Origin of the sequence: Streptomyces sp. NPDC048337, from assembly GCF_043201175.1 — a bacterium.
Classification (GTDB): domain Bacteria; phylum Actinomycetota; class Actinomycetes; order Streptomycetales; family Streptomycetaceae; genus Streptomyces.
Genome location: NZ_JBICYR010000023.1, coordinates 1 through 57,671 on the forward strand (window position 1 = coordinate 1; position 57,671 = coordinate 57,671).

The 57,671-nt window shown below is 72.9% G+C and carries 45 protein-coding genes (1 of these 45 running past the window's edge); 26 read left to right on the forward strand and 19 right to left on the reverse strand.

Annotation, left to right across the window (positions count from 1 at the left end; translation table 11 throughout):
• Window positions 1–606: 606 nt before the first annotated feature.
• Together ACGFYU_RS29840 and ACGFYU_RS29845 are read left to right on the forward strand one after the other, a co-directional pair.
• Window positions 607–996, forward strand: coding sequence for a DUF4232 domain-containing protein (locus ACGFYU_RS29840; RefSeq protein ID WP_393830411.1), 390 nt, complete (start codon window positions 607–609; stop codon window positions 994–996).
• The gene (locus ACGFYU_RS29845) at window positions 993–1,595 is read left to right on the forward strand and encodes an AAA family ATPase (protein WP_393830517.1); all 603 of its coding nucleotides are present in this window, start codon (window positions 993–995) and stop codon (window positions 1,593–1,595) included. The genes ACGFYU_RS29840 and ACGFYU_RS29845 overlap by 4 nt, the downstream gene beginning before the upstream one ends.
• Here ACGFYU_RS29845 and ACGFYU_RS29850 read toward each other — a convergent pair.
• The 3 genes from ACGFYU_RS29850 to ACGFYU_RS29860 form a co-directional block, all read right to left on the reverse strand.
• Window positions 1,592–3,973 carry an FtsX-like permease family protein gene (locus ACGFYU_RS29850; protein WP_393830412.1) on the reverse strand — a complete coding sequence of 794 codons (2,382 nt, stop codon included), beginning with the start codon at window positions 3,971–3,973 and terminating at the stop codon, window positions 1,592–1,594. The genes ACGFYU_RS29845 and ACGFYU_RS29850 overlap by 4 nt on opposite strands.
• Window positions 3,973–4,812: an ABC transporter ATP-binding protein gene (locus ACGFYU_RS29855; protein ID WP_393830413.1), complete on the reverse strand. Its 840-nt coding sequence runs from the start codon at window positions 4,810–4,812 to the stop codon at window positions 3,973–3,975. The genes ACGFYU_RS29850 and ACGFYU_RS29855 overlap by 1 nt, the downstream gene beginning before the upstream one ends.
• Window positions 4,813–4,938: 126 nt before the next feature.
• Entirely contained in the window at window positions 4,939–6,081 is a 1,143-nt protein-coding gene (locus ACGFYU_RS29860) for a PP2C family protein-serine/threonine phosphatase (protein ID WP_393830414.1), read from the reverse strand.
• 129 nt (window positions 6,082–6,210) lie between these two features.
• Here ACGFYU_RS29860 and ACGFYU_RS29865 point away from each other — a divergent pair, with 129 nt between their 5' ends.
• Window positions 6,211–7,434, forward strand: a complete 1,224-nt coding sequence (locus ACGFYU_RS29865; protein ID WP_393830415.1) for a GNAT family N-acetyltransferase — start codon at window positions 6,211–6,213, stop codon at window positions 7,432–7,434.
• A 129-nt stretch (window positions 7,435–7,563) separates the two neighbouring features.
• On the opposite strand, the gene ACGFYU_RS29870 is transcribed toward ACGFYU_RS29865, so the two are convergent.
• Window positions 7,564–8,370, reverse strand: coding sequence for an Fpg/Nei family DNA glycosylase (locus ACGFYU_RS29870; RefSeq protein WP_393830416.1), 807 nt, complete (start codon window positions 8,368–8,370; stop codon window positions 7,564–7,566).
• A gap of 82 nt (window positions 8,371–8,452) precedes the next feature.
• The gene (locus ACGFYU_RS29875; RefSeq protein WP_393830417.1) at window positions 8,453–8,941 is read right to left on the reverse strand and encodes a ribose-5-phosphate isomerase; all 489 of its coding nucleotides are present in this window, start codon (window positions 8,939–8,941) and stop codon (window positions 8,453–8,455) included.
• Between the two features lie 219 nt (window positions 8,942–9,160).
• On the opposite strand from ACGFYU_RS29875, the gene ACGFYU_RS29880 reads away from it, so the two are divergent.
• Window positions 9,161–10,597 (forward strand): amino acid permease, encoded by a 1,437-nt coding sequence (locus tag ACGFYU_RS29880; protein WP_393830418.1) that lies wholly within the window; start codon window positions 9,161–9,163, stop codon window positions 10,595–10,597.
• An 89-nt stretch (window positions 10,598–10,686) separates the two neighbouring features.
• On the opposite strand, the gene ACGFYU_RS29885 is transcribed toward ACGFYU_RS29880, so the two are convergent.
• Entirely contained in the window at window positions 10,687–11,271 is a 585-nt protein-coding gene (locus ACGFYU_RS29885; RefSeq protein WP_393830419.1) for a biotin transporter BioY, read from the reverse strand.
• 289 nt (window positions 11,272–11,560) lie between these two features.
• On the opposite strand from ACGFYU_RS29885, the gene ACGFYU_RS29890 reads away from it, so the two are divergent.
• Window positions 11,561–12,943 carry an amino acid permease gene (locus ACGFYU_RS29890; protein ID WP_393830420.1) on the forward strand — a complete coding sequence of 461 codons (1,383 nt, stop codon included), beginning with the start codon at window positions 11,561–11,563 and terminating at the stop codon, window positions 12,941–12,943.
• A gap of 18 nt (window positions 12,944–12,961) precedes the next feature.
• Here the strand turns inward: ACGFYU_RS29890 and ACGFYU_RS29895 are convergent, their stop codons facing one another.
• Window positions 12,962–13,744: an SDR family NAD(P)-dependent oxidoreductase gene (locus ACGFYU_RS29895; RefSeq protein WP_393830421.1), complete on the reverse strand. Its 783-nt coding sequence runs from the start codon at window positions 13,742–13,744 to the stop codon at window positions 12,962–12,964.
• A 131-nt stretch (window positions 13,745–13,875) separates the two neighbouring features.
• Here ACGFYU_RS29895 and ACGFYU_RS29900 point away from each other — a divergent pair, with 131 nt between their 5' ends.
• Together ACGFYU_RS29900 and ACGFYU_RS29905 are read left to right on the forward strand one after the other, a co-directional pair.
• Window positions 13,876–15,279 carry an amino acid permease gene (locus tag ACGFYU_RS29900; protein WP_393830422.1) on the forward strand — a complete coding sequence of 468 codons (1,404 nt, stop codon included), beginning with the start codon at window positions 13,876–13,878 and terminating at the stop codon, window positions 15,277–15,279.
• Window positions 15,280–15,439: 160 nt separating this feature from the next.
• Entirely contained in the window at window positions 15,440–16,096 is a 657-nt protein-coding gene (locus tag ACGFYU_RS29905) for a superoxide dismutase (protein WP_030016698.1), read from the forward strand.
• A 121-nt stretch (window positions 16,097–16,217) separates the two neighbouring features.
• On the opposite strand, the gene ACGFYU_RS29910 is transcribed toward ACGFYU_RS29905, so the two are convergent.
• The gene (locus tag ACGFYU_RS29910) at window positions 16,218–16,862 is read right to left on the reverse strand and encodes a DsbA family protein (protein ID WP_393830423.1); all 645 of its coding nucleotides are present in this window, start codon (window positions 16,860–16,862) and stop codon (window positions 16,218–16,220) included.
• A gap of 141 nt (window positions 16,863–17,003) precedes the next feature.
• On the opposite strand from ACGFYU_RS29910, the gene pepN (ACGFYU_RS29915) reads away from it, so the two are divergent.
• Together pepN (ACGFYU_RS29915) and ACGFYU_RS29920 are read left to right on the forward strand one after the other, a co-directional pair.
• Window positions 17,004–19,562 carry an aminopeptidase N gene (pepN, locus tag ACGFYU_RS29915; RefSeq protein WP_393830424.1) on the forward strand — a complete coding sequence of 853 codons (2,559 nt, stop codon included), beginning with the start codon at window positions 17,004–17,006 and terminating at the stop codon, window positions 19,560–19,562.
• A 357-nt stretch (window positions 19,563–19,919) separates the two neighbouring features.
• A complete protein-coding gene (locus ACGFYU_RS29920) occupies window positions 19,920–20,882 on the forward strand; it encodes a hypothetical protein (RefSeq protein WP_393830425.1) in 963 nt (320 codons plus the stop codon).
• Here ACGFYU_RS29920 and ACGFYU_RS29925 read toward each other — a convergent pair.
• Window positions 20,858–21,766, reverse strand: coding sequence for a pyridoxamine 5'-phosphate oxidase family protein (locus ACGFYU_RS29925; RefSeq protein WP_393830426.1), 909 nt, complete (start codon window positions 21,764–21,766; stop codon window positions 20,858–20,860). The genes ACGFYU_RS29920 and ACGFYU_RS29925 overlap by 25 nt on opposite strands.
• The gene (locus ACGFYU_RS29930) at window positions 21,766–22,224 is read right to left on the reverse strand and encodes a VOC family protein (protein WP_393830427.1); all 459 of its coding nucleotides are present in this window, start codon (window positions 22,222–22,224) and stop codon (window positions 21,766–21,768) included. Before ACGFYU_RS29930 ends, ACGFYU_RS29925 begins: the two co-directional genes overlap by 1 nt.
• Before the next feature lie 114 nt (window positions 22,225–22,338).
• Here ACGFYU_RS29930 and ACGFYU_RS29935 point away from each other — a divergent pair, with 114 nt between their 5' ends.
• From ACGFYU_RS29935 to ACGFYU_RS29945, 3 genes are all read left to right on the forward strand, one after another.
• Window positions 22,339–22,899, forward strand: coding sequence for a CGNR zinc finger domain-containing protein (locus tag ACGFYU_RS29935; protein ID WP_393830428.1), 561 nt, complete (start codon window positions 22,339–22,341; stop codon window positions 22,897–22,899).
• A 262-nt stretch (window positions 22,900–23,161) separates the two neighbouring features.
• The gene (locus ACGFYU_RS29940) at window positions 23,162–26,482 is read left to right on the forward strand and encodes a S8 family serine peptidase (protein WP_393830429.1); all 3,321 of its coding nucleotides are present in this window, start codon (window positions 23,162–23,164) and stop codon (window positions 26,480–26,482) included.
• Window positions 26,483–26,672: 190 nt separating this feature from the next.
• Window positions 26,673–27,701 (forward strand): aspartate-semialdehyde dehydrogenase, encoded by a 1,029-nt coding sequence (locus tag ACGFYU_RS29945; protein WP_393830430.1) that lies wholly within the window; start codon window positions 26,673–26,675, stop codon window positions 27,699–27,701.
• A 60-nt stretch (window positions 27,702–27,761) separates the two neighbouring features.
• Here ACGFYU_RS29945 and ACGFYU_RS29950 read toward each other — a convergent pair whose 3' ends face one another.
• Both ACGFYU_RS29950 and ACGFYU_RS29955 read right to left on the reverse strand, forming a co-directional pair.
• Window positions 27,762–28,088, reverse strand: coding sequence for a type II toxin-antitoxin system PemK/MazF family toxin (locus tag ACGFYU_RS29950; protein WP_393830431.1), 327 nt, complete (start codon window positions 28,086–28,088; stop codon window positions 27,762–27,764).
• Window positions 28,089–28,095: 7 nt separating this feature from the next.
• Entirely contained in the window at window positions 28,096–28,326 is a 231-nt protein-coding gene (locus tag ACGFYU_RS29955) for a ribbon-helix-helix domain-containing protein (protein ID WP_393830432.1), read from the reverse strand.
• Window positions 28,327–28,454: 128 nt separating this feature from the next.
• Between ACGFYU_RS29955 and pepN (ACGFYU_RS29960) the strand changes: the two genes are divergently transcribed.
• Window positions 28,455–31,037 carry an aminopeptidase N gene (gene pepN / locus ACGFYU_RS29960; RefSeq protein ID WP_393830433.1) on the forward strand — a complete coding sequence of 861 codons (2,583 nt, stop codon included), beginning with the start codon at window positions 28,455–28,457 and terminating at the stop codon, window positions 31,035–31,037.
• 49 nt (window positions 31,038–31,086) lie between these two features.
• On the opposite strand, the gene ACGFYU_RS29965 is transcribed toward pepN (ACGFYU_RS29960), so the two are convergent.
• The 6 genes from ACGFYU_RS29965 to ACGFYU_RS29990 form a co-directional block, all read right to left on the reverse strand.
• Entirely contained in the window at window positions 31,087–31,983 is an 897-nt protein-coding gene (locus tag ACGFYU_RS29965) for a LysR family transcriptional regulator (RefSeq protein WP_393830434.1), read from the reverse strand.
• A gap of 10 nt (window positions 31,984–31,993) precedes the next feature.
• Entirely contained in the window at window positions 31,994–32,920 is a 927-nt protein-coding gene (locus ACGFYU_RS29970) for a DMT family transporter (RefSeq protein ID WP_393830435.1), read from the reverse strand.
• 40 nt (window positions 32,921–32,960) lie between these two features.
• Window positions 32,961–33,896 carry an EamA family transporter gene (locus ACGFYU_RS29975; protein WP_393830436.1) on the reverse strand — a complete coding sequence of 312 codons (936 nt, stop codon included), beginning with the start codon at window positions 33,894–33,896 and terminating at the stop codon, window positions 32,961–32,963.
• A gap of 47 nt (window positions 33,897–33,943) precedes the next feature.
• Entirely contained in the window at window positions 33,944–35,257 is a 1,314-nt protein-coding gene (locus ACGFYU_RS29980; RefSeq protein ID WP_393830437.1) for an MFS transporter, read from the reverse strand.
• A gap of 520 nt (window positions 35,258–35,777) precedes the next feature.
• On the reverse strand, window positions 35,778–36,017 hold the full coding sequence (locus ACGFYU_RS29985; protein WP_393830438.1) for a hypothetical protein: 240 nt from the start codon (window positions 36,015–36,017) through the stop codon (window positions 35,778–35,780).
• Window positions 36,018–36,073: 56 nt separating this feature from the next.
• The gene (locus ACGFYU_RS29990) at window positions 36,074–38,128 is read right to left on the reverse strand and encodes a 4-alpha-glucanotransferase (protein ID WP_393830439.1); all 2,055 of its coding nucleotides are present in this window, start codon (window positions 38,126–38,128) and stop codon (window positions 36,074–36,076) included.
• A gap of 215 nt (window positions 38,129–38,343) precedes the next feature.
• Between ACGFYU_RS29990 and ACGFYU_RS29995 the strand changes: the two genes are divergently transcribed.
• Complete coding sequence (locus ACGFYU_RS29995) at window positions 38,344–41,391, forward strand: beta-N-acetylglucosaminidase domain-containing protein (RefSeq protein WP_393830440.1); 3,048 nt, start codon at window positions 38,344–38,346, stop codon at window positions 41,389–41,391.
• Window positions 41,392–41,533: 142 nt separating this feature from the next.
• Here ACGFYU_RS29995 and ACGFYU_RS30000 read toward each other — a convergent pair whose 3' ends face one another.
• Entirely contained in the window at window positions 41,534–42,070 is a 537-nt protein-coding gene (locus ACGFYU_RS30000) for an HNH endonuclease (RefSeq protein ID WP_393830441.1), read from the reverse strand.
• Between the two features lie 289 nt (window positions 42,071–42,359).
• On the opposite strand from ACGFYU_RS30000, the gene ACGFYU_RS30005 reads away from it, so the two are divergent.
• The 12 genes from ACGFYU_RS30005 to ACGFYU_RS30060 form a co-directional block, all read left to right on the forward strand.
• Entirely contained in the window at window positions 42,360–43,448 is a 1,089-nt protein-coding gene (locus tag ACGFYU_RS30005) for a mechanosensitive ion channel family protein (RefSeq protein WP_393830442.1), read from the forward strand.
• A 122-nt stretch (window positions 43,449–43,570) separates the two neighbouring features.
• Complete coding sequence (locus ACGFYU_RS30010) at window positions 43,571–44,788, forward strand: ROK family protein (RefSeq protein WP_393830443.1); 1,218 nt, start codon at window positions 43,571–43,573, stop codon at window positions 44,786–44,788.
• Window positions 44,789–44,895: 107 nt separating this feature from the next.
• Window positions 44,896–46,230, forward strand: a complete 1,335-nt coding sequence (locus ACGFYU_RS30015; protein WP_393830444.1) for an ABC transporter substrate-binding protein — start codon at window positions 44,896–44,898, stop codon at window positions 46,228–46,230.
• Between the two features lie 6 nt (window positions 46,231–46,236).
• Window positions 46,237–47,187: a carbohydrate ABC transporter permease gene (locus tag ACGFYU_RS30020; RefSeq protein ID WP_393830445.1), complete on the forward strand. Its 951-nt coding sequence runs from the start codon at window positions 46,237–46,239 to the stop codon at window positions 47,185–47,187.
• A complete protein-coding gene (locus ACGFYU_RS30025) occupies window positions 47,184–48,023 on the forward strand; it encodes a carbohydrate ABC transporter permease (RefSeq protein WP_393830446.1) in 840 nt (279 codons plus the stop codon). The genes ACGFYU_RS30020 and ACGFYU_RS30025 overlap by 4 nt, the downstream gene beginning before the upstream one ends.
• 5 nt (window positions 48,024–48,028) lie before the next feature.
• Window positions 48,029–49,294, forward strand: coding sequence for a 6-phospho-beta-glucosidase (locus ACGFYU_RS30030; RefSeq protein ID WP_393830447.1), 1,266 nt, complete (start codon window positions 48,029–48,031; stop codon window positions 49,292–49,294).
• Complete coding sequence (locus tag ACGFYU_RS30035; protein WP_393830448.1) at window positions 49,285–50,274, forward strand: N-acetylglucosamine kinase; 990 nt, start codon at window positions 49,285–49,287, stop codon at window positions 50,272–50,274. Before ACGFYU_RS30030 ends, ACGFYU_RS30035 begins: the two co-directional genes overlap by 10 nt.
• Window positions 50,275–50,452: 178 nt before the next feature.
• Window positions 50,453–51,850 carry a hypothetical protein gene (locus ACGFYU_RS30040; RefSeq protein WP_393830449.1) on the forward strand — a complete coding sequence of 466 codons (1,398 nt, stop codon included), beginning with the start codon at window positions 50,453–50,455 and terminating at the stop codon, window positions 51,848–51,850.
• Window positions 51,851–51,870: 20 nt separating this feature from the next.
• Window positions 51,871–52,908, forward strand: a complete 1,038-nt coding sequence (locus tag ACGFYU_RS30045) for a glutamate ABC transporter substrate-binding protein (protein WP_393830450.1) — start codon at window positions 51,871–51,873, stop codon at window positions 52,906–52,908.
• A gap of 86 nt (window positions 52,909–52,994) precedes the next feature.
• The gene (locus ACGFYU_RS30050) at window positions 52,995–54,287 is read left to right on the forward strand and encodes a hypothetical protein (RefSeq protein WP_393830518.1); all 1,293 of its coding nucleotides are present in this window, start codon (window positions 52,995–52,997) and stop codon (window positions 54,285–54,287) included.
• Window positions 54,288–54,292: 5 nt separating this feature from the next.
• Window positions 54,293–57,247: a tetratricopeptide repeat protein gene (locus ACGFYU_RS30055; protein ID WP_393830519.1), complete on the forward strand. Its 2,955-nt coding sequence runs from the start codon at window positions 54,293–54,295 to the stop codon at window positions 57,245–57,247.
• 3 nt (window positions 57,248–57,250) lie between these two features.
• On the forward strand, window positions 57,251–57,671 hold the beginning of the coding sequence (locus ACGFYU_RS30060; protein ID WP_393830451.1) for a protein phosphatase 2C domain-containing protein. The gene runs 1,142 nt beyond the window's last position; 421 of the gene's 1,563 nt are visible here — the first part of the coding sequence; it begins with the start codon at window positions 57,251–57,253; its stop codon lies beyond the right edge, outside the window.

Below are 57,671 nucleotides of genomic sequence, written 5' to 3' on the forward strand. Positions count from 1 at the left end.
GGGGGGGGGGGGGGGGGGGGGGGGGGGGGGGGGGGGGGGGGGGGGGGGGGGGGGGGGGGGGGGGGGGGGGGGGGGGGGGGGGGGGGGGGGGGGGGTGTCGTTCGGGACGGGCTTCGATGTTCGGCGCCCTTTCCGGGTCGGCTCTGCCGGGCGGGAGCGTGCGCCGGATTCATCTCGTTTTAGTCCCGGCCGACACCCCACCCCGGCCCCGACCCCGGCCGTAGCGTCCCCGGCAGGCACCTTCCCGCCCCGCCGGAGCCATTTCAGCCTCGCCGGCGTTTGAGGCGCGGGTTTGCGTCGCGGCCGGGCTCGCCGGAGGTTCGGTGGGGCGGGAAGGGGGGGTCGTAGGGTCGGGGGATGATCGGTGAGCGGTGGGTGCGGGGGTTGGTCGGGGGCGTGGTCGTGGCCGGGGTGCTGGTGGGGTGTGACACGCCGCCGGCGCCGCGGGCCGCGCCCGGGCCGACGGGGATGCCGGTCGGTCGGCCTGCGGCAGCGCCGCCGGTGCGGCCGGAGCCAGTGGTGACGCCGGAGCAGGTGACGCCGTCCGGGGACGGGGCTTGTCCCGAGGGTGGGGTGCGGTTGGTCGAGGGGGGTGGGGATGCGGCGATGGGGCTGCGGGTGGCGGAGTTGCGGCTGGTGAACTGTGGTGCGGAGTCGTACGTGGTGGAGGGTTATCCGAGCGTGGTGTTGCGGGATGACCGGAACGACCCGGTGGAGGTTTCCGTCCAGCACGGGGCGGCCGGCATCACCACGGGGGCGCCGAACGTGGACGCGGCGCCGGAGTCGGTGACGCTCGCGCCGGGGCAGTCCGCCTCGGTGGCGATGGTGTGGCGCAACCTCGTCACCGACTTCACGGCGCCCGCGGTGACGGCGCGGATCGTGGAGGTCGAGCCGCGGGCCGGAGCGCCGAAGCTGTGGCTCCGGCTCAGCGGGCCGGTCGACCTCGGGAACACCGGGAAGCTGGGCCTCGGCCCGTGGACGGCGGTGGCCCGGTGATCGTGTGGCTCAACGGTCCCTTCGGGGGCGGGAAGACGCAGACCGCGTACGAGTTGCACAGGCGGCTGGCGGGGAGCGTGGTGTGCGATCCGGAGCACGTCGGCTTCGGGCTGCACCGGATGATGCCGGCGGAGCTGCGCGGGGACTTCCAGGACCTTCCGGCGTGGCGGCAGGGGGTGGTCGAGGTACTGGAGCTCGTGGCCCGGCGGCATCCGGGGCCCGTTCTGGTGCCGATGACCGTGACGGAGCCCGCCTACTTCGCCGAGACCGTCGGGGGGCTGCGCGAACGTGGCCACGACGTACGGCACTTCGCGCTGCTGGCCGAGCGGGAGACCGTACTGCGGCGGCTGCGCGAGCGGGGGCTGGGGCGCGGGCTGAAGCGGGAGAGCTCTGCCGTGGCCCGGCTCGACGGGTGTCTGGAGGCGCTGCGCGCACCGGAGTTCGCGGAGCACCTGGCCACCGACCGGCTGACGGTGTCCCAGGTCGCCGACCGGGTCGCGGCCTCGGCGGGGCTCCGGCCGGCACCGGACACCGACGGCGCGCTCCGGGGCAGGCTCCGGCGCGCGCTCGTCGGCGTACGGCACATCCGCTTCGACTAGGACAGGCGTAGGGCGCGGCGGGCCGGGAGGAGGGTGGAGGTCAGGCCCAGGAGCAGGGCGCCCGCAACGAAGGAGCCGTAGAGCAGTGGCGGGATGTGCGGGGGCTCGCCGGTTACTGCCCTGGTCAGGGGGGTGAGGGTGGCCAGGGCGATCGCCGTGCCGAGGGTGATGCCGGCTCCGGTGATCAGGAGGGCCTCCCAGCGGAGCATCCGCAGGACCTGGCGGCGGGTGGAGCCGACCAGGCGCAGCATCCGCAGTTCGCGGCGGCGGTCGAGGACGGTCATCACGAGGGTGTTGGCGGCGGCCAGGGCGGCGAAGCCGCCGAGGACGGCCGCCATGGTGGTGTTGGCCCAGGCGTTGAGGTTGCGGTCCAGGTTCTGCGCGGTGGTCCAGCCCTCGCGGTCGGTGACGGGGCCGAGCCCCTCGGGGGCGGGGCCGCGGATCAGGAGTTCGGTGGCGCGGCCCGAGGTGGTGTGGCCGGCGAGGTCGGAGGCGGGGAGGGTGATCCGGGCGAGGCCGAGGCCGCGGGTGTAGATCGCCGCGATCTCGGGGGTGACGCGGGTTCCGTCGGGGAGGCGCAGGTCGAGGCGGTCGCCGAGGGAGGCCTGGGCGGAGTCGGCGACGCTGCGGTCCACCGCGACCTTGCCGGGGGCGAGGCGGTCGAGGCCGCCCTCGCGTACGCCGAGGTCCTGGACGCTCGCCAGGTCGCCGGAGACCCCTTGGGCGGAGACCGATTCGAGCCGGCGATCGCCGCCCTTGCCGAGCTCCGCCAGCAGGGAAGTACGGGTGATCAGGACTCCCGTCCCGGTCGGGGCCGCGGAGCCGGGGTCGGTGATCACGTGGTCGGCCAGCAGCCCGGCCCGCTGTTGCTGCCGGACGGCCCGGTCCTCGCTGGTGTGGAGGAAGACCAGGGTGGAGGAGAAGGCCATGGCGAGCACGATCGGGGTGATCGCGGAGGCGAGCCGGCGGGCGTGGGTGCGGGAGTTGGCGGCGGCCAGTTCGCCGGGGGCTCCGGCGGCGCGCAGCGGGAGGCCGAGTACGGCGGCGCAGGCGCGGGCGATCAGCGGGCCGAGCAGGGCCACGGCCAGCATGAACAGCATGACGACGCCGAGGGAGGCGTTGGCGGCGTCCTCGCCGGTGCCGGTGGCGGCGAGGCCCGCGCAGACGGATCCGCCGGCGAGGGCCGCGAGGCCGAGGGGCGTACGGATCCAGCCCGGGCGGAGGCGTTCCACGGCGGCCGCGGCGAGGGCCTGGCCGGGGCGGATGCGGGCGGGCCTGCGGGCGGCGGTCCAGCCGGCGAGCAGGGCGGTGACGAGTCCGATGCCGATGGCGGAGACGAGCGGGATCCAGGAGACGGTGAGTTCGACGGGGGCGGGGATGGCGCCCCTGGTCTTGAGCTGGCCGAACCACCAGGAGGCGAGGGCGATGCCGGGGAGGCACCCGAGGGCTCCGGCGGCGGGGGCGACGAGGAGGGCTTCGGTGGCGACGGTGCGGCGGATCTGGCGCGGGGTGGCTCCGATCGCGCGCAGCAGGGCGTACTCGCGGGAGCGCTGCCCGACGGAGAGCGCCACGGTGCCGGCGGCGGTGAAGACGGCGACGAGGGTGGCGATGCCGCCGAAGGACCCGCCGATGCCGGTCAGGAGCTCCTGGGCGGCGCCGAGCTGCGGATCCACGGTCCGGGCGGCCCCGGTGAGCACCTGGGCCCGGCCCCCGACGGCCGCCCGGGCCGCGGCGGCGGCCTCGCCGGAGCTGCCGGGGGTCGCGCCCGGGAGGAGGGCGATCGCGTCCAGGGTGTTCGGGTGGCCCGAGAGGGTGCGGGCTACGGGGTCCGTGAACCAGGCGCCCGGGGTGTCCGTATGGCCGACGACGCGGAACTCCCGCTTGCCGACCGGGGTGTCGAGGGTGATCCGGGCGGGGCCTGGAGCACCGCCCAGGACCGCCTCGTCCGCGGCGGCGGGGGCGCGGCCGGCGGTGAGGCGGGTGCCGGTGAAGGCGGTGGAGCCCCAGCCCGACGCGTCGACGGTGGCGCCCGCCTCGTTCCGTACGGGGAACACCACGTCGGGCACGGGCCGGCCCAGCGGGGCGAGCTGTTCCAGCAGGGCGGCGTCGACCCGGGCGCGTTCCGGGACCGGCACCGAGACGTCGTAGGCGCCCTCGCCGCTGCCCACCCGCAGGCGGACCTGCTGGTCGGCGGCGACGACGACGGGGACGTCGGCGTACCGGGTCGGCGGGACGCTCGCCCGTGCCCCGCTCTCCAGCAGGATGCCGCAGGCGGAGACGATGGCGACGGTCATGAGCAGGGCGAGGAAGGTGCCGGCGAAGGCGGCGGGGCGGAAGCGCACCGCCGCGCGCGCCAGGCCGTTGGGGCGGGCGAGCATCAGGCGGCCGCTCCCGCGAACGCCGGGGCGGCGGCGGGGCGCGTGGTGAGCGCGGTCATCCGGGCGGCGATGGTCTGGGCGGAGCCGCGCGGGAGCCGGTCGGCGATGAGCCCGTCGGCGAGGAAGAGCACCTGGTCGGCGTGGGCGGCGGCGGCTGGGTCGTGGGTGACCATGACGACGGTCGCGTGGAGGGAGTCGACGGCGGTCCGCAGCAGGGCGAGGACCTCGGCCGCGGTGGTGGTGTCGAGGGCGCCGGTGGGTTCGTCGGCGAAGACCACGTCGGGCCGGGTGACCAGCGCGCGGGCGATCGCGACGCGCTGCTGCTGGCCGCCGGAGAGCTCGGCGGGGCGGCGCCGGCCCTTGCCCTCCAGGCCGACGCGGGCGAGCAGTTCGGCGGCGCGGTCCCGGTCCTGGCGGCCACCGGCGAGCCGCATCGGCAGCAGCACGTTCTGCTCGACGGTGAGGGAGGGCAGCAGGTTGAAGGCCTGGAAGACGAAGCCGAGGCGGCTGCGGCGCAGTTCGGTGAGCTGGTTCTCGTTCATGCCGGTGATCTCGGTGCCGCCGAGGCGGACGGAGCCCTCGGTGGGCAGGTCGAGTCCGGCGGCGCACTGGAGGAAGGTGGACTTGCCGGAGCCGGAGGGTCCCATCACGGCGGTGAAGCTGCCGCGCGGCAGGCTGAGGTCGATGCCGCGCAGCGCGTGCACGGCGGTGGCCCCGCGCCCGTACTGGCGCCGTACGCCGCGCAGCTCGACGGCCGCCGAGGTGTCCCGTTCCGCCGGGATCCCGTATCCCGCCGCCTCCTCGGACCGCTGCTGCCGCTTCGCTCGCCGGAGCCCCATGGTGTGCCGCCTCTCGTGACATCGCATCGCATCGCCTGATCGTGGCTTCGACGCTACGGATCACGGTGGGGCGGCGGCCATGGCGGAAGCCGGTCGACCGGCAGGGGGGTAAACCCCACCAAGGGGTCAGGCCGAACGGCGGATGAGCAGCAGTGCGCGGTCGTCGTTGACGTCCTTGGCGACCTTTTCGATCAGGTGCCAGGCGGCGCCCTCCCAGCCGGCGGCGACGTAGCGGTCGGCCTCGCCCGTGAGGCGGTCGATGCCCTCGCTGATGTCGCGGTCGGCGGTCTCGACGAGGCCGTCCGTGAAGAGCATGAGGACGTCCCCGCGGCGCAGGTTCCCGCGGACGGGGGTGAATTCGGCGCCGTCGTAGACGCCGAGGAGCGGGCCCTCGCCGGACTTCTCCTGCCAGCGGCCGGAGCCCGCCGAGAGCTGGAGGGCGGGGAGGTGGCCGGCGGAGAGGAGTTCGTAGTCGCCGGTCTCCAGGTCCAGGACGAGGTGGATGGAGGTGGCGAAGCCCTCGTCCCAGTCCTGGCGGAGCAGGTAGCCGTTGGCGGCGGGCAGGAAGCCGTGCGGGGGCAGGGCGCCGAGCAGTCCGCCGAAGGCCCCGGAGAGCAGGAGTGCGCGGGAGCCCGCCTCCATGCCCTTGCCGGAGACGTCGGTCAGGACGACCTCCAGGGTCCGGCCGCCGTTCGTACGGGCCGCGACGACGAAGTCGCCGGAGAAGGACTGGCCGCCGGCCGGGCGCAGGGCCATCTCGCGGTGCCAGCCGCGCGGCAGGGCGGGCAGTTTGCTCTGGACCCGGATCCGTTCGCGCAGGTCGAAGAGCATGGTGCCGCCGCGCCGCCAGGGCACGCCGACGCGGCTGCGGAACTGTGCGATGACCAGCCCGAAGAAACCGCAGGCCGCGACGACCAGCACGGTGCCGGGGGTGACCCGGGCCGGGCCCTGGGTGTAGGGGCCGAGGACGAGGGCCTCGACGATCAGCGCGGTCGCGGAGCCGGCGTACAGCGCGAGCAGAGACGCGGGGCGCAGCAGCAGGCCCCCGGCCACGATCGGCAGGACGAGCGCGGAGGGCGAGAACCAGACGGGCAGCATCAGCGTGCCGAAGGCGAAGCCGGGGATGCTGAGCAGCAGGCCGGCGAAGGCGAGCCAGTCGGAGGCGTCGCCGCGGAAGTAGTCGACGGCGGATTTGCGCAGGGCGGTGCGGGCCCGGTGCCACAGCATGCGCGTCCGGGCCAGGAGGGTCTCCACTCGGGCTCCGGCCATTGCTTCGGGACCCTATCCATCCTCGCTGTGGATGCGCAGGGGGACCCCTGGACCGGGGGCCCGTCGGCATCCGAAAACACGTCGACTGGGACGGATTGCCCTGATAGGCATGGCCATATGGCTCTTGAGATGCGCGTATTGCAGGCTGATGAGTGGGATGTCTGGTACACCCAGCTGGAACTGGCGTTCGGTGGCGTGGCCGATTGCCCGCAAGAGCGAAAGCTCTACAAGGCGCTGACGGAGACGGAACGTTCGCTCGGCGTCTGGGACGGCGAGACCTGTGTGGGCTCGGCGGGGGCCTTCAGTTTCCGCCTCTCCGTGCCGGGCGGGGCGCTCGTCCCGGCGGCGGGGGTCACGATGGTCGGCGTCTCCCCCACCCACCGGCGGCGCGGCGTGCTCAGCTCGCTGATGCGCCGGCAATTGGACGACATCCGGGCGGGTGGCGAACCGCTCGCCGTGCTGACGGCCTCGGATCCGGCGATCTACGGGCGCTTCGGCTACGGCACGGCGACCTACGTCCTCGCGGTGGACATCGACACCACCCGTGTCCGGCTCTCCGTGCCGCCGGGGACGGACGAGGTGCGGCTGCGGCTGGTCGACCCGGAGCAGGCCCTGGCCGACTGCGAGCGGGTGTACGCGGCGCTGGTCCCGCGGCGGCCCGGCATGCCGGGCCGGCAGCCGGGCTGGGAGCGCCTCGCGCTGCTGGATCCGCCCGCCATGCGCGGCGGCGGGTCCCCGCTGAAGTGCGTGGTCGCCGAGCGGGAGGACGGCGAGGTGGTGGGGTACGCCCGCTACCGGGTCAGGCCCGACTGGGACCACAGCGGTTCGGACGGAAAGGTCGATGTGGTCGACCTCGACGCGCTGGACCCGGTGACGGGCGCGGCGCTGTGGCGCTACCTCTTCGGGATCGACCTGACGTGGACGGTGACGGCGAAGCGCCGGCCGGTGGACGACCCGCTGCTGCACCTGGTCACCGATGTCCGCAGGTCGAAGCCGAACACGCGGGACGCACTGTACGTACGGCTGGTCGACCTGCCGGCCGCGCTGGAGGCGCGGACGTACGGGGCCCCGCTGGACGTGGGCGTGGAGGTCGAGGACGCCTTCTGCCCGTGGAACGAGGGGCGGTGGCGGCTGGTCGCCGACGACAAGGGCGGGGCGCGCTGCGCGCGGACCGAGGACCCGGCGGACCTGGAACTCTCGGTCCGGGAGCTGGGGTCGGCGTACCTGGGCGGGATCACCCTCACCTCGCTGGCGGCGGCCGGCCGCGTACGCGAGCTGCGCCCGGGCGCCGTGGCGGAGGCCTCCCGCGCGTTCGCGGGGGACGTGGCGCCGTGGCTCCCGCACGGGTTCTGAGCGGCTGCCTCCCGGCGGGGCACGAGGTCGAACAGGGCCGGGACGCGCGGGCAGTGCACGGGCCGCGGTGCGGCCGCGGGCGCGGGGCGGCGAGCCCGGCTTCGGCCCGCGTGTCCGTCCGGCTCCGCGCTAGCGGGTCTGGCAGCAAGGGCACCAGAAGAGGTTGCGGGCGGCGAGGTCGGCGGTGCGGATCTCGCCCCCGCAGATGTGGCAGGGCAGGTTCGCCCTCCGGTAGACGTACACCTCGCCGCCGTGGTCGTCCACCCGCGGCGGGCGGCCCATCGCCTCGGGCAGGTGCTCGTCGCGGACGGTGTCGATGCGGTTCTTCCGGACGCCCTCGCGCATCAGGGCGGCCAGGTCGGCCCACATGGCGTCCCATTCGGCGCGGGTGAGGTCCTTGCCGAGCCGGTACGGGTCGATGCCGTGCCGGAAGAGGACCTCGGCCCGGTAGACGTTGCCGATGCCCGCGACGATCTTCTGGTCCATGAGCAGGGCGGCGACGGTGGTGCGCGAACGGGAGATGCGGGCCCAGGCGCGGTCGGGGTCGTCGGCCGGGCGCAGCGGGTCGGGGCCGAGCCGGTCGTGTATCGCCTTCTTCTCGCCCTCGCCGATCAGCGCGCAGGCGGTGGGCCCGCGCAGGTCGGCGTAGTGGTCCTCGTTCAGCAGGCGCAGCCGGACCGTGTCGGTGGCCGGCGGTGCCGGGGCGGGGCCGAAGCCGAGCTTGCCGAAGAGGCCGAGGTGGATGTGGATCCAGGCGTCGCCGAGCTCCAGGAAGAGGTGCTTGCCGTGGGCCTCGGCGCTCTCCAGTTCACGTCCGTCGAGCAGGGCCGCGCTTTCCGCGAAGCGGCCCTGGGGGCTGCTGACGCGGACGGTACGGCCCGCGAACCGCTCGGCGTGGTCCTGGGCGAGGCGGTGGATCGTGTGTCCCTCGGGCACGGCTGCTCTCCTTGGAACGGCTGCTCTCACTGGAAACGAGAAGGCCGCGCCCCCGGGGAACCGGAGGCACGGCCGGGTGGGATCAGCCCTGCTGCGGGTGGTGGGCCGGGATCGGGGGGAGCTCGCCGGTCTGCTCGTAGGCGGAGAGCATGTCGATGCGGCGCGTGTGGCGCTCCTCGTCGGAGTACGGGGTCGCCAGGAAGGCCTCGATGAAGCCGACGGCCTCGTCCTGCGTGTGCATGCGGCCGCCGACGGAGATCACGTTGGCGTTGTTGTGCTCACGGCCGAGCTTCGCGGTCTCGACGCTCCAGGCCAGGATGGCGCGGACGCCCTTGACCTTGTTCGCGGCGATCTGCTCGCCGTTGCCGGAGCCGCCGATCACGATGCCGAGGCTGCCCTGGTCCGCGGCGGTCTTCTCCGCGGCGCGGAGGCAGAACGGCGGGTAGTCGTCCACCGCGTCGTAGATGTGGGGCCCGCAGTCGACGGGCTCGTGGCCGTTGTTCTTGAGCCAGTCCACCAGGTGGTTCTTGAGCTCAAAGCCTGCATGGTCGGATCCGAGGTACACGCGCATGGAACGAGTGTGGCACGAGCGGGCCCTGCGGCCCTCAGCGGGTGTCGCGTAAGTCACTTCTAAAGCTCAAGTAAACCCAAAGAACGCAGATGGGACATGGCGGGACCTAGGTCCTGGACTTTCGTCCCAAAGCAACGATCCGGATTGAGGTCTTCCGTCCTGCGTTCATCTCAGGTTTGAATGCCCGGGCTCGCAACCCGAGAACCTAAGGATCCGTCCATGAGCTCCACGACGACCCTTCAGAAGGAAGGCGACCCCACCGCGAACAACGGTGCCGGTCAGTCCTCCGACGGTCTGAAGGCCGGTCTCAAGAACCGCCACCTGTCCATGATCGCCATTGGCGGCGTCATCGGCGCCGGTCTCTTCGTCGGCTCCGGCGGCGGCATCGCCAAGGCCGGCCCCGCCATCCTGATCTCGTACGCCCTCGTCGGCGCGATGGTCGTCTTCGTGATGCGCATGCTCGGCGAGATGGCCGCCGCCAGCCCGAACTCGGGCTCGTTCTCCGCTTACGCCGACCGCGCCCTCGGTCGCTGGGCCGGCTTCTCCATCGGCTGGCTGTACTGGTTCTTCTGGGTCGTCGTGCTGGCCGTGGAGGCCACCGCCGGTGCCTCGATCCTGGAGGGCTGGATCCCGGCCGTCCCGCAGTGGGCCTGGGCCCTGATCGTGATGGCGGTGCTGACCGCCACCAACCTCGGTTCCGTCGCCTCGTACGGTGAGTTCGAGTTCTGGTTCGCGGGCATCAAGGTCGTCGCCATCGGCGCCTTCGTGATCATCGGCATGCTCGCCGTCTTCGGCGTCCTGCCGGGCTCGGACAACCCGGGCGCCGGCTTCGCCCACCTGACCGACACCGGCGGCTTCTTCCCCAACGGGTACGGCGCCGTCCTCACCGGTGTGCTGATGGTCGTCTTCTCCTTCATGGGCAGCGAGATCGTCACCCTGGCGGCCGGCGAGTCGGAGAACCCGCGCAAGGCCGTCACCCAGGCCACCAACTCCGTCATCTGGCGGATCGGCGTCTTCTACCTCGGCTCGATCTTCATCGTGCTGACGCTGCTCCCCTGGAACGACAAGTCGATCACCGAGAAGGGCTCGTACGTCGCCGCCCTCGACTCGATCGGCATCGCGCACGCCGGCACGATCATGGAGGTCATCGTCCTGACCGCCGTGCTGTCCTGCCTGAACTCGGGCCTCTACACCGCCTCCCGCATGGCCTTCTCGCTCGGTGAGCGCGGCGACGCGCCGAAGGCGTTCGCCAAGGTCAACTCCAAGGGCGTGCCCGTGGCCGCGATCCTGGGCTCCACGGTCTTCGGCTTCATCGCCGTCTACTTCAACTACGCCTTCAAGGACACGGTCTTCAACTTCCTCCTGAACTCCTCCGGCGCCATCGCCCTCTTCGTGTGGCTGGTGATCTGCTTCACCCAGCTGAAGATGCGCGGGATCCTGGTCCGCGAGGCCCCGGAGAAGCTGACCGTCAAGATGTGGCTCTTCCCGTGGCTGACCTGGGCCACCGCCGCACTGATCATGTTCGTGATCGGCTACATGTTCGTGGACGACGCCAACCGCGAGGTGGTCACCCTGTCCACCCTGGTCGCCGGCATCGTCGTGGCCGTCGGCGTGGTCCTGGACTTCCGCCGCAAGCGGGCCGCGCTGCAGGGCTGATCCCGCCCGCGCCCGTGGTGCACGTACGCCGGAGCCCGGCCCGCCTCCTCAGGCGGGCCGGGCTCCGGCGGATCCGGGGGCGTACGGGCTCAGCCGCGGCGGTCGGCCAGCTTCCAGGCGGCCGGCAGGGCGCCCATCGCCAGGGCCGCCTTGAGGGCGTCGCCGATCAGGAACGGGGTCAGGCCCGCCGCGACGGCGGCGCTCAGGGACATCCCGGTGGCGGCCATCAGGTACGGCACGCCCACCGCGTAGATCACCGCGGAGCCGAGCACCATCGTGCCCGCCGTACGCAGCACCGAGCGGTCGGCGCCGCGCCGCGCGAGGGCGCCGACGAGGGTGGCGGCGAGCAGCATGCCGAGCACGTACCCGAAGGAGGCGTCGCTCGCCCCGGAGGTGCCGTTCGCGAACCACGGCACCCCGGCCGCGCCGGCGAGGGCGTACAGCGTCAGCGCGAGGAAGCCGCGGCGGGCGCCGAAGGCGGTGCCGACCAGCAGCGCGGCGAAGGTCTGGCCGGTGACCGGGACCGGGGAGCCGGGGACGGGCACCGCGATCTGGGCGGCCAGGCCGGTGAGCGCGGCTCCGCCGACGACGAGCGCGAGGTCACGGACGCGGCTCGCGGGCAGCAGATCGGCGAGGACGGCGCCGGGCCGGAAGGAGACGGAAGCAGTGCTCATGAGGGGGCTCCGCGGGTGGTGATCGACAGGACACCGTGACGCTAGTGCGCGGCATGCCGCCGACCCACCGCCGGCCGGAACAAAGCCATACTGTCCGGTTTGGTGGGGACTGGACAAAGGGCCCGCGCTACACCCCGGTTGGAGTGATCCCCATCACGGGGAACATCCGACGACACATCCTTTTTGCTCCCACGGGCGCCCTGCAGCCAGACTGTAGGTTCCCGCCAATCCCTCCCGTCCCTTGCGCAGCCCCCAGCGTCGCTTGCCTATCGAGAGTACGAATCCCCTCATGCGCGAACACCTGCCCGACCTGCCCCCGGAACCCCTCAGCCACAGCCTGAAGCAGCGTCACCTGACCATGCTGGGCCTCGGCGGCGTCATCGGCGCCGGCCTCTTCGTCGGCTCCGGCGCCGGCATCTCCATCGCCGGCCCCGCGATCATCTGCTCGTACCTGCTCGCGGGCGTGCTCGCGATGCTGGTCATGCGGGCGCTCGGCGAGATGTCGGCGGCGATGCCCGCCTCCGGCTCCTTCTCCGTCTACGCCGAGAAGGCCCTGGGGCGCTGGGCCGGCTTCTCGGCGGGCTGGCTGTACTGGTTCCTGCTGGTCGTGGTGCTCGCCGTGGAGGCCACGGGCGCCGCGAAGATCGCGCACGGCTGGGTGCCGTCCATCGACCAGTGGGTCTGGGTGCTGCTCTTCATGGTGGTCTTCACCGCGAGCAACCTGGCCGCCGTACGCAACTTCGGCGAGTTCGAGTTCTGGTTCGCGGCCCTGAAGGTCGGCGCGATCGTGCTCTTCCTGGTCCTCGGCACCCTCGCGGTCTTCGGCGTGCTTCCCGACACCGAACCCGTGGGGTTCACCAACCTGACCGGCCAGGGCGGCTTCTTCCCGGCCGGCGTCGGCGGGGTCGTCGCGGGCATGCTCGCCGTCGTCTTCGCCTTCGGCGGCCTGGAGGTCGTCACCATCGCGGCCGCCGAGTCGGACGACCCGGCGCGCTCCGTCTCCCGCGCCGTGCGCAGCGCCGTGTGGCGCATCCTCTTCTTCTACGTCGGCTCGATGCTGGTCATCGTGACCCTGCTGCCGTGGGACTCGCTGGAGCCGGGCGAGAGCCCGTACGTCGCCGTCCTCGACTCGATCGGTATCCCGGGCGCCGGCCAGATCATGAACATCGTGGTCTTCGTGGCGCTGCTCTCGGCCCTCAACGCGAACCTGTACGGATCCTCGCGCATGGTGTTCTCGCTGGCCGAGCGGGGCGAGGCGCCGAAGGCGCTGCTGAAGGTCTCCGGCAGCGGGGTGCCGCGCCGGGCCGTCTTCGCCTCGGTGGCCTTCGGCTTCGTGTCGGTGGTGCTGAACCTGCTGTGGCCGGACACCATCTTCCTCTACATGCTCAACGCGGTCGGCGCGGTGCTGCTGTTCGTGTGGGCGCTGATCGCCGTCTCGCAGCTGAAGCTGCGCCGGAAGATCGAGCGGGACATGCCCGAGCGGCTGACGCTGCCGATGTGGCTGTTCCCGTACGCGACCTGGGCGGCGCTGCTCGGCATGGGCGCGGTGCTGGTCCTGATGCTGTTCGACGACTCGGCGCGGCCGCAGCTGCTGTGGTCGACGGGCGCGGCGGCCGTGGTCCTGCTGGTGGCGTGGGCGCGGGAGGTGCGGGACCGCCGCTCGGCGGCCTGACGCGGCGCGCGCCGTTGCTCAGGTGCGCAGGTAGGAGGCCCCGTTGACGTCGAGGACCGTGCCCGAGCTCCACATCGCGCCGGGGGAGGCCAGGTAGAGCACGGCGGAGGCGATCTCGTCGGGGTCAGCGACGCGGCCGAAGGGGCTCTGGGCCCGGATCCGCTCGCCCTCGGGCCCGTCCAGCCGGCCGGCGACCCGCTCGGTGGCGACGAAGCCCGGCGCCACCGAGGCGACCGCGATGCCGTGCGGCGCGAGGGAGACGGCGAGCGACTGCCCGAGCGCGTGCAGGGCGGCCTTGGTGGCGCCGTAGGCGGGGTGGTCGGGCTCGCCCCGGAAGGCGCCGCGCGAGCCGATGTTGACGATGCGTCCCTCGCGGCCCGCTCCGATCATGCGGCGGGAGACGCAGTAGCTCAGGTTGGCGGCGCCGAAGAGGTTGACCGCGGCGGTCCTGCGCCAGGCCTCCTGCCAGTCCTCGTACGAGGTGGCGGCCGGCGGGTGGGCGACCATGACGGCGGCGTTGTTCACCAGGACGTCCACACCGCCGAGCGCCTCGTCCGCCTCGGCCGCCAGCTCCTCGACGCGGGCCGGGTCGGCGAGATCGGCCGCGACCAGGACGTGCCCCTCCCCCTCCAGCCCGGCGAGGGTCTCCTCGGCGTCGGCCTGCCGGGCGGAGCAGTGCACGGCGACCCGGTCTCCCCGCCGGGCGAAGGCGGCCGCGACCGCCCGCCCGATGCCCCGGGAGGCGCCCGTGACGAGCACGCCCCGTCCACTGTCGCGAAGCCCTGTCACGGTCCGGCCCATCCCGGCGACCCCCTCGATCCCGTACCTGCGCGTCGCCGCGAGCGTACGGACATGATCACGATAGGTGAAAGCGTTATCCGAATATCGGACATCCAACGTCCGCTGAGCGGACACTCGGCACACTGACCCCCATGAGCCAGAGCAGCACCCTCGCACCCCCCGAACAGCGGCAGGACACTGCCGGGTCCCCCCTCGGCAACGGCCTCAAGCAGCGCCACCTCTCGATGATCGCCCTCGGCGGGGTCATCGGCGCCGGGCTCTTCGTCGGCTCCGGCGCCGGCATCGCGGCCGCGGGCCCCTCGATCGTGCTCGCGTACGCCGCGTCCGGGCTGCTCGTGATGTTCATGATGCGGATGCTCGGCGAGATGTCCGCGGCCAACCCGGCCTCCGGCTCCTTCTCGGTCCACGCGGAACGGGCGATCGGCCCGTGGGCCGGCTTCACCGCCGGCTGGATGTTCTGGACGCTGCTGTGCGTGGGCGTGGCCATCGAGGCCATCGGCGCGGCGCACATCATGACGGGCTGGTTCCCGGGCACCCCCTCCTGGATGTGGGTGCTGGTCTTCATGGCCGTCTTCTGCGGGTCCAACCTGGCCGCCGTCTCCAACTTCGGCGAGTTCGAGTTCTGGTTCTCGGCGCTGAAGATCGGCGCCATCGGGCTCTTCCTGGGCCTGGGCGTGCTGGCCGTCCTCGGCGTGCTGCCCGGCACTTCCTCCCCCGCCGCCGCCAACCTCCTGCACGACGGCGGCTTCCTGCCCAACGGGGTGGACGGCCTGCTGGTCGGCCTGCTGGCCTCGGTCGTCGCGTACGGCGGGCTGGAGACGGTGACCATCGCGGCCGCCGAGTCGGAGAACCCCGTCAAGGGCGTGGCCAAGGCCGTGAAGACCACCATGTGGCGGATCGCGATCGTCTACGTCGGCTCGATGCTGGTGATCGTCACGCTGCTGCCGTGGAACGACCCGTCGGTGACCGAGCAGGGCCCGTACGCGGCCACCCTGGACCACCTGGGCATCCCGGCCGCCGGCCAGATCATGAACGTGGTCATCCTGATCGCCCTGCTGTCCGCGATGAACGCCAACATCTACGGCTCCTCGCGCATGGCCTACTCCCTCGTCTCCCGCGGCCAGGGCCCGAAGGCGCTGGGCAAGGTCACCGGCCGGGTGCCGCGCCGGGCGGTGCTCGCCTCCTCCGGCTTCGGTTTCGTCACCGTGCTGCTGTCCTACTGGTACCCCGACACCCTCTTCGCCTGGCTGCTGAACATGGTCGGCGGGGTCATCCTCATCGTCTGGGGCTTCATCGCCGTCTCGCAGTTCGTGCTGCGCCGCAGGCTGGAGCGCGAGGCCCCGGAGAAGCTGGTCGTGAGGATGTGGGGCTTCCCGTACCTGACCTGGGTGGCGCTGGCCGGGGTGGCCGGGGTCCTGGTGCTGATGGCGCTGGGCGAGGACACCCGGATCCAGGTGGTCTTCACCGGCGGCCTGACCCTCGCCCTCGCGGCCACCGGCTACGCCCTCCAGCGCCGGGCCGCGGCGCGTTCCTGACGGTCCCACAGCACCCGAGGCGGGCCCCGTGCGCAGGCACGGGGCCCGCCTTTTCGCACTCAGGTAACCCTTACGTGTGACTGGGAATAGATACTGCTAGCGTGCAGTTGCGCATTGATTGCAATAAGCAGTTGGCACGCCGAGGGGACCGGATACACGCATGGCCATCTACACGCTTCCTGAGCTTCCGTACGACTACGCGGCTCTCGAGCCGGTGATCAACCCGCAGATCATCGAGCTGCACCACGACAAGCACCACGCGGCCTACGTCACGGGCGCCAACAACACGCTGGAGCAGCTGGCGGAGGCGCGCGACAAGGAGAACTGGGGCGCCCTCAACGGCCTGGAGAAGAACCTCGCGTTCCACCTCTCCGGCCACATCCTGCACAGCATCTACTGGCACAACATGGCCAGCCCGAAGACCGGCGAGGGCGGCGGCGAGCCCACCGCGGCCGACGGCCTGGGCGACCTGGCCGACGCGATCACCGAGTCCTTCGGCTCCTTCGCGAAGTTCAAGAAGCAGCTCACCTTCGCCTCCTCCGCCACCCAGGGCTCCGGCTGGGGCGTGCTCGCGTACGAGCCCGTCAGCGGCCGCCTCGTCGTCGAGCAGGTCTACGACCACCAGGGCAACGTGGGCGTGGCCAGCACCCCGATCCTGGTCTTCGACGCCTGGGAGCACGCCTTCTACCTGCAGTACAAGAACCAGAAGGTGGACTTCATCGAGGCGATGTGGAACGTCGTCAACTGGCAGGACGTGTCCAAGCGCTACGCCGACGCCAAGGCCAACACCCCGCTGCTGATCCCCGCCAAGGGCTGATCGCCGCCCCCAAGCCGCCCGCCTCGTGATCGTCTTCTCAACCTTCACCTGCGGGCGTTTCCACCAGAAGGCCCCCTTGAGGACGTGACTCAAGGGGGCCTTCTGCGCGGTGTGTCCTGGGCTACTCGAAGCTCGGGCCCTTGGTGCGGGTGCGCTTGATCTCGTAGAAGCCGGGGGTGGAGGCGACCAGCAGGGTGCCGTCCCACAGCCGGGCGGCGGCCTCGCCGCGCGGGGTCGGGGTGACGACCGGACCGAAGAAGGCGACGTCGCCCTCGGCGCCCGGAACGGATATCACCGGGGTGCCGACCTCCTGGCCGACGCGGTCGATGCCGTCGTTGTGGGAGGCGCGCAGCACCTCGTCGTACTCGTCGGAGTCGGCGTAGGCGAGCAGCTCGGCCGGCAGGCCGACCTCGTCGAGGGCGGCGGCGATGACCTCGCGGGTCGGGCCCTGGCCCTCGTTGTGGATCTTGGTGCCGAGGGCCGTGTACAGCTTGCCGGTGATCTCCTCACCGTGCTTCTGCTGGGCCGCGATCACCACGCGCACCGGGGCCCAGCCCTTGGGGCCGAGCAGGTCGCGGTAGACCTCGGGCAGCTCGTCGAGCTTGTTCTCGTTGAGCACGGCCAGGCTCATGACGTGCCAGCGGACCTCGACGTCGCGGACCTTCTCGACCTCCAGCATCCAGCGGGAGGTCATCCAGGCCCAGGGGCAGAGCGGGTCGAACCAGAAGTCGACCGGAGTCTTCTCGCGCACCTGGGTGTCGGTCATGTCTCTCCTCAGTCCTCGGTACTCAGCCGGAAAAGGGCATCACTGGGTCATGTTCTCCGTCGCCAACCAGACAGCGGCCGCGCACATTCCCACCGTGGGAGGATTCGTCACAAGAACACGAACACGCACGAAGGAGTGCACGTGCCCGGAGAGAACCTGTCCCGCGACGAGGCCCGTGGGCGGGCCGAGCTGCTGTCCGTCGACGGATACGAGGTCGTCCTCGACGTCCGGTCGGCCGTGGACGAGGCCGAGCCGGCCGAAGGCCCCAGGACCTTCCGCTCGGTGACGACGATCCGCTTCCGGGCCGCGGCATCCGGCACCTCCACGTTCGCGGACCTGATCGCCCCCTCGGTGAACTCCGTGACCCTCAACGGGCGCGAGCTGGACCCCGCCGCCGTCTTCGACGGCACGCGGATCGCCCTGGACGGGCTGGCCTCCGAGAACGTCCTGGTCGTGGACGCGAACTGCGCGTACAGCCGGACGGGGGAGGGCCTGCACCGCTTCGTGGACCCGGAGGACGGCGAGGTCTACCTCTACACCCAGTACGAGCCGGCGGACGCGCGGCGGGTGTACGCGAACTTCGAGCAGCCGGACCTGAAGGCTCCGTACCGCTTCGAGGTCACCGCGCCCGAGGGCTGGCAGGTGTGGAGCAACGGCGCGGAGGAGTCCCGGGAGGCCGGGGTCTGGCGGTTCGCCGAGACCGAGCCGATCTCGACGTACATCACCTGCGTGGTGGCGGGCCCCTACCACTACGTGACGGACACCTACACGCGCGGGGACCTGACGATCCCGCTCGGCGCGATGTGCCGCAAGGGGCTGGCCCGGCACTTCGACGCGGACGACGTCTTCCTCGTCACCAAGCAGGGCTTCGACCTCTTCCACGAGCTCTTCGACTACCCGTACCCCTTCGGCAAGTACGACCAGGCCTTCGTGCCCGAGTACAACCTGGGCGCCATGGAGAACCCGGGGATGGTGACCTTCCGGGAGGAGTACATCTTCCGCGGCAAGGTCACGCAGGCCTCGTACGAGCGGCGCGCGAACGTGATCATGCACGAGATGGCGCACATGTGGTTCGGCGACCTGGTCACCATGAAGTGGTGGGACGACCTGTGGCTGAAGGAGTCCTTCGCTGACTTCATGGGCTCCTTCGCCCTCGTGGAGGCCACCCGCTTCGACCAGGCGTGGGTCACCTTCGCCAACAGCCGCAAGGCGTGGGCCTACCGCGCCGACCAGCTGCCGTCCACGCACCCGATCACGGCCGACATCCGTGACCTGGAGGACGCGAAGCTGAACTTCGACGGGATCACCTACGCCAAGGGCGCGGCGGTGCTCAAGCAGCTGGTCGCGTACGTGGGGCGGGACCCGTTCCTGGAGGGCGCGCGGCGCTACTTCAAGGCGCACGCGTACGGGAACACGACGCTGGACGACCTGCTGTCGGTGCTCGCGGAGGTCTCCGGGCGGGACATGGCCGAGTGGTCGCGGGCCTGGCTGCAGACGGCGGGCGTGAACGTGCTGACCCCGGTGGTCACGTACGACGCGGGCGGTCGCGTGACCGAACTGGTGGTGGTGCAGGAGGGCGACGAGCTGCGGCCCCACCGGGTCGCGGTCGGCCTGTACCGGCTGGAGTCGGACGGCACGCTGGTCCGCTACGCGCGGGCCGGGGTGGACGTGGCGGGGGCGCGGACCGTGGTCGCGGAGCTGGCGGGGCGGGAGCGGCCCGACCTGATCCTGGTCAACGACGAGGACCTCACCTACTGCAAGATCCGCTTCGACGAGGGCTCTCTGGCCACGCTGCGGGCGCACCTGGGCGACCTCACGGACCCCCTGGCGCGGGCGCTGAGCTGGTCGGCGTTGTGGGGCCTGACGCGGGACGGGCTGATGCCGGCGCGGGACTTCCTCGCGCTGGTGCTGGCGCACGCGGGGCGGGAGACGGACGTCGGCGTGCTGCAGATGCTGCACGCGCAGGCGCTGACGGCGGTCACCCACTACACGGCGCCGGAGCGGCGCGAGCAGGGCGGCCGGGAGCTGGCGGCGGGCGCGCTGCACGAGCTGCGGCTGGCCGAGCCGGGGTCGGAGCACCAGCTGACCTGGGCCCGCTTCTTCGCGGCGAGCGCGGCGACGGAGGGCGACTTCCAGCTGCTGCTGGGGCTGCTGGACGGCTCGGCGCGGATCGACGGGCTGGACGTGGACCAGGAGCTGCGGTGGGACTTCCTGCTGCCGCTGGCCGCGCACGGGGCGGTGGACGAGGCCGCGCTCGGGGCCGAACTGTCCCGGGACGACACGGCGTCGGGCAAGCGGCACGAGGTGCGGTGCCTGGCGGCGCGGCCGTCGGCGGCGGTCAAGGACCAGGCGTGGGCGGCGGTGGTGGAGTCGGACGCGCTGTCGAACGCGCTGGTCGAAGCCACGATCGCCGGTATGCAGCAGGCTTCGCAGCGGGGGCTGCTGGCGCCTTACGCGGAGCCGTACTTCGCGGTGCTGGAGCGGGTGTGGTCCGACCGGTCGATCCAGATCGGCATGGACGTGGTGAAGGGCCTCTACCCGGCCCTCCAGGACCCGGAGCCCACGCTCGACGCGACCGACGCGTGGCTCTCTGCGCACCCGGACGCCGCGCCCGCCTTGCGGCGGCTGGTCCTGGAGTCCCGCGACGACCTGGCCCGCGCGTTGCGCGCGCAGCGCTGCGACGCGGCGGCGAGCCAGTAACCCCGCGTCTCCGCTCCTGGGGCTCCGCCCCAGACCCCGCGCCTCAAACGCCGGCGAGGCTTCATGTGCCTCCGGCGGCGCCTCAAACGCCGGCGGGGCTGGATTTTGGCTGATGCCGCCCGCCTGGTGCGGCTGGATTGCCCGCAGGGCAATCTCAGCCTCGCCGGCAAATCCAGCCCCTCCGGCGTTTGAGGCACGGGGGCTGGGGCAGCGCCTCAGCGGCGGCGGCGCAGCCGCTGGTCGGCGGACCCCCCATCGGCACTCGAACGCCCGTACTTTAGCCCCGGCTTGTCCGGGTTTGCCGACGAGCGTGTAACAGCGGTTAGCAAGGCCATGGCCTGAGGGAATCACCGCGTCATGAACCAGAACGCACCCCTCCCCCTCGCCCACCTCACCGGCAGCCGCCCCCGCGTGCTGACCCTCGCCCAGCTGCGCGAGCACGGCGTCACCGCCTCCGACGCCGCCGAGCGGCCCTGGCAGCAGATCCTGCCCGGGGTGTTCCTGCTCCACTCCGGGCCCGCGACCAGTGAGGAGCGCCTGCACGCCGCCCTGCTCTACGCCGGGCGCCGCGGCGGCGGCGAGGCCATGATCACCGGGCTGGCGGCGCTCGCCCTGTACCGGTTCGCGTCCGCGCCCGCGCTGCTCGCGCTCTCGCACATCGACGTCCTCGTCCCCGGCACCCGGCGGCTGCGGTCCACCGGAGACGTCCGCGTCGTGCGCGCGCACACCCCGCCCCGGCCCCAGGAGGTCACCGGGCTGCCGGTGGCCCCCGTCGCGCGGGCCGTGGCCGACGCCGTCGCCCAGCTCGACGACGCCGGCACCGTGCGCCGTCTGCTCAGCGAGGCCGTCCGGGCCGGCCACTGCGAACCGGCCGCCGTCGTACGGGAGCTGACGGTGGCCCGGCTGCTGAACCGGCCGCACGTGGTCGACGCCGTCGAGTCCCTCCTCGCGGAGGGCCGGGCCATCGCCGAGGACCGGCTGTACCACCTCGTACGGGGCTACGAACTCCCCGAGCCGGTGTGGAACGTGGACCTGCGGCTGCCCGGCGGCCCCCACCTCGGCGGGGTCGACGCCTACTGGCCCGAGCACTCCGTGGCCGTGGAGATCGACACCCGCGCCCCGCGCCAGGGCGAGGACGAGCAGTGGTCCGAGTGCGTGCGCAAGCGCGAGACCCTGGAGCGGCTCGGGGTGACGGTCCTCCACATCACCCCGCGCAAGCTCCGCGACTGGCCCGAGCAGCAGGCCGCGGTCATCCGGACCGCCCTGACGGCGTCCGGCGACCGCGAGCCCGCCGCCTACCTGGTGGTCCTGCCCAGGTGACCGCCGAGCGCCGGATTGGCCGGCGAGTACTCCGGGGTGCTCCAGCGCAGCCGCCCCGGATGCAGGCTCTCCTGCACCGACTCCACCCGGAAGCGGACCCGCCGCTCCCCGTCGGCCCCGAACTCGGTCCCGGCCCGCCCGCTGAGCTGGAGCACCGCCCCGCTCTCCCAGTCCGGGAAGAGCAGCCCGGCCCGGGAATCGGCCACCAGGTTCCCCAGGGTGAGGAACATGGCGTTGCCCGCGTAGTCCGGCCAGGCCAGTTCCACCGGCGAGAGCACCTCCACGAAGCCCGGGAACCCGCCCCGGTGGCTGGCGTCGGCACCGTCCGCGTCCGCCGTGGTGGCGACGAAGAAGGTGTCGGCGCCGCGTACGGCCCGTTCCTGGCCGGGGGTGAGCGCGTCCCCCCGCCGTACGACGCCGGCCCCTTCGGCGGCGAGGTCCAGCGGCTGCCGCTTCTGGAGGTACTTCGGGCAGTTGGAGAACACCTGCTCGGCCTCGACGGCGAAGCCCCCCGGCGTCACCTCCAGGGTCCCGTTCAGCCGCATCCGGCGCCGGGTGCGCGGGTCGAGCGCGATGGTGCCGACCCTGGTCCCGGCCGTGGCCAGCACCTCCGCGAGCGGGTCCCCGGCCGGGATGCCGCCGGCGACCGCGATGCGGTCCGGCCCGGTGGCCCGCACGAAACCGGGCTGGCCCGTCAGCAGCGAGGCCCACATCCGGCCCGCGCCGTCGGCCGCGCCGACGACCAGGTGGGGCTGGAGCCCCAGGAAGGCCGCGGCGACGTCCCGGATGCCGGTGCCGATCGAGCGGCCGACATGGTCGGCCAGCTCCCGTACGCCCACCCGTTCCTGCACGGCCAGCGACCCGGCGTGGTACGGCCCGGTCATTAGAAGAACCCGCAGGCCGGCGCCCCCGCGGCGGGGGCGGGCGCACCCTCGGCGCCGGTCGGGACGGAGATCTCCAGCCGGATGCCGTCGGGGTCGTGGAAGAAGATGCCGCCCGAGGCCGCCCCCTCGTGGTGGGCGACCACCCCGTCGTACGCGAACTCGACGTCCAGCTCGCGCAGCCGCGCCTCGTACTCCCGTACCTCCTCGATCGTGCCGGCGGAGAGGGCCAGGTGGTGCAGTCCGGCCGCGGCCGGGGCGAAGGCGCCTTCGGCCTGCTGCCAGAGGGCCAGGACCAGCTCGCCGTCCTGGCCGAGGAGGGCGAAGCGGCGCCCCTCCTCCTTGCCCTCGACCAGCGGCTGGAAGCCGAGGACGTCGCGGTAGAAGGCGAGTGAGCGGTCCAGATCGGTGACGTTCAGGCCGACGTGGCCGGTGCGGAGCGTGCTGATGACAGTCGTCATGGAGGTTCCTTCCCCAGAGGATTTCCTAACCTTCTAAATCGAGATTAGGGGTTAGAACGGAGGTCGTCAACCGCTCACGTACCCTTGAGGGGTTAGCGGCACCAGGAGGCGGACATGACGGCGGCGGACCCACGACCCCTGATCGGGGAGCCGGTCTCCCTCGATCTGCTGAACACCCGCTGGATGCACGAGGGCGAGCTCACCGACCTGTTCGCGGGCGCCTTCGGGCTGACCCGGCTCGAGGGGCTCGGGATCTGGCTGCACAGCGCCGGCCTGGCGGGCCGCTTCCGCGCCGACGCCGCGACCCTCGTCCACCTGCTGACCGCCCGCGAGGCGCTGGCCCGCGCGGTCGCCGACCCGGCCGACGAGAGCGCCCGCGCCCTGGTCGACGCGGTGCTGGAGCACGGCCGCATCCGCGCCACCCTGACCGCCGAAGGACCCGGCGAGCGCGCCGAGTTCGCCGATCCGGCCTGGGGGCCGGCCTGGACGGCGGCGCGCGACTACCTCGAACTGCTCGGCTCCGCGCCCGACCGGATCCGCAAGTGCGCGTCCGAGACCTGCGTGCTGCACTTCCACGACATCTCGCGCAACGGCACCCGGCGCTGGTGCTCCATGGCCGCCTGCGGAAACCGGGCGAAGGCCTCGCGCCACTACGCGCGCACGCGCGAGCGCTGATCGCCCCGAATCTGTCACACCCGCTCTGAGACCGTTCGTCACAGGAAGACGGGTAAGTCGACAAATCCCCTCTTCAGCACCCTCGGTTCACACCGGTATGTCCCGGCATGGCCGCGCTGGCGCAAACCCCGCGCTGGCGAGAGTCCGCCATGACAGGTCTCGGTCAATGACAACTCTCCCCAAAGGGCTGTCGCTTGCGCAAAGCTGACCGGTCATCCGGCACCGAAATCCGGACCGTTTCTTTCACTTACCAGGGATGCTGATGACCCTCGAATCCCCCAGCTCCATACCCGGGGCCCGGCGCGTCGCGCGCGTCGCGGCTGCGGCCGGACTGGTGGCCGCCCTCGCGGCCACCGGATCCGTGCCCGTCTTCGCGGCGACCGGCGCCGACCAGCCGGGCACCACCCCGGCGGTGAAGTCCGCCGACCAGAAGCTCGGTTCGGCCGACGTCGAGCTGCTCCAGGAGGCCAAGGCCAAGGGTGACGCGAACGTCACCGTCATGGTCGCCACCGCCCCCGGGCAGACCAAGCAGGTGGCCGAGCAGCTCGACGCCGTCCAGGGCGCCTCGGTGGGCAAGACGTACGACAACCTCGGCTACGTCCGCGCCACCCTGCCCACCGGCAAGGCGGAGGCCGCCCTGAAGGCGGCCGCCAAGCTGTCCTCGGTGCACGGCATCGACCTGCGGCACGAGATCCAGCTGCCGGACCCGCGCCCCGACGCGCACAGCGAGGGCGCGGCCACCAAGACCGCGGCCGAGTCGTACCCGGGGCCGGACAAGAACACCCCGGCGAAGAACCCGTACAACCCGTCCTTCGAGACCGGTGCGGTGGACTTCGTCGCGAAGAACCCGCAGGCCGACGGCCGCGGCGTGACCATCGGCATCATGGACTCGGGCGTCGACCTCGGCCACCCCGCCCTCCAGAAGACCACCACCGGCGAGCGCAAGATCGTCGACTGGGTGACGGCGACCGACCCGATCACCGACGGCGACGCCACCTGGCGCGCCCAGATCACCCCGGTCACCGCCACGGGCGGCACCTTCACGGCGGGCGGCCAGAGCTGGAAGGCCCCCGAGGGCAGCTTCCAGTGGAGCCGCTTCAGCGAGTCGATCACCGCGAACGGTGACATGAAGGGCGACGTCAACCGGGACGGGGACACCACCGACCGGTTCGGCCTGCTCTACGACGTCGCCGCCGGCACCGTCCGCGTCGACACCGACCAGGACGGCGACTTCACGAACAACGAGCCGATGAAGCCGTACAAGGACGGCTACCAGATCGGCTACTTCGGCACGGACAACCCGGCGACCGAGGTCGCCGAGCGGATCCCGTTCGTGATCGAGATCCGCAAGGACGTCCCGATGGACCCGCTGGGCGGTGACTGGGTCGGCAAGAAGGCCGACTTCGTCAACGTCGGCATCATCGAGTCCGAGCACGGCACGCACGTCGCCGGCATCACCGCCGCCAACAGCCTCTTCGGCGGCAAGATGAACGGCGAGGCGCCCGGCGCGAAGCTCGTCTCCTCGCGCGCCTGCTCCTGGTCCGGCGGCTGCACCAACATCGCGCTGACCGAGGGCATGATCGACCTGGTCGTCAACCGCGGCGTGGACATCGTCAACATGTCCATCGGCGGTCTGCCGGCGCTGAACGACGGCAACAACGCCCGCTCCGAGCTCTACAAGAACCTCATCGACACCTACGGTGTCCAGCTCGTCATCTCGGCGGGCAACGAGGGCCCCGGCATCAACACCATCGGCGACCCCGGCCTCGCGGACAAGGTCATCTCCGTGGGTGCCGCGGTCTCCAAGGAGACCTGGGCCGCCAACTACGGCTCCGGCGTGACCAAGAAGTACAACATGTTCCCCTTCTCCTCGCGCGGTCCGCGTGAGGACGGCGGGTTCACGCCGACCATCACCGCCCCCGGCGCCTCGATCAACACCATCCAGACCTGGCTGCCCGGCGCGCCCGTGAAGGAGGCCGGCTACAACCTCCCGGCCGGTTACGGCATGCTCCAGGGCACCTCGATGTCCTCGCCGCAGGCCGCGGGCGCCAGCGCCCTGCTGATCTCGGCCGCCAAGCAGCACGGCATCAAGCTGGACCCGGCCTCCCTGCGGGTGGCGCTGACCAGCACCGCCAAGAAGATCGACGATGTCCCGGCCCACGCACAGGGCTCCGGTCTCATCAACGTCGGCGGCGCGTGGGAGTCCATCCAGCGCGGCGCGAAGGCCAACGAGTTCACGGTCAAGGCTCCGGTCGACACCGCGATCGACCAGTTCCTGAAGACCCCGGGCTTCGGCACCGGCGTCTACGACCGCGAGGGCGGCCTCAAGGTCGGCCAGAAGAAGGTCTACGACGTCGTCGTCACCCGCACCACGGGCGTCAAGTACGGCACCCGGCACAACTTGAGCTGGCGGGGCAACGATGGCACCTTCAAGGTCGTCGGCGGCTACGACTACGTCACCCTGCCGCTGAACAAGCCGGTCACCATCAAGGTCGAGGCCAAGGCCAAGACGGGCGGCGTCCACAGCGGCATCCTGCAGCTGGACGACGAGACCACCGAGGGCATCGACAAGCAGATCCTGTCCACGGTCGTCGTCTCCACCCCGCTGGCGAAGCCGTCGTTCACGCTGTCGGACACCTCCTCCGTGCAGCGCAACAGCCACAAGTCGTACTTCGTCACGGTGCCCCAGGGCGCCAAGTCCCTCGAAGTCGCCCTCGGCGGTCTCGCGGCGGGCAGCCAGACGCGCTTCATCTCGATCCACCCGTACGGTGTGGGCGTCGAGGACAGCGCGACCACCCAGTGCTACCCGAACTACGACAACCCGGCCAACAAGTGCCGCCCCGACCTGCGCTCGTACCCCGAGCCGACCCCGGGCGTCTGGGAGATCGAGGTCGAGTCGCGCCGCACGTCGCCGCTGCTCGACAACCCGTTCAAGCTGGACGTCTCCGTGCTCGGCGCGGCCTTCGACCCCGCGGTCAAGGTCCTGCCCGAGGTGAAGCAGGGCACCCCGGCGCCGGTCCAGTGGACCGTCAAGAACGACGCCGCGGCGATCGCCGGCGGCAAGCTCCAGGGCGGCCCGCTCGGCTCCGCGAAGGTCGCCAAGCCGACCATCGCGAACGGTGAGACCCAGACCAGCGAGGTCACGATCGGCGCGGGCGTCTCCCGCCTCGACATCGCGATCGGCAAGGTGTCCGACACGGGCGCCGACCTCGACCTCGAGGTCTACAAGGACGGCGTCAAGGTCGGCTCCTCCGCCGACGGCGACTCCGAGGAGGCCGTGAGCCTGGCCAACCCGGCCGCGGGCACCTACAGCATCAAGGTGATCGGCTACGCGGTCCCGGCCGGCTCCACCACGTACGACTACCGCGACGTGTACTTCTCGTCCGCCCTGGGCTCCGTCCAGGTCGACGAGGCCGCCGCGGTGAACCTCGCGAACGGCGCCTCCGCGTCCGTCTCGGCGAACGTACTGGTCAACAGCGCGGCCCCCGAGGGCCGTCAGTTCTTCGGCCAGGTCCAGCTGCTCAACGCCCGCGGGACCGCCGCCGGCACCGGCAGCGTGCAGATCGAGAAGGTCCTCCCGTAACGGTGTGACCGCATGACGAAGGGGCCGGTGCTCGACGCGAGCACCGGCCCCTTCCATTTGTCTTGTGCGGCTGCGACCGGCGGTCCGCACGAGACACTGTCCGATCCGCGGACAATGGATTGGACAAGGACCGGACGGTCGAACGCATGATGGCTATAGCGCCCGCGTCGTATGTACCAAAGGAGTCACCGTGAGGGTCGGAATCGTCGGAGCCACCGGACAGGTCGGCGGAGTCATGCGCGGCATCCTCGCCGAGCGGAAGTTCCCGGTGGACGAGCTGCGGCTGTTCGCCTCGGCCCGTTCCGCGGGCTCCACCCTCGAGTGGGAGGGCCGGGAGATCACCATCGAGGACGCCTCCACGGCGGACTACTCCGGTCTGGACATCGTGCTGTTCTCGGCGGGCGGCGCCACCTCCAAGGCCCTCGCCGAGAAGGTCGCCTCGCAGGGCGCCGTCGTGATCGACAACTCCTCCGCCTGGCGCCGCGACCCCGAGGTCCCCCTCGTCGTCTCCGAGGTCAACCCGCACGCGATCAAGAACCGCCCCAAGGGCATCATCGCGAACCCGAACTGCACCACCATGGCCGCGATGCCGGTGCTGCGCCCGCTGCACGAAGAGGCCGGCCTGACCGCGCTGATCGCCACCACCTACCAGGCCGTCTCCGGCTCCGGCCTGGCCGGTGTGGCCGAGCTCGACGGCCAGGTCAAGGCCGTGTCCGAGGGCGCGACCGGGCTGGTCCACGACGGCGAGGCCGTCTCCTACCCCGAGCCGGGCGTCTACAAGCGCCCCATCGCCTTCAACGTGATCCCGCTCGCGGGCTCGATCGTCGACGACGGCACCTTCGAGACCGACGAGGAGCAGAAGCTCCGCAACGAGTCCCGCAAGATCCTGGAGATCCCGGAGCTCAAGGTCTCCGGCACCTGCGTGCGCGTGCCGGTCTTCTCCGGCCACTCGCTCCAGGTCAACGCCCGTTTCGCCCGTCCGCTGAGCGTGGAGCGCGCGTACGAGCTGCTGAAGGACGCCCCGGGCGTCGAGCTCTCCGAGATCCCGACCCCCCTCCAGGCGGCGGGCAAGGACGCCTCGTACGTGGGCCGCATCCGCGTCGACGAGACCGTGGAGAACGGCCTCGCGCTGTTCCTCTCCAACGACAACCTGCGCAAGGGCGCGGCCCTGAACGCGGTCCAGATCGCGGAGCTCGTCGCGGAGGAGCTGCGCGGCTGACACCGCCCACCCTCACGCCCCGAGGGGCGGCACCGCCACGGTGCCGCCCCTCCGACGTACCTAGAGCGCCAGGTGGCGCCGGAGCGCCGCGTCGATCTCCGCCATCCGCTGGCGGGGCACGACGCCGACTCTCTGATGCACCCGTTCAGGGGTGATCGCGCGGATCTGCTCGCACTGAACCTTCGAGTCCTTGGGCAGGTGGCATTCCGCAGCGGGCAGGAAGACCTGGAACGTGAGGACGCGGGAAGTATTCGATGTCAGCGGCACCACCGTGACGACCCCGCGGCCATGGCGTTCGACCGAGTCGTTCGCGGCGTTGTGGGACACGATCACCGCCGGCCGGATCTTGTTCGCCTCGCTTCCCCGCGCAGGCTCCAGGTCCACCATGTAGATGTCACCACGCCTCATCGGTGATCCCGTCCCCGGACGTGCGGTCCCAGAGGGCCGCGTCCTCGCTCGCGTCCCACTCGGCAAACGCCTCCGTGTACTCGGCTTCGAGCTCTGCCTGGCGCAGCAGCTCGATGGCCGCGTGTATCACCGCCGAGCGCGAGTCGGCATCCGTTCTGGTGGCGTACTCATCGACGAAGGCAACATCCTCCTGCGGCAGGCTCACACTAATCTTCATACCCCAATGCTACCCGAGTAGGAACACGGTAGCCAGTCGTGCCTGTTCGCCGGTGGATTACTCCGGCGCGGTGGCCCGGCCCCCGTGGAAAGATGGGCCGGAACGTAACCATCGAAGGAGATGACCGCGTGCCAGGCACGAATCTCACCCGTGAAGAGGCTCAGCAGCGGGCAAAGCTGCTCACCGTCGACTCCTACGAGATCGAACTCGATCTCAGCGGCGCACAGGAGGGCGGCACCTACCCCTCCGTGACCACCGTGCGCTTCCAGTCGGCCGAGGCCGGGGCCGAGACCTTCATCGACCTGGTCGCACCGGCCGTGCACGAGGTCGTCCTCAACGGCAAGGCGCTCGACGTCGCCGCCGTCTTCCGGGACTCCCGCATCGCCCTGAAGCACCTGGCGGCCGGGGCGAACGAGCTCCGGGTCGTCGCGGACTGCGCGTACACCAACACCGGCGAGGGCCTGCACCGCTTCGTCGACCCGGTGGACCAGCAGGCCTACCTGTACACCCAGTTCGAGGTGCCGGACGCGCGGCGGGTCTTCGCCAGCTTCGAGCAGCCCGACCTGAAGGCGACCTTCCAGTTCACCGTGACGGCCCCCGAGGGCTGGACGGTCATCTCGAACTCGCCGACCCCTGAGCCCAAGGACCGGGTGTGGGCCTTCGAGCCGACCCCGCGGATCTCCTCGTACATCACGGCCCTGATCGTCGGCCCGTACCACGCGGTGCACAGCTCGTACGAGGGCAAGGACGGGCAGTCCGTGCCGCTCGGCATCTACTGCCGCCCCTCGCTCGCCGAGTTCCTCGACTCGGACGCGATCTTCGACGTGACGCGGCAGGGCTTCGACTGGTTCCAGGAGAAGTTCGCGTACGACTACCCGTTCGCCAAGTACGACCAGCTCTTCGTGCCGGAGTTCAACGCGGGCGCCATGGAGAACGCGGGCGCGGTCACCATCCGCGACCAGTACGTCTTCCGCTCCAAGGTGACGGACGCGGCGTACGAGGTGCGCGCCGAGACCATCCTGCACGAGCTCGCCCACATGTGGTTCGGCGACCTCGTCACCATGGAGTGGTGGAACGACCTGTGGCTGAACGAGTCGTTCGCCACCTACACCTCCATCGCCTGCCAGGCGTACGCGGAGGGCTCGAAGTGGCCGCACGCGTGGACCACCTTCGCCAACTCCATGAAGACCTGGGCGTACCGGCAGGACCAGCTGCCGTCCACGCACCCGATCATGGCGGACATCCGCGACCTGGACGACGTCCTGGTCAACTTCGACGGCATCACGTACGCCAAGGGCGCCTCGGTCCTCAAGCAGCTCGTCGCCTACGTCGGGATGGACGCCTTCTTCAAGGGCGTGCAGGCGTACTTCAAGGCGCACGCCTTCGGCAACACGCGCCTGTCCGACCTGCTGGGCGCCCTGGAGGAGACCTCGGGCCGCGACCTGGCCGCCTGGTCGAAGGCGTGGCTGGAGACGGCAGGCATCAACATCCTGCGCCCGGAGATCGAGACCGACGAGAACGGCTCCATCACCTCCTTCGCGGTCCGCCAGGAGGCCCCGGCCCTGCCGGCGGGCGCCAAGGGCGAGCCGGTGCTGCGCCCGCACCGCATCGCTGTCGGCCTCTACGAGCTCCAGGACGGCAAGCTGGTCCGCACGGACCGGATCGAGCTGGACATCGACGGCGAGCTGACGGCGGTGCCGGAGCTGGTCGGCCGCGCCCGCCCGACCGTCGTGCTGCTGAACGACGACGACCTGTCGTACGCGAAGGTCCGCCTGGACGAGGTCTCCCTCGCCAACGTGACCGCGCACCTCGGCGACTTCACCGAGTCCCTGCCGCGCGCGCTGTGCTGGGCCTCGGCCTGGGACATGACGCGGGACGGCGAGCTGGCGACGCGCGACTACCTCTCCCTCGTCCTGTCGGGCATCGGCAAGGAGTCCGACATCGGCGTGGTCCAGTCGCTGCACCGCCAGGTGAAGCTGGCCGTCGACCTGTACGCCGACCCGGCATGGCGCGAGGAGGGCCTGGCGGCCTGGACCGAGGCGGCGCTGGAGCACCTGCGCGCGGCCGAGCCGGGCAGCGACCACCAGCTGGCGTGGGCGCGTGCCTTCGCGGCCACGGCCCGCACCGAGGAGCAGCTGACCTACCTGTCGGCGCTGCTGGACGGCTCGGCCGTGGTGGAGGGCCTGGCCGTCGACACCGAGCTGCGGTGGGCGTTCCTGGAGCGGCTCGCCGCGACGGGCGTCGCCGACGAGCCGGCCATCGCGGCCGAGCTGGAGCGGGACGCCACGGCGGCGGGCGAGCGCCACGCGGCGACCGCGCGGGCCGCGCGCCCGACGGCGGAGGCCAAGGCCGAGGCCTGGGCGTCGGTGGTGGAGTCCTCGGACCTCCCCAACGCCGTCCAGGAGGCGGTGATCGGCGGCTTCGTCCAGACCGACCAGCGCGAGCTGCTGGCCCCGTACACCGCGAAGTACTTCGCGGCGGTCAAGGAGGTCTGGGACACCCGCAGCCACGAGATCGCCCAGCAGATCGCGGTGGGCCTGTACCCGTCCCTCCAGGTATCCGAGGCCACCCTGGCCGCGACGGACGCCTGGCTGGAGTCGGCCGAGCCGAACGCGGCCCTGCGCCGCCTGGTGTCGGAGTCCCGCGCGGGCATCGAGCGCGCCCTGAAGGCCCAGGCGGCCGACGCCGCCACCGCTGCCGCTCGGGTCTAGCCGGATCCGCACCCGCGGGACGCGAGCGCGTCCCGCGGGTGCGGCACCGCTACCCCCCTGCGGTGGAGCGGAGGGCCTCCAGTACGTGGGAGAGCGCGGGAGCGGCCTCGGCGCCCCGCCTGACCGCCGCGATCACGTGGCGGGTGGGACGGTCGTGGGCCAGGACCCGCACAGCCACCCCGGAGGCCCGGCTGGAGACCATCCGCGGCACGAGCGCCACGCCCATCCCCGCCTCGACCATGGCCAGGATCGCCGTCCACCCGGACGCCGAATGCGCCTGCTCCGGCACGAAGCCCGCGGCCTCGCACGCGCCCACGGCGATCTCCGACCAGGGGCCGCTGCCCCCGTAGATCCACGGGTCCCCGGACAGGTCCGCCAGCCGCAGGTCCGCCGCGGCGGCGAGGGGATGGTCGGGCGGGAGCGCCACGTCCAGCGGGTCCTCCAGCAGCGTGACCCGGGTGAACCGCGGATCGCGCGCGGTCGGAGCGTGGGCCGCGAGGGACAGCGCCAGGTCCACGCCCCCGGCGGACAGCAGCTCGTAGGACTCGGCGGCCTCCGTCTCCCGTACGCGGACCTCGATCCCGGGGTGGGTCCGCCGCAGCGCCGCGACCGCCGGCACCACGAGGGCCGGCACGGCGGTGGAGAAGGCCCCGACCCGCACCTCCCCCGCGTCCCCGGCCAGATATCCGGCCAGCTCGGCGTCGGCCCGCTCCAGCTGCGCGAACACCGCCTCCGTATGCCGCAGTACGAGGTGCGCGGCGTCGGTGAGGCGGACCCGGCGGCCCTGGGCCTCCAGCAGGACGACCCCCAACTGCCGCGCGAGATTGGTCAGCTGCTGCGAAACGGCCGAGGGCGTCATGTGCAGCGCCTCGGCCGTCGCGGTCACGGTCCCCTGTTCGGCGAGGGTCCGCAGGATCCGCAGCTTCTTGATGTCCCACTCGGTCATGGGGCCGAACCTACCGCCGGGCACCGAGCCCGACACCGCCGAGGATCAGCGCCATGCACAGCAGCTGCGCGGGGCCGGTCTGCTCGCCGAGGAGCAGGAAGCCGAGGATCGCCACGCAGACCGGCTGGAGGTAGTAGACGACTCCGGCGCGGGCCGCTCCGATGAGGGAGATGGCCTTGTTCCAGGCGAAGAAGGCGACCGCCGAGGAGAAGACACCGACGTACAGGAGCGGTCCGACCGTTCCGGCGCCGATCGCGAAGCCGCCCTGGACGGAGAGGGAGACCGCGTAGGCGGGGGCCAGCATCAGCGCGCCGAGCACGAAGGTGGTGAGCAGGAAGGCCAGTCCGCCGATCTCGGCGGGCTTGCGCTTGAGCAGGGCGCTGTAGGTGCCGAAGGACAGGGCCGCGGCGAACATCCACAGGTCGCCGGCGCCGAAGTCGAAGCCGAGGGAGCCGTCCCCGACCAGCAGCAGCACGCCGAAGGCGGCGAGCAGCAGTCCGAAGGTGCGCCGGGCGCCGAGCCGTTCGCCGCCGAGGCGGGCGTAGAGCGCCATGATGACGGGCGAGGCGGCCATGATCATGCCCATGTTGGAGGCGGAGGTGGTCAGTCCGGCCTGGTGCACGAGCGTGTTGTAGAGGGTGACGCCGAACAGCGTGGCGAGGGCGATGAAGCCGAAGTGCTTGCGGATCAGGGCCCGCTGCTGCCATGCCTGGCGGGCGGCGAAGGGGGCGACGGCGAGGGTGGCGATGATCCACCGCCAGAAGACGGCCTGGACGGGCGGGACGGTCTCGGCCATCCCCCGGGTGGCGACGAAGCTGCCGGACCAGACGACCGTCGCGAGCAGGGCGAGGAGTACGCCGAGTCCGGCGGCCCCCTTCTTCCCCGTGGTGGCGGGCTGTGCCTGCGAAACGGTACGGACGCGGTCCATGACGGCCACTGTGTGTCTCCCCCTCGGGGTCGGTCGGTTGATCGTGGGACTACCGTCGCACCTCGTCATCACTCAGGTCTATCGAAATGTTTCGATTGATCTCTTCAGTAGAACTGAACGATTGCGAGGCGGTGCGGGCGGCTACGAGCTGGCCGGCGACGGTGGCTCCGAAGGCGATCGCCATGCCCACCAGCTGTACGGCGTTCAGCGACTGCCCGAGGGCGGCCCAGCCGATGACGGCGGCGGTGAGCGGGGAGAGCGGGCCGAGCAGGGTGACCGAGGTGGCGGTGAGCTTTCCTATGCCGCGGAACCAGAGCCAGTAGGCGATCCCGGTGTTGATCAGCATCATGTAGCCGTAGCCGAGGAAGGCCTTGCCGTCGAGCGTGGGCGGCGCCCCTTCGACGAGGGCGGCGATTGGGATGATGACGAGCCCGCCCGCGGTGAGCTGCCAGCCGGTCATGGCCAGCGGTCCGACGCCCTCGGGGCGGCCCCAGCGCTTGGTCATGACGGTGCCGGCGGCCATGGAGGCGGCGGAGACCACACCGGCGATGATGCCGACGAGGTCGAGCTTGGCCTGGGCGGTGAGGACGACCATGCTCACGCCGAACACCCCGACGACCGCGGCGAGCACCGTGCGCAGGCCGGCCCGCTCCCCGAGGACGAGGGCGGCGAGCCCCACGGCGAACAGCGGGGCGGTGGAGCCGAGTACGGCCGCGACCCCGCCGGGCAGGCGGTAGGCGGTGAGGAACAGCAGCGGGAAGAAGGCGCCGATGTTGAGCGTGCCGAGCACGGCGGACTTCCACCACCACTCGCCCTTGGGCAGGGTGCGGGAGAGGGCGGTCAGCAGCAGTCCGGCGGGCAGGGCCCGCATCACGCCGGTGAACAGGGGCCGGTCGGGCGGCAGCAGTTCGGTGGCCACGGCGTAGGTGGAGCCCCAGGAGATGGGGGCGAGGGCGGTCAGGGCGACGGTGGCGATGCGCTTCATGGCGGGGACTCCTCGGCAGGTGAGGAACGGGGACGGGGACGAGCGGGTCAGGAGGCGGCGGGCGCCGAGGTGCGCGGGGCCGGGGCGGTGCCCGGGGCCGAGGCCGCGATCGGGGCGGGCGCCTGGGCGTGGACGGCCTCGGCGGGCAGGTGGCGCTCCAGCCGGACGAGGGCCAGGGCGGCGCCGACCGCGGTGACGGTGAGGACGGCCCAGGGCAGGCGGCCGTCGACGGCGAGCAGGGCGGTGAAGAGGGAGGGGGCGAGGGCGGTGGCCAGCGAGTAGGAGAGCTGGTAGGTGGCGAGGTAGCGGCCGCGGACGGCTTCGGGGGCGGCGGAGACCGACAGGGCGCCGCCGGAGGGGCTGTGCACCAGTTCGCCGAGGGTGTAGACGACCACGATGGCCAGCAGGGCGACCAGGGTCGCGGTCTGCCCGGGGCGCAGGGTGCCGAGCACGATCTGCCCGACGAAGGCGGCGGCGAAGAGCAGGGAGCCGAGGGCGGCGGAGCGGGTGCGGCGGGCTCCGGAGCGGCGGACCCGGCCCGCGACCAGGACGCCGATCCCGGCACACAGGACGGTGTTGACGGTGAAGGCGGCGCCGGTGAGGGAGTCGGGGGCCGTCAGCCAGGTGGAGAGGTAGAGCGGGAAGAGGACGGAGAGGGCGGAGTAGCCCAGCGCGGTCAGGAAGTTGGCGGCGGTGAGCCCGAGGAAGGGGCGGTCCCGCAGGACCATCCGGTAGCCGGCGGGGGCGCGTTCGACGGAGCCCGCGGCCTCGGCGTCGCGGACCGGGCGGACCCGGCTGACGAGCAGTCCGGCGAGGGCGAAGGCGAGCGCGTTGCCCCAGGCGGTGTACGTGAATCCGCCGCTCCCCCACACGGCCAGGACTCCGGAGACGAGGAGGGCGCCCGCGCCCATCCCGGCGTTCTGCAGGGCCCGGATGGAGGCCTGGAGCCGGTCGCGGGCGGCGCCGCGGGCCACCTCCCCGATCAGGGACTGCTGGACGACGGAGAAGGAGCGGTCGGCGAGGGCGGTGACGAGGGCGACCGCGGCGAAGGCGGGCAGGCTGCCCGCGAAGGGGTAGAGGACGAAGCCGAGCGCCCGGATCCCGTACAGGACGAGGTTGACCTTCTTCGCGCCGAACCGGTCGACGGCCGTGCCGGCGAGCGGCATGAAGGCCAGTCCGGCGACCCCGGTGACGGTCATGACGAGGCCGACCAGGGTGAAGGAGAGGCCGGTGACGTGATGGAAGAAGACGAGCGAGAACGGCACGTACATGCCGATCCCGACCGCACTGATCCCGACGCCGACGAGGAGCGACCGCTCCCCCGCGACTCGCGTCTCGGCACTCCGCCTGGCTGTGCGCATCACGTCTCCCCCGAAGTGGGCCGTCCAAAGTAGGTCACTGGAGAGTAGCTTACCGCTAAGCTACTTTCCGTCAAGCAACTTTCTTGCGAACGAACAAGTGGAAGCCGCCGCTACGCATGACCGGGCGTGGGCCGCGGCAGGCGGGGCGCGGCGGGCAGGCCGGGGCGCGGCAGGCAGGCCTGGCCGTGGCGGGCAGGCCGGGACGGGCGGGGCGCGGCGGGCAGGCCGGGGCGCGGCAGGCAGGCCTGGCCGTGGCGGGCAGGCCGGGACGGGCGGGGCACGGCAGGCCCGCCGGGACGGGCGGGGCACGGCAGGCCCGCCGGGACGGCCGGGGCACGGCAGGCCCGCCGAGGCGGCCGGGGCACGGCAGGCAGGCCGAGGCGGGCGGGGCGCGGCGGGCGGGGCGCGGCTCAGACGGCGGTGGGGCCCGGGCGAGCCCGGACATGGCGAGGCGCCGGGGGTCGGCGGACGGCACCTGTCGGTGTCGTCAGCGACCCCCGGCGCCCCGGGAAGTGTGGGATCAGCCCTGGTTCGGCTGCTTGCGCGACTTGTCGCCGACCATCACCAGGCCCGCGATGACCAGGAACAGCACGATCGGCGCGGCCACGAACAGGCCCAGCGTCTCGCCAATGCTCAGGCCCTTACCCGGGTCGTCACCGTCGTCGCGGGTCAGCGCGAGGGCGGGAGACGTCATCAGCAGCATCATCAGCGTCGTTCCGGCCGTGACGGCGCCGGCGCGCAGAGCGTTCTTCTTGTCCACGGTGCAAACGTAGCGAACACCCAAACGACCCGCGCGCCCGGGGGTGCCGTACGGGGTCACCCGCCCCCGGCGGCCCCCGCCCGCACCGCGCTCAGCAGGGCGTTCGCCCGCGGTGAGGCGGCCAGTTCCTCCAGGGTCAGCGGCCGCCCCCCGGCATCGGCGACCGGGAGCCGCCAATTGGGGTACTGGTCCCAGGTGCCCGGCAGGTTCTGCGGCCGCCGGTCCCCCACCGCGTCCGGCAGCCATACGCCGACCAGCCGGGCCGGGGTGCGCAGCAGGAAGCCGTACAGGGCCCGTACGGCGGCCTCCTCGCCCTTGGTGTCCAGCCCGAGGCGGTCCAGCAGCTCCAGCCACTCGGCGGTGTCGGCGGCGTCCTCGGCCCGTTCCTCCTCGGCCGGGCGGGTCAGCAGGCCGAGCCGGTCGCGCAGTTCCACATGACCCCCGGCCAGCTTGGCGGCCGTCGGCGGCAGATCGTGGGTGGTGGCCGTGGCCAGGCAGTCGGCCCGCCAGGCCTGCGGCGCGAGCGGGCCGCGGGCGCCGTCCCAGTCCCGCTCGAACCAGAGCACCGAGGTCCCGAGCACCCCGCGCCGGGCCAGCGCGCGGCGGACCCGCGGCTCGACCGTACCGAGGTCCTCGCCGATGACCAGGGCCCCGGCGCGGTGGGCCTCCAGCACCAGGATCGCCAGCATGGCCTCCCCGTCGTACGAGACGTACGTGCCCTCGGCGGGCGGGGAGCCCTCCGGGATCCACCAGAGCCGGAACAGGCCCATCACGTGGTCGATGCGCAGGGCGCCCGCGTACCGGAACACCCCGCGCAGCAGCGCCCGGAAGGGGGCGTACCCGGTGGCGGCCAGCCGGTCCGGGCGCCAGGGCGGCAGTCCCCAGTCCTGGCCGCGGGCGTTGAAGGCGTCCGGCGGGGCGCCGACCGAGGTGTGCCGGGCGTGGAAGGAGCCGGTCCGGGCGTCCGAACCCTCGGGGTGCACGCCGACGGCGAGGTCATGCACGATGCCCACGGCCATGCCGGCCTCCCGCGCGGCCCGCTGGGCGGCGGCGAGCTGACCGTCGGTCAGCCAGACCAGCCACCGGTGGAAGTCGGCGCGCGCCCCGGGGTCCGCCCCCTCGGCGGCCGCACACCAGTCGGCGTGCCGGTCGAGCGCCGGTCCCTGCTCGGCGCGGAACCGCCGGTAGTCGGCCTCGCGTTCGGGCACACGCGGGACGGCGTACAGCAGCTCCAGGGCGGCGCGCTTGAGCTCCCAGACGGCGTCCCGGTCGATCAGCGCCCCCTTCTCCAGCACCTCGCGGCGCAGCTCACCGCCCCGGGCGGCGAGTTCGGCGAGCGCCGCGTGCTCGGGGCAGCGGTCGTACTCCGGGACGTCCTCGACGCGCAGGTGGACGGGGTCGGGGAAACGCCGGGAGGAGGGCCGGTAGGGAGACGGGTCGGTCGGATGGCCCGGCACGGCCGCGTGCAGCGGATTGACCTGGATGAACCCTGCACCGTGGGTACGCCCCGCCCACCGGGCGAGCGCGGCGAGGTCGCCGAGGTCGCCCATCCCCCAAGAGCGTTCGGAGAGCAGCGAGTACAGCTGGACGAGCAGCCCATGGGCCCGCTCGGGCGCGGCCGGGGCCCGGTCCGGAGCCAGAATGAGGGTCGCCCCGGCAGTACGCCCGTCGGGCAGGGCGACACTGAGCCGGTGCACCCCCAGCGGCAACCCGTCGGGCAAGACCCCGGCGTCACCGGTCTCCCACTCGGCGGCCGCCGCCGGTTCCGGCGGGGCCGGGTGTGTGCCCCGGCACACACCCGGCCCCGCGAGGTCCGCCTCGGCCCGCTCCGGCGCAAGCCGGATCCGCGTGCCGGCCGGCAGCGAGGCCAGTTCGGCCGGCGGCGGCTCGCCCGCCCACCGCACCAGCACCGGCGGCAGCACCCGCTCCGCCGCTGCCCGTTCCGCCTCGGCCAGGCTCGCCCGGACGTCCTCCGGTGTCTCGGCGGCCACCCCGAGGAGCCCGAGCACAGTGGCGACCGTGGTCCGCGGCACCTGGACGGTGACGTCCGCGGCGGGATGGTAGGCGGTGGCGATGCCGTGCAGGGCCGCGAGCCGGGCGAGGTCGTCCATCTACGGGCACTCCTTCGTGCGTGAGGGTGGATCAGAAGGGTGGTGCAGAAGGGTGGGACGCCGCCGGGAAACACCCGAGCCATACCCACTCGGACGCATCGCATTCCTGGCCTATCCCGGTCAGATCACCCACCCGCATTGACACTCCGCCCGCACGGGTGGTGGGCTCGGGCTCATTCGTACGAGCGGGGGACGTCTCGGGACGAGGAGGCTCTGTGCAGCTCAGGGGCAGGAAGCGGGCGACGGCCGCCGCCATCGCGGTGATCGGGACGCTGCTCGGCGGTGGCGTCGCGGCCCTGAACCCCGGGGTGTTCGCCGCGCTGTCCGCTCCGGACGGCCCGGGCGGTGCCGCGGGCTCCGGCAGTCCCGGCGGCTCCGCCCGGACCCCGGCCGCCGGTTCCGCCGCCACGGCCGCCCTCGGCTCGTCCGGCCCGGTGCCCGACCCCGGGGCCGATTTCCCCCGCACCGCGGCCGAGGGCCCGGCCGTGTGGCCGCGGCCGCGGTCGATGGCGGCCGACCCGGCGCGCGAGGTCCCGCTGGGGGCAGAGGCCGTACTCGTGGCCCCGGCCGACGCCGATCCGTACGCCGTCCAGGCGATACGGGACGCCCTGCGCGCGGCGGGCGTCCGGACCCTGCACGAGCGGGCCCCCGGGCAGCCGCTCCCCGAGCGGGGCACCGTCGTACGGCTCCAGGGCCCCGACGCGCAGGAGGCGCTGCGGGCGCTGGGCGCGGCCGAGGTCGGCGATCTGCCCGAGGGGGGCTACCGGCTGGCCGTGGGGCGGCCCGGCGGCCGGGACACCGTGGCGCTGGCCGGCGTAGGGGAGGACGGGCTGTTCCACGGGGCGCAGACGCTGCGCCAACTCCTGGAGGCCGGTGCCGGGAAGGTGCCCGGGGTGCGGGTGCGGGACTGGCCCGCGGCGCCCGTACGGGGGATCGTCGAGGGCTTCTACGGGCAGCCGTGGACCGGGGAACAGCGCCTCGCGCAGCTGGACTTCATGGGCCGCACCAAGCAGAACCGGCTGCTGATCGCTCCCGGCGACGACCCGTACCGGACGACGCGCTGGCGCCAGGACTACCCCGCGGAGCGGCAGGAGGAGTTCCGCGTGCTGGCCGAACGGGCCCGCGCCAACCGGGTGGTCCTGGGCTGGGCGGTGACCCCCGGCCAGTCGATGTGCCTGTCCTCGGCGGCCGACCGGGCGGCGCTCGCGCGCAAGCTCGACGCGATGTGGGACCTCGGCTTCCGTGCCTTCCAGGTGCAGTTCCCGGACGTCAGCTACAGCGAGTGGGGCTGCCGGGCGGACCGGCAACGGTACGGGAAGGGCCCGGCGGCAGCCGCGAAGGCGCACGCGGAGGTCGCGAACGAGCTGGCGGCGCACCTGGCCGCCCGGTATCCGGGGGCGCCCGCGCTGTCGCTGCTGCCGACGGAGTTCTACCAGGAGGGCGCCACCGCCTACCGGACGGCCCTGGCGGGCGGATTGGACCGGCGGGTGGAGGTGGCCTGGACGGGCGTGGGCGTGGTGCCGCGCACCATCACCGGCAAGGAGCTGTCCGGGGCCCGCTCCGCCCTGGAGCACCCGCTGGTCACCATGGACAACTACCCGGTGAACGACTGGGACCCGGGCCGGATCTTCCTCGGCCCGTACATGGGCCGCGAGCCCGCGGTGGCGGGCGGGTCGGCGGCGCTGCTGGCCAACGCGATGCCGCAGGGCACCCTGTCGCGCATCCCGCTGTTCACGGCTGCGGACTTCGCGTGGAACCCGGGCGACTACCGGGCCGGGGAGTCCTGGGCGGCGGCGGTACGGGAGCTGGCGGGCCGCGACCCGCGGACCCGGGAGGCGCTGGCGGCGCTGGCCGGGAACACGGCCGCGTCGGGTCTCAAGCAGCAGGAGTCCGCCTATCTGGGGTCGATGGTCGAACGGTTCTGGAAGGCGCGGGCCGCGGGCGACCCGGCGGCCGGGGCCGAACTGCGGCGGGCGTTCACGGTACTGCGCGAGGCCCCCGGGCGACTGCCGGCCCTGGAGGGCGAGGCGGGGCCGTGGCTGGAGCGGCTGTCGCTCTACGGGACGGCCGGCGAGCTGGCGGTCGACGTGCTCCAGGCGCAGGCCCGCGGGGACGGGGCGGCCGCCTGGCAGGCCTCCCGTCAGCTGGCACGCGCCCGGCAGGCCCTGGCCGAGCCGGGGACGGCCGAGGTGGACCAGGCCGTCCTGGAACCCTTCCTGAAAAAGGCGGCGGCGGAGGCGGACGCCTGGACCGGGGCCGCCCGCACCACGGGCACGGTGGAGCAGGACGCGGGCGCCTTCACCGTACGGCTGGACGCGGAGCGGCCGGTGTCGGCGGTGACCGTGATGACGGACCCGCTGCCGGCGGGCACGCGGGGCGCGGCGGTGGAGGCCCACGTGCCGGGCGAGGGCTGGCGCAAGGTGGGCGAGGCGGCGGCCTCGGGCTGGACCCAGGTGGACACGGCGGGGCTGCGGGCCGACGCGGTGCGGCTGTCCTGGGCGGGGGCCGGGGCCTCGCCCGCGGTGCACCGGGTGGTGCCCTGGCTGGGGGACGGCCCGCAGGCCCGCTTCGAGCTGGCGGACCGGGCCCCGGTCGACGCGGAGATCGGCGGAGCCGCGCGGCGGGTCTCGGCGGAAGTGTCCGCGCTGGGTCCCGGCGAGGTCCGCGGCCCGCTGTCGGCGCAGCCGCCGGCGGGCATCGAGGTCCGCCTGCCGGCCCAGGCCGTGGCCCCGCGCGGCGGCCGGGTGTCGGTCCCCTTCGATGTGTTGGTGGCACCGACGACGGCACCGGGCACCTACACCATCCCGGTGACCTTCAACGGGGAGTCCCGCACGCTGACGGTACGGGCGGTGCCGCGCACCGGCGGCCCGGACCTGCTGCGCGCCGCGCGGGCGAGCTCGTCGGGGGACGAGACCCCCGACTTCCCGGCCTCGGCGGCCGTGGACGGCTCCCCCGCCACGCGGTGGTCCTCACCCCCGGTGGACGGCGCGTGGTGGCAGGCGGAACTCCCGGCTCCGGCCCGGCTCGGCCGCCTGGAGCTGTACTGGCAGGACGCCTACCCGTCGTCCTACCGGGTGGAGACCTCCGCGGACGGCGAGACCTGGCAGCGGGCCGCCACGGTCCCCGCCTCGGGCGGCGGCCACGAGTCCCTCCGGGTGGACGCCCCGAACACCCGGTTCGTCCGCATCACATGCGAGACCCGCGCAACGCGCTACGGCTGCAGCCTCTGGTCGGCGGAGGCCTACGCGATAACGGGCCCTTGATGTGCCCGCCCGCCCGGTGAGGCTGGATTGCCCGCAGGGCAATTTCAGCCTCACCGGCGATTGAGGCGCGGGGTCTGGGGCGGAGCCCCAGCAGCGGCGCCGCGCCCGGGCTTGGACGCGACACCCGGCGGGAGCCGAAGGGTCAGGAGGCCGCGACCCCGATCCGGTCCAGCGCGTCCTCGGCCCCGTACGGCTGGAGATACGGCATCCAGCGCGGGTCCCGGTGCCCCGTCCCGATGATCCGCCAGGCCAATCCCGACGGCGGAGCCGGCTGGTGCCGGAGCCGCCAGCCCAGGTCCACCAGGTGCCGGTCGGCCTTGACGTGGTTGCAGCGGCGGCAGGCGGCCACCACGTTGTCCCAGGCGTGCTGCCCGCCCCGGCTGCGCGGGATGACGTGGTCGACGCTGGTGGCGACCGCGCCGCAGTACATGCAGCGGCCGCCGTCCCGCGCGAACAGAGCGCGCCGGGTGAGTGGAACGGGCCCCCGGTAGGGGACCCGCACGAAGCGCTTGAGCCGGACCACGCTGGGCGCGGGGACGGCTCTCGTCGCGCTGTGCAGATAGGCGCCGGATTCCTCCAGGGAGATCGCTTTGTTCTCCAGGACGAGGACGAGCGCGCGGCGGAGCGGTACGACGCCGAGGGGCTCGTACGACGCATTGAGGACCAGGACGTGCGGCACGGACTGCCTCCTTGTACGCCGGCGGCGCGTGGCTCGCGCCGGGACGATCTGCTCTCCAGTCTCTCCTTACGGCTGGTCGAAGCGCCACCACGAGCCCGTAACGGCCCCGGGGTGTTTTCAACCACACCCCACTACATCCCCGGGTGAGTCTGCTCTCTCCCTCGAACACGGCGCCGGAGTGAAGGGAATGCCCCGTTAGTGTGGTTGGTCTGCCCCGCACTCCCCCAGACTCCGTCCGGGGGTACCCCCAGTCCCGTTGGGCAGACCGTTGAACCGGGAGGTTCCTGTCGTGCCCTGGCCCGCCGCTCTGCTGCCCCTGGCAGCCCAGGTACCGGACGCACCCACCTCGGTGAAAGAGGCACAGGAGAGCGTCAACGAGGCCGCGAGCCTCATAGAGGAGAACTGGGCCACCTGGCTGAGCATCGGCCTCAAGATCCTGCTGATCGTGGTGATCGCGGCCGCGCTCCGCTCGGTGGTCCGCAAGGCGCTGACCAAGCTGATAAACCGGATGAACACCAGCGCCGAGGCCGTCGAGGGCACCGCGCTCGGCGGGCTGCTCGTCAACGCCGAGCGGCGCCGCCAGCGTTCGGAGGCGATCGGTTCGGTACTCCGTTCGGTCGCCTCGTTCGTGATCCTCGGCACGGCCGCGCTGATGGTGCTGGCCGCGCTGAAGATCGATCTGGCCCCGCTGCTGGCGAGTGCCGGTGTGGCCGGTGTGGCGATCGGTTTCGGCGCCCGGAACCTGGTGACGGACTTCCTGTCCGGCGTGTTCATGATCATGGAGGACCAGTACGGCGTCGGTGACAAGATCGACGCGGGCGTGGCCTCGGGCGAGGTCATCGAGGTCGGCCTGCGCGTGACCAAGCTCCGCGGGGACAACGGCGAGATCTGGTACGTCCGCAACGGCGAGATCAAGCGGATCGGCAACCTCAGCCAGGGCTGGGCGACCGCGGGCGTGGCCGTCCAGGTCAAGCCGTCCGAGAACCTGGCCCGGATCCGCGAGGTGGTCCAGGAGGTCGCCGACACCCTGGCGAAGGAGTCCCCGTGGGACGAGCGCCTGTGGGGTCCGGTCGAGGTGCTGGGCCTGGACGAGGTGCTGCTCGCCTCGATGACGGTGAAGGTGTCGGCGAAGACGATGCCGGGCCAGCAGTTCGCGGTGGAGCGGGAGCTGCGCTGGCGGATCAAGGAGGCCTTCGACGCGGCCGGCATCCGGATCATCGGCGGCGCGCCGGCCGCCGCCTCCGACGACGAGGACGAGGCCCCGGCGGACCCGGCGGCCGCGGTCGCCCCGCCGTCCGCGCTGGCGAACCCTGCCTCCCCGCAGGCGCAGGCCGCCACCCCGATCCCGCCCCCGGCCGGCCCGCGGATCACCAAGTAGCCGCGTCTCCCCGTCCCCGCCGCCCCGCAGGTCACATCCTGCGGGGCAGCGCCATTGACAGGGCCCGAACGGTGATAGGAAACTTACCTAACAGTTCACCTCGGTGAGGGAGAGACCGCGCCATGCCCGCCGCCACCCCCGGAACGCCCAGCCTGCTGCGTGCCATGAACGATCGGGCCGCGCTCGAACTCCTGCTGACGCACGGTCCCCTGTCCCGGACCCGGATCGGGAGTCTCACCGGGCTCTCCAAGCCCACCGCCTCCCAGCTGCTGGCCCGCCTGGAGGCCGCCGGACTCGTCGTGGCCACCGGCACCGACGGGGGCCGCCCCGGCCCCAGCGCCCAGCTGTACGCGATCAACCCCCGGGCCGCGTACGTCGGCGGACTCGACGTCACCCCCGGACGGGTCCTCGCCGCCGTCGCCGACCTCACCGGCACCGTGGTCGGTACGCACGAGGTCCCGTACACCGAGGGCACCGACGCCGTCCGGCAGGTCACCGAGGCCCTCGGCGGCGCCGTCAAGGCGGCCGGGCTGCACCACTCCGACCTGCGCCGCGCGGTCATCGCCACCCCCGGCGCCTTCGACCCGCAGACCGGCCGGCTGCGCTACGCCAGCCACCTGCCCGGCTGGCACTCCCCCACCCTCCTCGACGAACTGGCCGCGGCCCTGCCGATGCCGGTCGAGTACGAGAACGACGTCAACCTCGCCGCCGTCGCCGAGCAGCGCCTGGGCGCGGCCCGCGGCCACGAGGACTTCGTCCTGCTGTGGAACGAGGAGGGCCTCGGCGCCGCCCTCGTGCTCGGCGGCCGGCTCCACCGCGGCTGGACCGGCGGCGCGGGCGAGGTCGGCTTCCTGCCCGTGCCGGGCCACCCCCTGGTCCGGCAGGTCACGCGGGCCAACACCGGCGGCTACCAGGAGCTGGCCGGCGTACAGGTGCTGCCCGGGCTCGCCGCGGAACTCGGCGTCGAGGCCGCTCCGGCCCCCGACTCCGAGGGCTCGTACAGCCAGGAGGTCACCGCCGCCGTCGCGCTGCTCGCGCGGGCCGCCGCCGCGCCCGAGGGCCCGTACCTGCGCTTCCTCGAGTCGTACGCCACCGCGCTCGCGACCGGCCTCGCCTCGCTCGTCGCCGTGCTGGACCCGGAGATCGTGGTGCTGTCCGGGGCCGTGATCGCCGCGGGCGGCGACCCGCTGCGCCGCCTGCTGGAGGCCGAGCTCGCCGAACTGGCCCCGTCCCGGCCCCGCCTGGTCTCCGGCGAGGTGCGGGAACGGCCGGTGCTGCACGGCGCGCTGGAGAGCGCGCTGGCCGCCACCCGCGACGAGGTCTTCGACACCTCCCGCTGATCCGCCCGTCCCCCGGGCCCCACACGCACCCCCACGAGCGCACCCACAGGCACACCCCTCACTGGCACCCCCCACGGAAGTTCCTCACGCAGAGAGCGAGCCCCGCCATGCCCAGAACCGCACGCCTGACCGCCACGGCCGCTGCGCTGGCCGCCATATCCGTACTCGCCACCGCCTGTACGGGCCAGAGCGCCGACACGGCCTCCGACGACCCCAAGGCGGACGTCACCCTCAACTTCTGGCACGGCTGGTCCGCACCGAGCGAGACCAAGGCGATCGAGGAGAACATCGCCCGGTTCGAGCAGGCGCACCCGAACATCAAGGTCAACGTCACCGGCAACATGACGGACGACAAGATCAACCAGGCGCTGCGCGCGGGCGGGGACAAGGCCCCCGACGTGGTCTCCTCCTTCACCACGGACAGCGTCGGCAAGTTCTGCAACTCCAAGGCCTTCGCCGACCTGAACCCCTTCCTCCGGAAGGCCGGCATCGACAAGGCGAAGGTCTTCCCCAAGACCCTGCTGGAATACACCCAGTTCAACGGCAACCAGTGCACCCTGCCGCTGCTCAACGACGCCTACGGCCTCGTCTACAACAAGACCGCCTTCGCGGCCGCCGGCATCACCGAGCCCCCCAAGACCTGGAGCCAGTTCACCGAGGTCGCCCAGAAGCTGACCAGGACCAGCGGGGACTCGTACGAACAGCTCGGCCTGATGCCCACCTTCCACGGCTACGAGACCACCCCCATGCGGCTCGCCGCGCAGTGGAGCCCCACCTGGTTCGGCGCCGACGGCAAGTCCAACCTGGCCGAGGACCCGGCCTTCGCGAAGATGCTGGCCGCACAGAAGGACCTGGTCGCCAAGCTCGGCGGCTACGAGAGGCTGGAGAAGTTCCGCGCCGGCTTCGGTGACGAGTGGAGCGCCGAACACCCCTTCCACACCGGCAAGGTGGCCATGCAGATCGACGGCGAGTGGCGGCCCGCGATGGCCAAGGAGGCCGGGGTGACCTTCGAGATCGGCACCGCGCCGCTGCCCGTTCCGGACGACCAGGCCGCCGACTACGGCAAGGGGTACCTCTCTGGCACGATCATGGGCATCGCCTCGGGCAGCAAGAAGCAGAACGCCGCCTGGGAACTGGTCAAGTACATGACCACCGACACCGAGGCGGTCGTGGCCTTCGCCAACGCCATCCACAACGTGCCCTCCACCCTGGCCGCCCTGGAGTCCCCGAACCTCCAGGTCAGCCCGGAGTTCAAGACCTTCCTCGACATCGCCCGGCACCCGAAGTCCAGCACCACCCCCGCCCAGGCCGACGGCGGCACCTACCAGCTGACCTTCACGGACTTCGCGTACGCGGTCGAGAAGGGCGACGTCGCCGACATCCCGGCCGGCCTCGCCAAGACCGACCAGCAGATCGACACGGACATCGCGAAGGCAAAGTAGCCCCCGATGCCCCCGACGACCACCCCCACACTGCGGGCCAAGCGCCGCCGGTCCGCCCTGCGGACCGCGGCCTTCATGTCCCCCTGGCTGATCGGCTTCGCGGTCTTCTTCGCCTACCCCATGCTGTCCACCCTGTACTTCTCCTTCACGAAGTACGACGGCTTCCGGCAGCCCGCCTTCAACGGCCTGGACAACTGGATTTACGTCTTCGGCGACTATCCGCTGTTCTGGCCGGCCATGCGCAACACCCTGTGGCTGGTCCTGGTGATGGTGGGCTGCCGGGTCCTCTTCGGCCTCGGCATCGGCCTGCTCATCACGAAGATCAAGACGGGGGCCGGGCTCTTCCGGACCCTCTTCTACCTGCCCTACCTGGCCCCGCCGGTCGCCGCGACCCTGGCCTTCGTCTTCCTGCTCAACCCCGGCACCGGCCCCGTCAACAGCCTGCTGGACTCGGTGGGAGTGCCCGCACCCGGCTGGTTCACCGACGCCGACTGGTCCAAGCCCGCACTGACCGCGCTCGCGCTGTGGGGGGCCGGCGACCTGATGGTCATCTTCATGGCCGCGCTGCTCGACGTACCGAGGGAGCAGTACGAGGCCGCCGAGCTGGACGGGGCGGGCGCCTGGGCGCGGTTCCGGCACATCACCCTGCCGAACATCTCGCCGATCATCATGTTCGCCGTGGTCACCGGGGTCATCCAGGCCATGCAGTTCTACACACAACCCCTCGTGGCCGGGAAGGTGGCGGCCGGCGTGATCGGCGGCTCGGGCCAGCAGTTCGAGCCCGGCTACCCCGACAAGTCCACGCTGACCCTGCCCCAGCTCGTCTACAACCTCGGATTCCAGCGCTTCGACTACGGCACCGCGTGCGTCGTGGCACTGGTCCTCTTCGCCCTCTCCATGGCCTTCACCGCGCTCCTCATGCGCCGCCGTGGCGGACTGATCGGAGCAGGCGAATGAGCACGCACCGCCGCAAGGCCGTACTGCAGTGGGTCGGGGTGCACTCCCTGGGCGTGGCCGCCGCCCTGTTCTTCGTCCTCCCCTTCGTCTTCCTCCTCCTCACCTCCCTGATGGGCGACCGGCAGGCCCTGACCCGCGACCTCTGGCCGGACACCTGGGAGTGGGGCAACTACGCCCAGGTGTGGAACACGCCCGGCTTCCTGACCTGGTGGCGCAACACCCTCCTGTACGCCGGGCTGGGCACCCTGTTGACCGTGGTCTCCTCGGTGCCCGTCGCCTACGCCCTCGCCAAATTCCGCTTCCGCGGACGGCGGCTGTCCCTGCTGCTGGTCATCGCGATGATGATGCTGCCGCCCCAGGTGGTGGTCATCCCCATGTACCTCTTCTGGGCCAAGCAGCTCGACCTGTCCGGCACCCTGTGGCCGCTGATCATCCCAATGGCCTTCGGCGACGCCTTCACCATCTTCCTGCTCCGCCAGTTCCTGCTGACCATCCCCGCCGAGTACCTGGACGCGGCACGCGTCGACGGCTGCGGCGAGCTGCGCACCCTGCTGCGGGTGGTCCTGCCCATGGCGAAGCCGGGCATCGCCGCCGCCGCGCTGTTCCAGTTCTTCTGCGCGTGGAACGACTACTTCGGCCCGCAGATCTACGCCTCCGACAACCCCGCCGCCTGGACGCTCAGCTACGGACTGGAGTCCTTCAAGGGAGCGCACCACACCAACTGGAACCTGACCATGGCCGCGACCGTACTGGTCATGGCACCGGTGATCGTCCTCTTCTTCTTCGCCCAGAAGGCGTTCGTCGAAGGCGTCACCCTGACCGGAGTGAAAGGCTGATCACGATGAAACTGGCAGTGGTGGGCGGCGGTTCCACCTACACCCCCGAGCTGATCGACGGCTTCGCGCGGCTGCGCGACACCCTGCCCGTCAGCGAACTGGTGCTGATCGACCCGGCCGCCGAACGGCTGGAGCTGATCGGCGGGCTGGCCCGGCGGATCTTCGCCCGGGAGGGGCACCCGGGGCTCGTCACCACCACCACCGACCTCGACGCGGGCGTCGACGGCGCCGACGCCGTCCTGCTCCAGCTGCGCGTCGGCGGGCAGGCGGCCAGGCTCCGGGACGAGACCTGGCCGCTGGAGTGCGGCTGCGTCGGTCAGGAGACCACGGGCGCGGGCGGCCTCGCCAAGGCGCTGCGCACGGTCCCCGTGGTCCTCGACATCGCCGAACGGGTCCGCCGGGCCAACCCGCACGCGTGGATCATCGACTTCACCAACCCGGTCGGCATCGTCACCCGCGCCCTGCTCCAGGCCGGGCACAAGGCGGTCGGGCTCTGCAACGTCGCCATCGGGCTCCAGCGGAAGTTCGCGGCCCTGCTCGACCTGGCGCCGGCCGACATCCACCTGGACCACGTCGGGCTCAACCACCTGACCTGGGAGCTCGGCGTGCGCCGGGGCGGCCCGGACGGCGAGGACCTGCTGCCGGGCCTGCTCGCCGCGCACGGCGAGGCCATCGCCGGGGAGCTGCGGCTGCCGCGCGCGGTGCTGGACCGGCTCGGGGTCGTGCCCTCGTACTACCTGCGCTACTTCTACGCCCACGACGAGGTCGTCCGGGAGCTCGCGACCAAGCCCTCCCGGGCCGCCGAGGTCGCCGCGATGGAGCGGGAGCTGCTGGCCCTGTACGGGGACCCCGCGCTGGACGAGAAGCCCGCGCTGCTGGCCAAGCGGGGCGGGGCCTTCTACTCGGAGGCGGCCGTGGACCTGGCGGCCTCGCTGCTGGGCGACGGCGGCAGCCCCGTTCAGGTGGTGAACACGTACAACAACGGCACCCTGCCCTTCCTCCCGGACGACGCGGTCGTCGAGGTCCAGGCCCGCGTCACCGCCTCGGGGGTGGCGCCGCTGCCCGTCCCCCGGCTGGACCCCCTCTACGCCGGGCTGATCTCGAACGTGACGGCGTACGAGGACCTCGCGCTGGACGCGGCGGTGCGCGGCGGCCGCGAGCGGGTCTTCCGGGCGCTGCTGGCACATCCGCTGGTCGGCCAGTTCGACCTCGCCGAGGGGCTGACGGACCGGCTGCTCGCGCACAACAAGGAGCACCTGCCGTGGGCGTGAAGCTCCGTTACGTCCTGGCCGTCGACGCGGGCAACAGCAAGACGGACGTGTCCCTCGTCGCCCCGGACGGCTCGGTGATGTGCACCGGGCGGGCCGGCGGGTTCCAGCCCTTCCGTACGGGCGTGGCCGCGGCGGTCGACGTGATCGCGCAGGCGATGGCCTCGGTCGGCCTGTACGCGAGGGGGGAGGTCGGGCCGTGCGCCGACCACGTGTCGGCCTGTCTGGCCAACGCCGACTTCCCGGTGGAGGAGTGGAAGCTGGCCCGCGAGATCAAGCGCCGGGGCTGGGGCCGCACGACGACGGTGCACAACGACACCTTCGCCCTGCTGCGGGCCGGGCTGCCGCTCGGCGCCGAGCCGCGCGGTGTGGCGGTGGTGTGCGGGGCGGGCATCAACTGCGTGGGCATGACGGCGGACGGGCGGACCGCCCGCTTCCCCTCCATCGGCCGGATCTCCGGCGACTGGGGCGGCGGTGGCGGACTGGCCGAGGAGGCCCTGTGGTTCGCGGCCCGCGCCGAGGACGGGCGGGGGGAGCCTACGGAACTGGCCCGGGCCCTGCCCGCGCACTTCGGCCTGGACTCGATGTACGGGCTGATCGAGGCCCTGCACCTGGACCGGATCCCGGGCCGGCGCCGGCACGAGCTGACCCCGGTGCTGTTCGCGGTGGCCGCCGCCGGGGACCCGGTGGCGCTGTCCCTGGTGCACCGGCAGGCGGAGGAGGTCGCGACCATGGCGACGGTGGCCCTGCGGCGCCTGGACCTCCTGACCGAGGAGGTCCCGGTGGTCCTGGGCGGCAGCGTCCTGGCCGCCGGGCACCCCCAGCTCAACGGCCGCGTGGAGCAACTCCTGGCCGAACGCGCCCCGCACGCCCGCGTCACGGTGGTAACGGCCCCACCGGTCCTGGGCGCCGCCCTCCTGGGCCTGGACGCCGTCGGCTCCCCACCCTCGGCCGACGCGAAACTCCGCGCCCAATTCGGGTGAACCTGCCCCGGGACGGGGTCGGTCTGGAACCGTGGGGCCCCTACGCGCGTATTGACGGTGAAGGGGTCGTGGGGGCGGCCGCGGGGGGTGGATCGCCCGAGATCGGGCACCGGGTGGTGTGGTCGGCCGTCGGTACGGCCATACTGCTGCGGAGCATGAGACCGAGGGGGAGGTCACGGTGGCCATCACATCACGCGCGCCCGCGCCGGGGGGCGGTGTCTCCGGACCGCCCCCGGTGCCGTCGGCCGCGCCGGCGCGGCGGGGTACCGCCTGGGCCGAGGGCGTGGAGCGGCTGCGCGAGGCGGCGACGACCGAGCCGGGCCGACTGCGGATCATCGGGGCCGTGCTGGCCGCGCTGATCGTGCTGTTCGGCGCGGTCAGCGTGTGGGAGATCGCCGCCCGGTCCACCGCGGCCGAGGACGTCGTGGGCCGCAGCCAGCCGCTGAGCGCGGACGCGGCGAGCATCTACCGCTCACTCGCGGACGCCGACACGACCTCCTCCAGCGGGTTCCTGCTGGGCGCCCAGGAGCCGCGCGAGGTGCGCCAGCGGTACGAGAAGGACATCGCCAACGCCTCCAAGCTGCTGGTGAGCGCGGCCGCCAACACCGGCGGCAGCAAGGAGGCCCGCGAGCAGATCGCCCTGCTGAGCGAGCAGCTGCCGCGCTACACCGGGCTGATAGAGCAGGCCCGGGCCGCCAACCGGCAGGGCCTGCCGCTGGGCGGCGCCTATCTCCGGTACGCCAACGAGCAGATGACCACCCAGCTGCTGCCGGCCGCGCAGCGGCTGTACGAGGCGGAGACCGGCCGGCTCTACACGGACTACGACGACGCCCGGTCCTGGCCGCTGGCCTCGCTCGCCGCGGGGCTGTTCGCCCTGGCGGCCCTGGTGTGGGCGCAGCGGCGCAACTACCGTCGTACGAACCGGGTCTTCAACCACGGCCTGGTGGCCGCGACGGCCGCGTCCGTCGTGGTACTGCTGTGGCTGGCGGTGGGTCACACGGTCGCGCGGTCCTCGCTGAGTGAGGCCCGGGCCGACGGGCAGGAGTCCCTGAAAGTGCTCAACGACGCGCGGATCGCCTCGCTCCAGGCGCGGGCCGGTGAGAATCTGACACTGGTCGCGCGGGGCGCCGTCCTGGCCGAGGACAAGAAGTCCGACAAGTACGACGTGGACTTCACCAACAACATGAAGGAGCTCGACGCCGGGCTGGCGACCGCGCTGCGGCTGGCCGACGACGAGGCCGGCCGGGCGCCCGTGACGCGCGCCACGGACGGTGTCAAGCAGTGGAAGCAGCGCCACACGGCGGCCCGGGAGGCGGACTTGAAGGGGGACTACGAGGCCGCGCTGCCCCAGGTCGTCGGGGACAAGAACCACAAGGAGAGCAGCGGCGCTGCCTTCGACACGGTGGACGCCTCCCTGGAGCAGGCCGTGACGCACGAGCAGCAGCAGTTCACCCGGGCCGCCCGGGACGGGCTCGGGGCTCTGGGCGGTCTGGTGACCGGTGCGGCGGCCCTCGTGGTCGTCGGCGCGGCGGCGGCGCTGCTGGGCATCGGGCGCAGGCTTTCGGAGTACAGGTGAGAGCGATGCGGATACGGGCGATGCGAGCCTCCGAAGGCCACGGTGACGGGAAGAACGGGGTGTCCGGCGTGCGGCGCCTGACGCGGCGGCTGCGCGGCTGGGGCGGCGTGAGCGCGATGGCCGCCGCCTGCGCGGTGACGGCCGCGGCGGTGCTGCTGCCGCTGGCGCACGCGGCGCCGGAGGCCGGCCGGCCGGGGACGGTCCGCGAGCCGGCCTCGATGGTGGCGGCCCCGGCGGCTCCGGCCGACACCTGTCAGGACCCGGAGGCCAGCCTGCGCCCGTCCGGGCTGGACGGTGCGGCCATCGCGCGGATCAAGGCGGCGGGCAAGCTCGTCGCGGGCGTGGACCAGAACAGCTTCCGCTGGGGGTACCGCAACCAGTCCGACGGCGGCCGGCTCGACGGTTTCGACATCGACCTGGTGAAGGCGATCGCGCAGGACATCCTGGGCGACCCGAACGCGGTGATCTACCGGGCCATCCCCACCAGCCAGCGCATCCCCGCGCTCCAGGAGGGCCGTGTCGACATCGTCGTGCGGACGATGACCATCAACTGCAAGCGGCTGGAGGACGTCGCCTTCTCGACGGCGTACTTCGAGGCCGGGCAGCAGGTGCTGGCGCCGAAGGGTTCGCCGATCACCGGCTACGACACCTCGCTGAAGGACAAGCGGATCTGCTTCGCGGCCGGTTCCACGGCGGAGGCCACGCTGAAGGCTCAGTCGTACGGCTCGGCGCCGGTGGCCGTGGCCAACCAGCTGGACTGCCTGGTGCGCCTGCAGCTGGGCGAGGTGGACGGCATCATCACGGACAACGCCCTCGCCGCCGGCCAGGCCGCGCAGGACCCCTCGGTGCAGCTGGTCGGCTCGCCCTTCACCCGCGAGTTCTACGGCGTGGCGATGAACAAGGACTCCGCCGACCTGGTCCGCCGGGTCAACAAGGTGCTGGAGGGTTACCGCGCGGGCGGCAACGACAGCCCGTGGATGAAGTCGTACCTCAAGCACCTCCAGCCGGTGCTGCCCGGTGTGACCGCGCCGCCCCCGCCCAAGTACCGGGACGGCTGAGGCCGGTGGGTTCCGGTACGGAGACAGAATCGGAAGCGGAGGCACAGTCGGTGGAGCCAGGGTCGCCGGGGGCGCAGTCGGCAGTGATGGACCGGGACGGCGTCGACCGTGCCCTGGCCCGGCTGGGCGCGGAGCACGAGGCCGTGGAGACCTCGCTGCTGGCCCTCCAGGACCACGCCGGGCGCCGGCTGCTGGAGGGCGCCGGGCTGACCGGGGTCACCGAGGAGCGGTGGGCGGCGGCCGACGCGGACATCACCCGGCTGTGGACGTACTTCGACGCCTACAGCGGGGCCCTGGCCGCGGCCCGGGAGGTCCGGGAGCGGCGCCGCTGGCCGAACCGCGAGGACCTGGTCGAGCTGACGGAGCGGCTGCGGGGGCCCGGTGTGCTGATCGCGGGGGCGGCCGTGGAGGGTTCCGTACTGGCCGAGCGGCTCTCCCTCGCCGAGCTGGTGACGCGGATGAACGGGCTGTACGCGAGCTCGCTGGACGTGGTGGTCGCCGCCGACGCGGTGTGGTCGGCGCTGCCGGCCCGGATCGACCTGCTCGCCGCCGAGCTGCACCGGACCCGTTCGCTGGCCCATTCGGTGGGGGTGCGGCCGGGTGAGCACCCCTCGGGCGACGACCTGGAGGCCATCACCGCCGAGCTGGCGGAGCTGCGGGCGCGGGTGATCTCCGATCCGCTGGCGTTCTGGCTGCCGGGGGCCGGGAGTTCGGCGCCGGGCGGAGGCCGTCCGGACACCGGGCGCTACGACCGGGCCGCGCTCGCGCTGGAGGACGTACGGCGGGAGGTGGAGGCCGTACTGGACGTGCGGCAGGACGCCGAGCAGCGGCTGATCGCCCTGCGGGACGTGCTCTCGCGGGCCGACCGGACCCTGGCGGAGGCGCGGACGGCGCGCGGCGAGGTGCTGGCGAAGATCGCCGCGTCGGAGGTGCCCGCGGTGAGCGGCCCGCCGACGGTCCTGCAGGAGCAGCTGGCGGCGGCGGCCGAGCACCGGCGCCAGTCCCGCTGGCACCGGCTCTCCCCGCTGCTGGAATCGCTGGAGGAGCGGGCCGAGGAGGAACTGCGCAGGGCCCGTGAATCGTTGACCGCGGTGACGGCGCCGCTGGCCGTCCGGGCCGAGCTGCGGGGGCGGCTGGACGCGTACAAGGCGAAGGTGGCCCGGCACGGGCTGGCCGAGGACCCGCTGCTGATCGAGCGGTACGACGCGGCCCGGCGGATGCTGTGGAGCGCGCCCTGCGACCTGCGGGCGGCGGAGCAGGCCGTGCTGCGCTACCAGCAGGCGGCGGCGGAGTCGTTGCAGGGGACGGGGAGCGGCGCGGCGAACGGCGCGGGAAGCGGCGGAACCGGCGCGGGAACGCCTGGAAAGGAGGACGCATGAGCCTGATCGGAACCGCGTGCGTTCGCCCCGGCTGCCCGGGGACGTACGAGGACATGGGCGGCGGCGAGCTGTACTGCGACACCTGTGGGCTGGCGCCGATCGGCGCGGTCTCGGCGGGTGCCGAGGAGCTGGTGTCGCCGCCGACGGGGATGACCAGCGCGGCGCGCGGCGGCTCGCTGGGGTCCGGCGGGTCCCGGGGGTCGATGGGCTCGCAGGGTTCACACGGATCCGCGCGGTCCTCCGCCTCGGCGCGGTCCTCGCGCTCGTCGGGGTCCCGGCGCTCCGTGTCGGGCCGGCTGTCGCGGTCCCTGTCGGGTCTGGCGTCCACCCGGTCGGTGTCGGTGCGCAGTTCGGGCACGGCGGCCTCGGTCTCGGGGCGCGGGCGGCTCGGGGCCGGGCTGGTCACCGTACCGGAGGTGCCTCGTCCGGATCCTTCGGCGGCGGTCCTGGAGAACCCGGAGGTGCCGGAGCGCAAGCGGTTCTGCTCGCGCTCGGACTGCGGGGCTCCGGTGGGCCGGGCCCGGGGTGAGCGGCCCGGCCGGACGGAAGGGTTCTGCACCAAGTGCGGGCACCCGTACTCCTTCGTGCCCAAGCTGAACCCGGGCGATGTGGTGCGCGGCCAGTACGAGGTGGCGGGCTGTCTCGCGCACGGAGGGCTCGGCTGGGTGTACCTGGCGGTGGACCGCGCGGTCGCGGACCGGTGGGTGGTGCTCAAGGGCCTGCTGGACACCGGGGACCAGGACGCGATGGAGGCCGCGATCTCGGAGCGGCGGTTCCTCGCGGAGATCGAGCACTCCAACATCGTGCGGATCTACAACTTCGTGGAGCACCTGGACCAGCGGACCGGTTCGCTGGACGGGTACATCGTCATGGAGTACGTGGGCGGCAAATCGCTGAAGGAGATCGCGAACGAGCGGCGGCGGCCGGACGGCCGGCGTGATCCGCTGCCGGTGGAGCAGGCGTGCGCGTACGGGATCGAGGCGCTGGAGGCACTCGGTCACCTCCACAGCAGAAACCTTCTGTACTGCGACTTCAAGGTCGACAACGCGATCCAGCAGCAGAACCAGCTGAAGCTGATCGACATGGGCGCGGTGCGGCGGATGGACGACGAGGAGTCGGCCATCTACGGCACGGTGGGCTACCAGGCGCCCGAGGTCGCGGAGCTGGGTCCCTCGGTGGCCTCGGACCTGTACACGGTGGCGCGCACGCTCGCGGTGCTCACCTTCGACTTCCAGGGCTACACGAACGTGTTCGTGGACTCGCTGCCGGACCCGGAGCACATCGAGGTGTTCAGGCGGTACGAGTCCTTCTACCGGCTGCTCGTACGGGCGACGGATCCCGATCCGGGGCGGCGGTTCGCGTCCGCCCAGGAGATGGCGGACCAGCTGACGGGCGTGCTGCGGGAGGTGGTCGCCCTCCAGACGGGCCGGCCGCGGCCGCAGCTGTCCACCCTCTTCGGCCCGGAACTGCGCGTTCCGGACAACCGGTTGTTCGCCGACGCGGCGGGGACGGCGGTGTCCCGCCTCGGCGAACGGGACGTGGCCTCGCGGCGGGGCGGCCGGTTCGGGCTGCGCGGCCGGGCCACCGGCGCCGGCCCGGCGGGCGCGCTCGCCTCGGGCGGCACGTCCGTGGGCGGGTCTGCGACGGGCGGGCCGGGGGCGCTCGCCGCGCCCGTGGGCGGTCCCGCTTCCGGCACGACCTCGTGGCCGGGCGGGGCGGTCGCCTCGCCGGGAACTCCGCCCGGCGGTACGCCCGTACCCGGGACTTCGGCCGGTTGGCCCGGCGGTGCGCCCGGCACGGGCGGTGTGCCTGCGGGTGGCCCCTCTTCCGGCTCGGGCTCATGGCCGGGCGGAGGCGCCGGTGCGCCCGTGACCCCGGCCGGCGGGACGCCCGTGGGCGGGGCGGCCCTGCCCGGAATCGGGACCACTGCCACGCATGTGGCGGGAGCACCCGTGCCCGCGCAGCGGCAGGCTCCGGCGGCGGCCCGGGGTGCGGGGCCCGGACCCGCGCCCGTGACCCCCGGCCGGCCCGCGGCGGCGACCACGCTCGACGCCCGGGACACCGCCCTGGCCCTGCCCGTGCCGCTGGTGGACCCGGCCGACCCCAACGCCGGTTTCCTGGCGGGTCTGCTGGCCACCGCGCCCGGCGACCTGCTGGGCGCCCTCGCCTCGGCGCCGGCCGAATCCGCCGAGCTGCGGCTGCGTGAGCTGCGGGCCCGGCTGGAGCTGGGCGAACTGCCCGCGGCCGGCCGTGCCCTGGCGGAGCTGGAGGACCTGCATCCGGACGACTGGCGGGTGGTGTGGGCCCGCGGGATCGCCTCGCTGGCCACCGGCGACAACGAGATAGCGGCGCTGTCCTTCGACGCGATCTACGACGCCTTCCCGGGCGAGCCCGCGCCGAAGCTGGCCCTCGGGCTGTGCGCGGAGGTCCTGGGGCAGTTGGACAACGCCGCCGAGTACTACCGCCTCGTCTGGGCCACCGACCCCGGCTTCGTGAGCGCCGCGTTCGGGCTGGCCCGGGTCCAGCTGGCCGCGGGCGAGCGGGGCGAAGCCGTGCGGACGCTGGAATCCGTACCGGAAGCGTCGATCCACTACACCGCCGCGCGGGTGGCGGCCGTACGGGCACGTCTGCGCGACCGGTCCCCGCAGGAACCTCTGCTGGCCGATCTGGGGGCCGCCGCCGACCAGGTGGAGGCGCTGCGGCGGTCGGGCCTGGACCCGGAGCGGCACGAGCGGCTCGCGACGGAAGTTCTGGGCTCGGCCCTCGACTGGGTACTGTCGGGTAGCCGGGGTGCCGACCCCGGCCGGACCTCGCTGCTCGGCAGTCAACTGGACGAGCGGGGCCTGCGCTTCGGACTGGAGCGCTCGTACCGCGTCCTCGCACGGCTGGCGCAGCGGGGCGAGGAGAGGATCGAACTGGTGGAGCGGGCAAACCGTTTCCGTCCCCGGACGTGGGTGTGAGTGATGTCGATGCATCGGCTGTCGGGCTGCCCCAGCTGCGCGGAACCCCTGGAGGAGGGTGACCGTTTCTGCGGCGTCTGCGGCTACGCCGTCACCGCCCCTCCCCCGGCTGCGGCCGTGGACCACCCGACGATCCCGCTCCCCACGGCCCCGCCGCGCGGGGCCGCCGCCGGGCCCTACGGCGCCGCCGAGTCCGCGCCCGAGCCCGCCCCCGGGTGGGGGAGCGCGGCCGCGGCCGCGCCGACCCTCGTCGACACCCCGGCGGGCCCCGGCCCCGTACGCGAGACCCCGTACGAGACCACGCACGAGACCCGGTACGGAACCGCCCCCCGGGCCGCCGCGGACGAGCCCGAGGCCCGCCACGACCTGGCCGCCCACACCGGCACGCCCCCCGAAGGCACCCCGTGGGGCCCCGGCTCCACCC

Coding starts and splice junctions, on each gene's coding strand:
- ACGFYU_RS29840 (WP_393830411.1), top strand. CDS start 607: ATGGGGCTGCGGGTGGCGGAGTTGCGGCTGGTGAACTGTGGTGCGGAG.
- ACGFYU_RS29850 (WP_393830412.1), bottom strand. CDS start 3,973: ATGCTCGCCCGCCCCAACGGCCTGGCGCGCGCGGCGGTGCGCTTCCGC.
- ACGFYU_RS29855 (WP_393830413.1), bottom strand. CDS start 4,812: ATGGGGCTCCGGCGAGCGAAGCGGCAGCAGCGGTCCGAGGAGGCGGCG.
- ACGFYU_RS29860 (WP_393830414.1), bottom strand. CDS start 6,081: ATGGCCGGAGCCCGAGTGGAGACCCTCCTGGCCCGGACGCGCATGCTG.
- ACGFYU_RS29865 (WP_393830415.1), top strand. CDS start 6,211: ATGCGCGTATTGCAGGCTGATGAGTGGGATGTCTGGTACACCCAGCTG.
- ACGFYU_RS29875 (WP_393830417.1), bottom strand. CDS start 8,941: ATGCGCGTGTACCTCGGATCCGACCATGCAGGCTTTGAGCTCAAGAAC.
- ACGFYU_RS29880 (WP_393830418.1), top strand. CDS start 9,161: ATGAGCTCCACGACGACCCTTCAGAAGGAAGGCGACCCCACCGCGAAC.
- ACGFYU_RS29885 (WP_393830419.1), bottom strand. CDS start 11,271: ATGAGCACTGCTTCCGTCTCCTTCCGGCCCGGCGCCGTCCTCGCCGAT.
- ACGFYU_RS29890 (WP_393830420.1), top strand. CDS start 11,561: ATGCGCGAACACCTGCCCGACCTGCCCCCGGAACCCCTCAGCCACAGC.
- ACGFYU_RS29895 (WP_393830421.1), bottom strand. CDS start 13,744: ATGGGCCGGACCGTGACAGGGCTTCGCGACAGTGGACGGGGCGTGCTC.
- ACGFYU_RS29900 (WP_393830422.1), top strand. CDS start 13,876: ATGAGCCAGAGCAGCACCCTCGCACCCCCCGAACAGCGGCAGGACACT.
- ACGFYU_RS29905 (WP_030016698.1), top strand. CDS start 15,440: ATGGCCATCTACACGCTTCCTGAGCTTCCGTACGACTACGCGGCTCTC.
- ACGFYU_RS29910 (WP_393830423.1), bottom strand. CDS start 16,862: ATGACCGACACCCAGGTGCGCGAGAAGACTCCGGTCGACTTCTGGTTC.
- ACGFYU_RS29920 (WP_393830425.1), top strand. CDS start 19,920: ATGAACCAGAACGCACCCCTCCCCCTCGCCCACCTCACCGGCAGCCGC.
- ACGFYU_RS29925 (WP_393830426.1), bottom strand. CDS start 21,766: ATGACCGGGCCGTACCACGCCGGGTCGCTGGCCGTGCAGGAACGGGTG.
- ACGFYU_RS29930 (WP_393830427.1), bottom strand. CDS start 22,224: ATGACGACTGTCATCAGCACGCTCCGCACCGGCCACGTCGGCCTGAAC.
- ACGFYU_RS29935 (WP_393830428.1), top strand. CDS start 22,339: ATGACGGCGGCGGACCCACGACCCCTGATCGGGGAGCCGGTCTCCCTC.
- ACGFYU_RS29940 (WP_393830429.1), top strand. CDS start 23,162: ATGACCCTCGAATCCCCCAGCTCCATACCCGGGGCCCGGCGCGTCGCG.
- ACGFYU_RS29950 (WP_393830431.1), bottom strand. CDS start 28,088: ATGGTGGACCTGGAGCCTGCGCGGGGAAGCGAGGCGAACAAGATCCGG.
- ACGFYU_RS29955 (WP_393830432.1), bottom strand. CDS start 28,326: ATGAAGATTAGTGTGAGCCTGCCGCAGGAGGATGTTGCCTTCGTCGAT.
- ACGFYU_RS29965 (WP_393830434.1), bottom strand. CDS start 31,983: ATGACCGAGTGGGACATCAAGAAGCTGCGGATCCTGCGGACCCTCGCC.
- ACGFYU_RS29975 (WP_393830436.1), bottom strand. CDS start 33,896: ATGAAGCGCATCGCCACCGTCGCCCTGACCGCCCTCGCCCCCATCTCC.
- ACGFYU_RS29980 (WP_393830437.1), bottom strand. CDS start 35,257: ATGCGCACAGCCAGGCGGAGTGCCGAGACGCGAGTCGCGGGGGAGCGG.
- ACGFYU_RS29990 (WP_393830439.1), bottom strand. CDS start 38,128: ATGGACGACCTCGCCCGGCTCGCGGCCCTGCACGGCATCGCCACCGCC.
- ACGFYU_RS30010 (WP_393830443.1), top strand. CDS start 43,571: ATGCCCGCCGCCACCCCCGGAACGCCCAGCCTGCTGCGTGCCATGAAC.
- ACGFYU_RS30015 (WP_393830444.1), top strand. CDS start 44,896: ATGCCCAGAACCGCACGCCTGACCGCCACGGCCGCTGCGCTGGCCGCC.
- ACGFYU_RS30020 (WP_393830445.1), top strand. CDS start 46,237: ATGCCCCCGACGACCACCCCCACACTGCGGGCCAAGCGCCGCCGGTCC.
- ACGFYU_RS30025 (WP_393830446.1), top strand. CDS start 47,184: ATGAGCACGCACCGCCGCAAGGCCGTACTGCAGTGGGTCGGGGTGCAC.
- ACGFYU_RS30030 (WP_393830447.1), top strand. CDS start 48,029: ATGAAACTGGCAGTGGTGGGCGGCGGTTCCACCTACACCCCCGAGCTG.
- ACGFYU_RS30045 (WP_393830450.1), top strand. CDS start 51,871: ATGCGAGCCTCCGAAGGCCACGGTGACGGGAAGAACGGGGTGTCCGGC.
- ACGFYU_RS30050 (WP_393830518.1), top strand. CDS start 52,995: ATGGACCGGGACGGCGTCGACCGTGCCCTGGCCCGGCTGGGCGCGGAG.